The sequence below is a fragment of the Marivita sp. S2033 genome, assembly GCF_046592965.1.
Lineage (GTDB): Bacteria > Pseudomonadota > Alphaproteobacteria > Rhodobacterales > Rhodobacteraceae > Marivita.
Genome location: NZ_JBISBV010000001.1, coordinates 55,613 through 110,925 on the forward strand (window position 1 = coordinate 55,613; position 55,313 = coordinate 110,925).

The following is a 55,313-nucleotide window of genomic DNA, read 5'->3' on the forward strand; positions in this document are numbered from 1 at the left end:
GACCCACTTCAGCTGCAAGGTTACGTCGTCCGCAGCCCAGGCCGGAGCGGCCAGGCCAAAGGCCGCAACAGTTCCGATGATCTTGGTCTTCATGTGTTTTCCTCCAGGTTGTCATATGCAGTTTTTTTGTCAGTCATTGGCGCGATGGGATGGGTGCCAGAACGTAACGCGCTTTTCCAGCCAGGCGACAAGGCCGTAAAACGCCGTTCCCGCCATTGCGGACACAGCGATTTCCGCCCAGACCAGATCAATGGTCAGGCTGCCGACCCCGGTTGAAATCCGAAATCCCATGCCTCGCGTGGGTGAGCCAAAGTACTCGGCGACGATCGCGCCGATCAATGCGAGTGTCGTCGCGATCTTCAGTCCGTTAAAAACAAACGGAAGCGCCGCAGGAAGTCTCAGCTTGATCAGCGTGTCCGTGTATCCGGCCGCATAGGTGCGCATCAAATCCCGCTGCATCGCGTCCGTCTCGCGCAGCCCCTGTACTGTGTTCACCAAGATTGGAAAGTACACCATGACGACCACAACGGCGGCTTTTGAGTGCCAGTCGAACCCGAACCAACCGACCAAAATCGGCGCGATCCCCACGATCGGCAAGGCGGCGACGAAATTCCCAATCGGCAACAGTCCTCGCGTCAGAAATGTGGACCGGTCAATGGCGACAGCCGTCACGAGCGCTGCGGCGGTTCCGATCGCAAACCCGGACAATGCTCCTTTCAAGACCGTTTGCCTGAAGTCCTCCCACAAGACCTCCGTTGACGCCGTAAAGGTTTTGGCAACGGCAGATGGCGCGGGCAGGATCACAGGCGAAACGTCAAAACCGCGAACCAATCCTTCCCACAGCACGATGAGCGTGACGCCGAATAGAACCGGGATCGCGATGCGTACGGGCCGCGAGCGCCACCAGCGCGAATGTGCCAACCAGGCGTTGAATATCCATGCGCCAATCCAGAACGCGAGTGCAAAAACAAGCCAACTCATTCCTGCATTCCCATCCGCCGCAGGGTGATCCGCTGCATCGCATCAAGCAACGTCACCAGCACGCCGGCCAAGATTGCCGCCGCGAAAAGCGCTGCCCAGATCGCCAGTGGTGTCCCGAACTGGTCACCGATCAGGATGCGTGCCCCAAGCCCCGAGATTGCGCCGGTCGGCAATTCACCCACAATGGTTCCCACCAATGCCGCCGCGATTCCGATTTTGAGGGATGTGAACAGATACGGCATGGACGCCGGCAGGCGGAGTTTCAAGAACGCCTGTAGCCCCGAGGCCGAGTAGGTTTTCAATAGATCCAGTTGCTCTGCTCTGGGCGAGCGAAGACCTTTGACCATCCCGACGAGCACAGGAAAATAGCACAAATAGGCCGAGATGATTGCCTTTGGAACCAAGCGACTTTCGATTCCGACCTGGCTCGACAACACGATGATCATCGGTGCAAGCGCAACAATCGGGATCGTTTGACTGATGATTGCCCAAGGCATGAGGCTCATGTCGACCACCCGACTATAGACAATCGCAATAGCGCCAGCCATGCCCAAAAATGTTCCCAAGACAAAGCCCAACAGGGTCGACTGCAATGTGATCCAGCCGTGGTAGATCAGCGATCTCTTGGACATCGGCCGCCCCTTGAGCGCCATCTCTCCGGTGGTTTTCCATAGCTCTTGTCCAACCTGCACCGGGGTTGGCAAACGGGGGCGATCGAGGCTGTATCCGGTAGCGATGTGGTCACTGTTGTCGACCATCAGCCGCCATATCGGTGTTTCAAACCGGCTGCGGGAGTCTGCCGGAACCACGTCCGCGCCAGCGCGGTCCGCCATGTCCAACGCGCCGCGGATATTCATTGGCACGACAGCCGCGTACCAAAGCGCGACCAGAACCACCAACACAGTAAGGATGGGAAACACGCTTTTCATGTCTTGCACACGGTGGGCTTGGTGCTGTCAATGCCGCAGGGCACCATGCGGCGCTGCTCACATGGTCCATGCTTAATCGTCATAAGCATGACCCGCACGCAGCCCCTCCCGGACCCGTTGCGCAACCTGAAGAAACTCGGCTGAATCCCGAATGTCGAGCGGGCGCTTCTTTGGAAGCGGACTTTCGATAATATCGGAAATCCGCCCCGGACGCGGCGACATCACGACGATCTTGGTCGAGAGATAAACTGCCTCGGGAATGGAGTGTGTCACAAACCCGATGGTTTTTTCAGTGCGCGCCCACAGTTCCAGCAACTGCTCGTTCAGATGGTCGCGCACGATCTCGTCCAGCGCTCCAAATGGCTCGTCCATCAGCAGGATGTCGGCGTCAAACGCCAGAGCGCGTGCAATCGAGGCGCGCTGCTGCATCCCACCCGAAAGCTGCCACGGGTATTTTTGTCCGAAGTTTGATAACTCGACAAGCTCCAACACCTGCGCAATCCGTCGCTCCTGATCCGCCTTGGAGAACCCCATGACCTCGAGTGGCAGTGCGATGTTCTTTGCAATAGTCCGCCAAGGGTAGAGACCCGCGGCTTGGAAGACATACCCGTAAGCACGCGCCCGCCGGGCCTGATCCGGGGTCATTCCGTTGACCGTGAGGCTGCCGCCGGTCGGCGTTTCCAAAGCGGCCACGCATCGAAGGAAGGTGGTCTTGCCACATCCCGACGGGCCGATAAAGCTCACAAATTCGCCTTTGACGATATCGAGGTTCACACCCGATAACGCGTGAACCGGGCCGTCGTTGGTCTGAAACGTCAGTTCAAGATTTCTTGCGGAAATCACAGCCTCCGAACGTGTGTCCGAAACTGGTACCTCTTGATTGGGCGCAACTGTCATGCGTCTATTGTTATCCTTGTTGAAGCGTTGCGCGCGAGGTTTGAGGGCGCGGTCAAACCCCTGTTGCCGGAATCCCTGACCGCTCCACCGGGCGCGGCGCCGTCAGGTCTTTCCAAGTGCTCAGCGCCTTGTTCACGGTGCCGTTGCCGGCACGCTTGACGAACTGACCATGCCCCTCTTGCGTCCGGATTTCTCCGTCATGCACCGCGACCAGTCCGCGGGTCAAAGTAAACCGCGGCAAACCCTGCACATTTTGACCCTCGAACACATTGTAATCTATCGCTGATTGCTGCGTCTCTGCGGAAATCGTCTTGCTTTTTTCCGGATCCCAGACCACCAGATCGGCATCAGCCCCCACCAGGATCGCGCCCTTCTTCGGATAGCAGTTCAGAATTTTCGCGATATTGGTCGAGGTGACTGCGACGAATTCGTTCATCGTCAACCGGCCCGTCACCACGCCATGCGTCCACAGCATCGGCATCCGGTCCTCAAGCCCGCCCGTGCCGTTCGGGATTTTCGAGAAGTCACCAACCCCGTAACGCTTCTGTTCCGTCGAAAAGGCGCAGTGATCGGTCGCGACCACCGACAGAGAGCCCGACATCAGACCCGCCCACAAGCTCTCTTGGTGCTTTTTGTTGCGGAACGGCGGCGACATGACGCGCCGCGCCGCGTGATCCCAGTCCTGGTTGAAGTATTCGCTTTCATCCAGCGTCAGATGCTGGATCAACGGCTCGCCCCAAACGCGCTTGCCCTGCATGCGCGCGCGCCGGATCGCCTCGTGAGATTCTTCGCAAGACGTATGAACGACATAAAGCGGCACACCGGCCATATCCGCTATCATGATAGCACGGTTTGTCGCTTCGCCCTCAACCTGAGTCGGGCGCGAATACGCATGGCCTTCCGGGCCGGTATTGCCCTGTGCGAGCAGTTTCGCCGTCAGTTCCGCGACCACGTCGCCGTTTTCGGCATGGACCATCGCGATCCCGCCCAGTTCGGCCAGGCGGTTGAACGATGCGAAAAGCTCATCGTCATTGACCATGAGCGCGCCTTTATACGCCATGAAATGCTTGAACGTGTTGATCCCGCGATCCTTGATCACACTTTCCATCTCGTTGAACACCTGCTCGCCCCACCAGGTGACCGCCATGTGAAACGAATAGTCGCAATTGGCGCGGGTCGATTTGTTGTCCCACATCTGGAGAGCGTCGTGCAGCCCCTGCCCCGGCGAAGGCAAAGCGAAATCCACCACCATCGTCGTGCCACCCGCCAGAGCCGCGCGCGTTCCACTTTCGAAATCATCGGTGGAATAGGTTCCCATGAACGGCATCTCGAGATGCGTGTGCGGATCAATGCCACCGGGCATGACATAGCAGCCTGTTGCATCCAAAACCTCATCGCCTGAAAGATCCGGTCCGATCTCGGTTATGACGCCGTTTTCAATCGCGACATCTGCCTTATACGTCAGGTCCGCCGTAACAATGGTTCCGTTCTTGATGATCGTGGTCATGTCCGTCTCCGACTAGGCATCCTGGTTTCCTTTGGGTTCACGACTATTTTGGCCTTGGCCAATTGGCGGGGGTATGGCGCCCCTCAAGTGACAACACCCGCAGTCTCGACCACGGCATGGAACAGCACATCCGTCCCAGCGGTCGCCCACTCCTTAGAAATTTCTTCCGCTTCATTATGTGACAGCCCATCAACACATGGACACATCACCATCGCGGTCGGTGCGACATCGTTGATCCAACACGCGTCATGGCCCGCGCCCGACACGATATCCATATGGCTGTAGCCCAGCCGCTCCGCCGCATCGCGGATTGCGGTGACACAGTTTTCGTTGAACGCGGGCGGGTCGAACTGTCCGACGATATGACAATCAAACTCGACACCGATATCCTCGCACAACTTGGGCGCGCGGGCTTTGAATTCCTCGACCATCGCATTGAGCTTGTCGATCAGATGGGTTCGCATATCCACGGTGAACACAGCCTTGCCCGGTATGATGTTGCGCGAGTTGGGATAGATGTCGATATGGCCGATCGCGCCAACCGCATTGGGCTGGTTCTTCATCGCAATTTCGTGCACCAGCTCTGTCACAAGCGCGAGGCCTCGCCCGGCGTTCTTGCGCATGTGCATCGGGGTCGAGCCGGTATGGCTCTCCTTGCCGGTAACCGTACACTCGATCCAGCGCAAACCCTGCCCGTGAGTAACAACACCGATGTCCTTGCCCTCGGCCTCTAGGATCGGTCCTTGTTCGATATGCAGTTCGAAGAACGCGTGCATTTTGCGATCGCCGACCTTTTCGTCACCCTTCCAGCCGATCCGTTCCAACTCGTCGCCGAAGCGCTTACCGTCCGCATCTTCGCGATCATAGGCCCATTGCAGATCGTGCTTGCCCGCGAAAACACCGGAGGCCAGCATCGCAGGAGCGAAACGCGTCCCCTCCTCATTGGTCCAGTTGGTCACGACAATCGGATGACGCGTCTTGATCCCGAGGTCGTCAAGGGTTCGCAGGATCTCCAGTCCGCCCAACACACCCAGGACCCCGTCGTATTTGCCCCCTGTCGGCTGGGTATCCAGATGCGATCCGACATAGACCGGCAGCGCATCGGGGTCCGTGCCATCGCGCCGCGCGAACATGTTGCCGATCTCGTCGACACCCATTTCGCAGCCAGCCTCCTCGCACCATCTTTGGAACAAAGCGCGGCCTTCGGAATCAGCGTCGGTCAGAGTTTGGCGGTTATTGCCACCGGCGACCCCCGGGCCGATCTTGGCCATCTCCATCAGGCTGTCCCACAGCCTGTCGCCATTGATCCGCAGATTTTCGCCCGGTGCCGCCATTTCATCCCCCCCTTGCCGTTGGTTTTCCCGTTTGACTGGCTTGTTGCAGCGCGCCGGGTATTTTACCAATTGGTAAAGTTACGATTGCAACGCGCCCGCGACCTGTCAAGGTTTGTTCTTGCGACACATGCAAGGGATCACTCGGTTCAAGGCGAATGGCCACGACAAACATGGAAAGATCTCCAGTGTGAAACCGGCGAAGCGAAAACCGTCCCGTATCCAGAAAGAGAACCGGAAACGCATTCTCGATGCCGCATTGGGTGTGTTTGCCACTCATGGCTTTCGCGGAACGACCCTGGATCAGATCGCCGAGGCGTGCGGGATGCACAAACCCAATCTAATTTACTATTTCGATAGCAAGGAGGCGATCCACGTCGATCTGCTCAACACGCTCATGTCCGAGTGGCTCAACCCGCTGGATTCGATGGATCCTGACGGGGCGCCTCTTGATGAAGTGATGCGCTATATCCGGCGCAAGATGGAGATGAGCCGTCTATATCCGCGGGAATCCCGGCTGTTTGCGAACGAGATCGTCCAAGGCGCGCCGCGAATGTTACCGCATTTGGAAAGCACGCTGAAACCTTTGTTCGATCGGCAATGTGCAGTCATTGCGAACTGGATGGAGCAAGGCAAGATCGCCCGTATGAGCCCGGCACATCTTGTTTTTTCGATCTGGGCCGTCACGCAACATTACGCCGACTTCGAGGCGCAGATCAGCGTCTTACTCGATGATGAAACCACTCGCGGCGACGCTGCAGAGGAATTCGTCGAAGCGATGTTTCGCAAATTGCTCACACCCTGACTGACGTTTACCTTGAATTAGGAACCCGGCAGTAATCTCTTTGGGATGAGACATAACAATGCGATGCCAGCTGTCCCAAAATTCAACGCCTCCTGGCGGGACCAGTTGTTCAACACGCGCGCGGCCAAACATAGTGGCATCCTAAGACGCAACAAACACGCCGTCCGCCGCGAAATCGGCGTGGCGGCTCTTGCCGCCGAAGTGCGCGCACGTGGCTTCTGGCTCTACGAGGTCGGCGACGACTACGTCATCGTCTGCCACCAGACGCCGATCCGGCAACTCTGTTAACCCAAACAGAAAATTCGGACGAATTTTCTTACCACCTGAGATTTTTCGTCCGAAAAATCTTACTCCGCCGCCTGACGCGCCGCCGGGTTATTGGGGTGCGTGGTCCAGTCGGCATGTTGCGCAACGACCTTAAGGCCGGTCCGTTCATCCAGTGCGCCGTCCGCCAATTCCACCATCGTGATGCAATCTTCAACCGGGCAGACGTTCACGCACAGATTGCAGGCGACACATTCGTCATCCTTGATCGTGAACACACGATCTTCTGACATGGCGATGGCCTGATGGGACGTGTCTTCGCAGGCCGCATAGCAGCGGCCGCAGGCGATACACAGATCCTGATCGATGCGCGCCTTCGCGACATAGTTGAGGTTCAGGTTCTTCCAATCGCTAATATTCGGCACCGCGCGACCCACCAATTCGCGCGTCTCAGTCATTCCCTTTTCATCCATGTATTGCGACAGCCCCGAAATCATCTCCTGGACGATCTTGAAACCATACGTCATGGCAGCGGTGCACACCTGGACATTACCTGCGCCCAAGGCCATGAACTCTGCCGCGTCGCGCCAAGTCGTGACACCGCCAATACCGGAGATCGGCAGGTCTTTCGTCTCCAACGAGCGTGCGATTTCCGCCACCATGTTGAGAGCAATCGGCTTGACCGCCGGCCCGCAATAACCGCCATGCGCCCCTTTTCCATCGATCGTCGGCTCGGGAGCAAAAAGATCGAGATCGACCGATGTGATCGAGTTGATCGTATTGATCAGGCTGACGGCGTCCGCGCCTCCCGCCAATGCCGCCATCGCGGGTTTACGAACGTCGGTGATGTTCGGCGTCAGCTTCACGATACAGGGCATGCGCGTATTCTGCTTGACCCAGCGAGTCACCATTTCGATGTATTCAGGAACCTGTCCAACGGCGCTTCCCATTCCGCGCTCCGACATCCCGTGCGGACAGCCGAAGTTTAATTCGACGCCATCAGCGCCGGTTTCCTCGACCAGGGTCAAGATTGCTTTCCAGGCCTCTTCCTCGCACGGCACCATCAATGAGACGACCATCGCCCGGTCGGGGTAGTCGCGTTTGACTGCCTTGATTTCGCGCAGATTGACCTCGAGTGGCCGGTCGGTGATCAATTCGATGTTGTTCAGGCCCAGCACTCTGCGATCCGCGCCCCAGATCGCGCCGTATCGCGGTCCGTTCACGTTCACGATCGGCGGTCCCGCCTCGCCCAGTGTCTTCCACACAACGCCCCCCCAGCCCGCCTCGAAAGCGCGCCGGACATTGTATTCCTTGTCGGTTGGCGGTGCCGAAGCCAGCCAAAACGGGTTGGGGCTCTTGATGCCCACAAATTCGGTCGTCAGATCAGCCATGTCGAAAACCTCCCGTCAGGCAGAGCGCAGCAACGCGCGGTGAATATCCTCGGCAGCATCCCGCCCCTCGGCGACGGCAGTGACCGTCAGGTCTTCGCCGCCCGCAGCGCAGTCGCCACCCGCCCAGATTCCAGATACCGACGTCTTGCCCGCCTCATCGACAGCAATCTTGCGACCATCGAGTTCCGGCAGGTCCACGCCGTCAAGAGTCTGGCCAATCGCCTTGAACACCTGATCGGCTGCCAGACGAAAGGTCTGCCCGGTTGGTTCAAGTGCATCATTGGTAAATTCGAATTCGATCTCGCGCACAGTGCCATTCCCGTGCACACCGATAGGCGACGCATTGGTAATCAGCCGCACGCCTTTCGCCGATGCAAGTTCTTGCTCCCAGCGGCTGGCATTCATCCTGTCGCGTCCCCGCCGGTAAACAAGCGTCACGTTCAGCGCGCCCAGCAGTTTGGCCTGAACGGCGGCATCAATCGCCGTCATCCCACCCCCGATCACCACCACGTCCCGCCCGACAGGCAAACTGGACAGATCTTCGGTTTGCCGCAGGTCCGATATGAAATCGACGGCGTTCAAAACGCCGTCCTTTTCCTCGCCGGGCGTGGCCAACGCATTGACGCCCCCCAAGCCCAAGCCAAGGAAAACAGCGTCATATTCTGAAACCAGGTCGTTCAGGAAGATCTCCCGCCCAAGAGCAGTATTGTTGCGAATCTCTATTCCGCCGATCTGCAAAAGCCATTCGACCTCGCGAGCCGCAAAATCGTCCGTCGTTTTATACGCCGCAATTCCGTATTCGTTCAAACCGCCTGCCTTGGCGCGCGCATCAAAAACCACAACATCGTGCCCGTGCATCGCCAAGCGGTGGGCACAGGCGAGACCGGCCGGGCCTGCGCCCACAACCGCGATCTGGCGGCCAGTAGCGGGTGCCCGCTCAAAAGGGTGAATGCCCTTTGCCATCAGATCGTCGGTCGCATAGCGCTGCAATCGCCCGATCTGTACGGGTTGCCCTTCTGCGGCCTCCCGCACACAAGCCTCTTCGCACAACGTCTCGGTTGGGCAGACGCGTGCGCACATCCCGCCAAGAATGTTCTGGTCGAAAATCGTCCGGGCAGCGGCTTCGGCTGTGCCAGTGGCAATCTGCCGGATGAAGAGCGGGATATCGATTTCCGTCGGACACGCTGTGATGCACGGCGCATCATGACAAAAATAACAGCGGTCAGCAGCCACCAGCGCTTCATGTTCTGTCAACGGCGCGTGCAGATCGCCAAATCCGGCGGCAAGCGCATCGGGATCGAGCCGGCCCGCAACCACTCCCTCTTTCAAAGCCCTGGCATCCATCTTCATCCTCCGAAGTCAGGGTGAACCTTGACAAACGCTCTCACGGGTCAAATTTTTTATCAACTGGTAAAATTTTCTGACGGTCAGTTTTTTCGTGCCGCTCAAATCGCAGCCGCTATGCGCCTCGCTACCGACGGCTATGCCAAACTGGTGGTACTCCTCGAGAAATCAGAGGCTTAGATCATAAGCCGTAGAGATTCATCGAACCGAGGAAGAAAAATGGCACTGGCCGATACACATCACGAGGAAAAGCACGGATTTTTCATGAGCCTGATCGACGGGATCACCCGTGGACTGGGGCAGATCGCCGACGCAAACTGGCGCGGGCAGGAAGTTTCGCGGCTTTGCGCCTTGTCGGACGAAGCGCTCGCAAGCAAGGGACTCAAGCGCGAGGATATCGTGCGGCATGTGTTCCGGGACGTCTACTGGATGTAAATCTCGCGATCATATGATCCATCCAAAAAAGGGCTGCGCATCGTGCGCGGCCTTTTTTTTTGCGCTTCAGCGCATTCGCCAGATCAAAAAAGCCGCCCCCTAAGGGACGGCTTCTGTACGCAATACCAAAACGGAACTTAGTTTTGTGCGTAATATTCGATGACAAGGTTCGGTTCCATCAGAACCGGATAAGGCACATCGCCAAGGCTGGGTGTGCGCACGAATGTCGCCGTCATCTTGGAATGATCCGCCTCGATATAATCGGGGACGTCGCGCTCGGCCAGTTGCGTCGCTTCGAGCAGTGCCGTCATCTGCTTTGACTTTTCACGCACCTCGACAACGTCGCCTTCCTTGACACGATAAGACGGGATGTTGACGCGCTGACCGTTCACCAGAACATGGCCGTGGTTGACGAACTGTCGGGCTGCGAAAACAGTCGCGACGAACTTGGCGCGATACACAACAGCGTCCAGACGACGCTCCAGCAGACCTACGAGGTTCTCACCGGTATCGCCGCGCACGCGCTCGGCTTCGCCGAAAATGCGGCGGAACTGCTTCTCAGTCAGATCGCCGTAATAGCCCTTCAGCTTTTGCTTGGCGCGCAGCTGCAAGCCGAAGTCGGACATCTTGCCCTTGCGGCGCTGGCCGTGCTGGCCGGGGCCGTATTCGCGGCGATTGACGGGGGATTTCGGACGACCCCAGATGTTTTCACCCATCCGGCGGTCAATTTTGTACTTGGCAGACGTGCGTTTGGTCACGGCTGATCTCCTTCATGTAATTTTAACGGCCACTTGCAGGCAACCGCGTTTTGAAGGGCGTTGTCCTCTTGGGAATTGCACCCATGACAGGCATCCCCTTGCGGGGGCCACCAACACCAACGAAGCCGCGCTTATACGGTGCGACCAAGCAGAGTCAACACGCGTCTTCAAGGCGCGGTTTGCTGTTAAACGTTACTTAACGCCCGGTCCGCAGAATGCAGTGCGAAAGCAGGAGGGATTCTCAATGGCGCAGCGCGGTTTTCGCAAGACTATCGGCCCTTCGGCACTCGACACTGCTGTGCAAACCCGCGACCGCGACATCCTGTCAATGGTCGAGCAAGCCGTGCATTTCCGCGAGGTTCGCCTTGCGTTTCAGCCGATCGTGCACGCGCAATTCCAGAACCGGACGGCCTTTTACGAAGGATTGATCCGCGTTGTCGACCCGACCGGCCGCATCATCCCTGCCGGCCAGTTCATCTCCCAAATCGAAGAACGGGAAACCGGGCGTCTTCTGGATTGCCTGGCGCTTGAACACGGGCTGCGCACACTGGCGCAGAATCCCGGTATCCGGCTGGCGATCAATCTCTCTGCGCGATCGATCGGATACCCCAAATGGCGCAAGGTGCTGGAGCGGGGACTATCGCGCAATGACACAGTCGCCGAACGCCTGATACTCGAGATCACCGAAGCGTCTGCCATGCTGGTGCCCGAGCTGGTGGTTCAGGCGATGCGCGACCTGCAACGACTCGGCATCAGCTTTGCGCTCGACGATTTCGGCGCGGGCTACACAGCATTGCGATACCTCAAGCAATTCCAGTTCGACATTCTTAAAATTGACGGACAATTCATTCGCGGCATCGCGACCGACCCTGACAATCAGGTTCTGACCCGTGCCATCGTCGCAATCGCGCAGCAGTTTGACATGTTCACCGTCGCGGAATTCGTCGAGTCGCTCTCAGACGCCCGGGTCCTTGCGGATCTCGGCGTGGATTGCCTTCAGGGCTATTATTTCGGCGCACCCTCAATCGAGCCACCATGGCGGGAGGTGGTGCGCCGCGCAGCGACCGGATGAGACCCGCCATGACGCTGGGTCATTGCCGCCATGCATTACGCCCCCGAGACAACCTGTCAGGTATGCGGCTGTCCACAATTCCTTTACGGAGACGCCGGTACGGTTCTGGGGCCGCAGGCGCATGTTGGCGACGAACCACTGCGGAACCACCCCCGGACCCTGACCTTGGTGGAGGAACAATATGACCAACGTTGTTATCGCATCCGCTGCACGAACGGCCGTTGGGTCGTTTGGCGGCGCTTTCGCAAACACACCCGCACATGATCTTGGCGCAGCCATGCTGACCGCTCTGATCGAACGCGCGGGCATCGAAAAAGACGCCGTATCTGAAACGATTCTCGGGCAAGTGCTGACCGCCGCTCAAGGCCAGAACCCGGCACGTCAGGCACATATCAACGCCGGTCTGCCGCAGGAAAGCGCGGCTTGGGGGATCAACCAGGTTTGTGGCTCTGGCTTGCGCGCCGTGGCCCTTGGTGCACAACACATTCTTCTGGGCGATGCCGATATCATCTGCGCCGGTGGTCAGGAAAACATGACGCTCAGCCCCCACGCCGCTCATCTGCGCGCGGGCCACAAGATGGGCGACGTCAAATTCATCGACACGATGATCCGCGATGGTTTGTGGGATGCGTTCAACGGTTATCACATGGGCCAGACGGCCGAAAACGTTGCGGATAAGTTCGATATCAGCCGCGACCAGCAGGATGAATTTGCCGTAGCGTCGCAAAACAAGGCCGAAGCGGCACAGAAAGCGGGCAAGTTCGACGACGAGATCGTTCCCTTCACCGTCCAGACCCGCAAGGGTGACATCGTCGTCGACAAGGACGAATACATCCGTCACGGCGCCACGATGGAAGCGATGCAAAAACTGCGCCCTGCCTTCACCAAGGACGGGTCGGTTACAGCAGCAAACGCGTCTGGCCTGAACGACGGCGCGGCGGGTGTGTTGCTGATGTCGGCGGAAAACGCCGAGAAACGCGGCATCAAGCCGATGGCGCGTATCGCATCCTACGCAACCGCCGGTCTCGACCCTTCGATCATGGGCGTTGGACCGATCTATGCATCGCGCAAGGCGTTGGACAAGGCGGGCTGGTCGGTCAAGGACCTTGACCTTGTCGAGGCCAACGAGGCCTTCGCCGCTCAGGCCTGTGCCGTGAACAAGGAAATGGGCTGGGATCCGGAAATCGTCAACGTGAACGGTGGCGCCATTGCCATCGGTCACCCGATCGGTGCGTCCGGTGCCCGGGTCTTGAACACGCTGCTGTTCGAAATGCAGCGGCGCGACGCCAAAAAAGGCCTGGCAACCCTGTGCATCGGCGGCGGAATGGGCGTTGCGCTGTGCGTCGAGCGGGATTGATTGCACTGATGCGATGAGATCAAAGGGGCGTTCCAGAGCGCCCCTTTTTTTTGCAAGATCGCGTAACTCCGTGGCAAATCACGCAATAATGTTGCGTGTTGCCCAGCCAGCATATAACAACCTTACTAAGCGAAATCATCTGAGAGGAGAGACCCCACATGGCACGTGTAGCCCTAGTCACTGGCGGCAGCCGAGGTATCGGTGAAGCCATTTCAAAAGCGCTCAAGGCCGAAGGCTATGAGGTCGCGGCGACCTATGCTGGCAATGACGAGGCCGCCGCAAAGTTCACCGACGAAACCGGGATCAAGACCTACAAGTGGAACGTCGCTGATTACGATGCGTCCAAAGAGGGTATCGCCAAGGTCGAAGCCGATCTGGGGCCGATCGACGTTGTCGTTGCGAATGCCGGCATCACCCGCGATGCGCCGTTCCACAAGATGACTCCCGAAGCTTGGAAAGAGGTGATCGACACGAACCTGACCGGTGTCTTCAACACCATTCATCCGATCTGGCCGGGAATGCGTGAACGCAAGTTTGGCCGCGTTATCGTGATTTCGTCAATCAACGGTCAGAAGGGGCAATTCGGTCAGGTCAACTATGCCGCGACCAAGGCCGGCGATCTGGGCATCATCAAATCGCTGGCGCAGGAAGGCGCGCGTGCTGGCATCACCGCGAACGCGATCTGCCCGGGCTACATCGGCACTGAAATGGTGCGCGCGATTCCCGAGGAAGTTCTGAACTCCAAGATCATCCCGCAAATCCCCGCCGGGCGTTTGGGCGAACCGGAAGAAATCGCGCGCTGCGTCACCTTCCTGGCCTCGGACGATGCAGGGTTTATCAACGGCTCGACGATTTCCGCCAACGGCGCGCAGTTTTTCGTCTGAACCATACACAAAGGCCCGCGCTGAAGCGGGCCTTTCCTTTAGTGCTGGCCCTCAAGGGCGGATGCGCGATCAAAAGATAAAGCCCGGGACTGGCCCGGGCTTGTCTCGATCAAGAGAGACGTTCGATTTCTTCCTTGAGCCGGAGCTTCTGTTTCTTCAGCTCTGCAATCGCAAGGTCATCGGTTCCTGGCGCGCGTTGCGCCTGTTCAACTTTGTCAGACAGGGTTCGGTGCTTTCGCTTCAATTCCTGAAGGTGTGAAGTCAAACTCATAAGTTCCTCCTGATGCCAATTGAACCCTCAGTCCACCACAGATTTTCGGTTCTGTCACGCGGCATCGGCACGATTGGTCAATTCCTGCTAACTCTGCCTCGATTGGTTGCGCCTGTTTCCAGGAAACGGCAACGATTCACCGCGTCGCAATACATTGGAAACCAATTCGGTGTACGAATCACCGTCTGCTTCATGCCGATCACCCCGATGCAGAACCAAAGGGGGGTGCGCGACAAATGCAGCGCGCCGCCCCTTGCGTCCGCGTACCAGGACAAGCCGTGCGGGCTGCTGCGCTCTGGCTTGGATGGGCCAGAGTTCCAGTGCACCAAGACAGGCGTAAAACGCGCTCATCAATTCCGGCAGGCGCTCTGCCCGTTGGATAAATGTGGCTGTACCCCCCGGTTCCAACCGCTTTGAGGCGACGGACACCCATTTGGCAAGCGGCAGTTCGCCCGATCTTGAAACCGCTCGGTCAGGCGCGGTCGGAGGCAGGGCGCGACGCGTCTCGAAATAAGGCGGGTTGGCAATGATATGCGCATACCGACGGGCCTTTATGGCTGGCGGCAGGTCGGTGATGTCGGCGCAATGAATTTGCCCGTTCAACCCGTTATCCGTCAGGTTGCGTTGCGCCAATTCCGCATATGCGGGCTGCATTTCGATTCCGGTACATTCAATTCCGGTGACACGCCCCGCAAGACAGGCCAGCGCGGCACCACCGCCGCATCCGAGATCCAGAACGCTGTCGCCTTCGGATGCAGGCACCGAAGCGGCGAGCAACACCGGATCAAGACCGGCGCGATATCCGCGCTTTGGTTGCCACAGGCGGACAATTCCGCCAAGAAAATCATCGCGCGTCAGCTCATCTGGGCCAAACGGCTCAATCCTCAAACGTCACCCCGTATTCGCGCAAGACGCGCCGCGCGGCGTCAACGTCGCCTCGTCGTACCATGAGACGCCGCGGCAAAATCCCGATAGACCCTTCCAGAACGCTCATGTTTACGTCTAATTCAAAGCTGTCTATACCCTCGTCCTCAAGCACGGCACGGGCGAGCGGTATCAGCGTGATGTCATTGGTACGTAACAGCTCTTCCATGACCATGATGTATGAACACCCGGCCCGCTTTGTCGAGCCTTCCCGAAGGAATGGTGATGAGTTTGGATAAACCTGCCGTCAAACCGCATGATCGTCTGGCCTCTCTTCTGGAAGAGGACATGGCACAGGTGAACGCGCTGATCGCCAAACGCATGGCCTCTGAACACGCGCCGCGGATTCCCGAAGTGACGGCGCATCTGGTCGATGCCGGCGGCAAACGGTTGCGTCCGATGCTGACTTTGGCGGCTGCGAAAATGTGTGGTTATGTCGGTGACGATCATATCAAACTGGCCGCAACGGTCGAATTCATCCATACCGCCACCTTGCTGCATGACGATGTGGTGGATGAAAGCGAAAAACGGCGCGGCCGTCCAACAGCGAACCTTCTTTGGGACAACAAATCAAGTGTTCTGGTGGGCGATTACCTGTTTGCCCGGTCCTTCCAGTTGATGGTCGAAACCGGCAGTTTGCGGGTGCTCGACATCTTGTCCAACGCGGCGGCCACCATTGCGGAAGGTGAGGTTTTGCAATTGTCCGCCGCGCAAGATCTGCGCACGACCGAAGCGGTCTATTTGCAGGTCGTGCGCGGCAAGACAGCCGCGTTGTTCTCTGCCGCGACCCAGGTGGGTGGGGTGATCGCAGGCAAGGACGAAGCGCAGATCAAGGCGTTGTTCGACTATGGCGACGCGTTGGGCATTGCGTTTCAGATCGTTGACGACCTGTTGGACTATTGGGGCTCGGACGCGACCGGCAAAAACGTCGGCGACGATTTCCGGGAACGCAAGCTTACGATGCCGGTCATCAAGGCCGTGGCAAAGGCCGATCCTGAGGAGCGCGCATTCTGGGCGCGGACCATTGAAAAAGGGCGCCAGAGCGACGGAGATCTGGAAAACGCCGTCGCCTTGATGAACAAGCACGGCACGCTGGAGGCAACCCGCGGCGAGGCGAATGACTGGATCGCCAAGGCCAAAGACGCGCTGGCCACGCTTCCAGACCACCCGATCCGCGACTTGCTCGACGAGCTTGCCGACTACGTGGTGGCGCGCGTCAACTGACGCTGGCGCCGAGGGTTTGCGTCGCCCGAACCCACCAATCAGGATGATCGCTCGAAATTCGCTTTGCGGCAGATTCGGCGGCTTCCATATCGGGATAAATCCCAAAGCACGTCGATCCCGAACCGGACATGCGCGCGATTTGCGCATCACCCAACACGTTCAGCACGCGGTCGATTTCCGGCGCAAGCTCGATCGCCGCAGGTTCGAGGTCGTTCCGCTGCTCCCCCAGCCAGCAGATCCAGTCCGCCTCCATGCCAGACGGCATATTGGTCATTGGCGGGTTGGTCTTGTTCTCAAGGACCGCGAACACATCCGCAGTCGGGAAAAAAATTCCCGGATTGATCAGCACAAGCGCGAATGGAGGAACCGACCAAAGCTGGTCAAGCTGCTCGCCGATTCCGCGCATGTGTTGCGGTCCCGGCCATAGACACACCGGCACGTCCGCACCAAGACGGGACGCCAGGTCTGGGCGCTCCAATTGTCGCAACACCGCCGCTGCATCAGACGATCCGCCGCCCAACCCGGCGCCGTGGGGAATGTTCTTCGTCAATCTGATGTCATAGACAGCGCGACACAGTTCGGCGGCCTGCCACACCAGATTCCCTGCATCCGCAGGCACGCCTTCGGCAAACGCGCCATCCACCGACAGGCTCATGGTGCTCGCCGGGGTTAATGTGAGCTTGTCCATGACATCGGCGAACACCACCAGCGAGTCGAGGACATGATACCCGTCGTCGCGTTGTCCGGTGATGTGCAGTGCAAGGTTGACCTTTGCAGGAGCTGCGGCCTCAATTGCCGTTGTCATTGGCCACCTGCAAGGGCTTGGCGCCCTCGTCAGCCAGCACCTGATCCAGACCCAGCTCAAGCTTGGCTCGAATCCGGTCGGCATCAACCTCTTCGGCATTTGTGCCATACATGGTGAACGACAGGGCCCGACGCCACTGGAAACGCGCCTCGTTTTTCCGCCCCACGGCCCAGTACACATCGCCCAGATGATCGTTCACAACCGGATCGACGGGCATCAACTCTGTGGCCCGTTCCATGTGTCCCACAGCTTCGTCATAGCGGCCGACGCGGTACAGAACCCATCCCAGACTGTCCAGGATGTAGCCACTGTCTGGTCGCGCAGACGCTGCGCGTTCGATCATGTCGAGCGCTTCGTCCAGTTTGATCTGCTTTTCCACCAGCGAATAGCCGAGGTAGTTGAGGACCTGCGGCTGCCCCGGGTTCAACTCAAGCGCGGTGCGGAAATCGGCCTCTGCTTCTTCCCAGCGATCCAGCCGCTCGTAACTGATGGCGCGCGCATAATGCAGGAACCATTCGCCCGATCCTTCAACCTCGACCAGATCAAGCGCCTTGGTGTAGGCGGCGACGGCCTCCTCGTAGCGTTCAAGCTGGCGCATGGTATCGCCAAGGGTCGAGTGAACAACCGGTTCATCGCCATGCGTTTTGGACAGACGCTCGAGCACTTCGACCGCAGCATCGGTTTTCCCACTGTCGCGCAACGCCGCCGCGCGGCCCAGTTCTGCGGCATGATAGGCCGGATGACTGACCGGCACATCGGCATAGGCTGCAACGGCCAATTCGGATTGGCCCAACTCGTCCAGCAACCGCGCCGTCAGGAGAATGGCGTCGACATGATCGGGGCGCAGATATTGCGCAACCCGCGTATAGAGCAGCGTGAATTCGTCATTCGCCTCGTTCGCAAGCGCTGCGGCGAGAGTATAAAACACCTCTGCGATACCATCCTGGGCACCGCGAATATGTGTGAACGGCAACGCTTCACCAGCGTTGAGCGCCTCTTCCATCTGCCGCAAACCGGGATCAAGGTCGCTGCCAAACGCACGTTCAATGAGCGCCACAGCGTCATCGTTGCGCTCCAGTTGGCTCAACACCTCGGCATGCGCCATCACGCCGCGTCGGGTCAATTGCATGCCGCCGGTTCCGGCATCTTCAAGAATCGCTGCCGCGCTTTCGAAATCGCCCACCGATGCCAAGGCCATCGCCTTGTGATATTGCGCGAAATTCTCCATGCCCTGCTGCTTGGCCAGGTCATCGAACTGGACAAGCGCCGCCGTCATGTCACCGATCCCCAGTTCGGACCATGCCAGCAAAAGACCGTCGATCAGCGGGCCGACCCCGCGTTCATCTTCGACTAGCGCGCGCAATTCCTGATATTTTTCGGCCTTCGCAAATTCGGCGACGAGCGCCATCTGCGCGACCTGACTGCGTTGACCGTCTGCAACGATCTTGCCCGCGAGAGTTGCCGCACGCGGCAGATTGCCAAGAGAAATTTCCGCCAGTGCCGCGCGCTCGAGAACCATCGGATTGTCGGGATCATGCATCACAGCCTGGCCGTAATGCTTGGCTGCGGCCTGAATGTCACCGTCAAAGCTGGCTTGCCGGCCGGCAAGGTAATCGCCCGACAGAGTGCTGGCGGCGGTCCCGTTCGGCCCCATAAGGCAAAGCATCAGCGCCGCAGGGCCAAGTAGCCGCATAACACGCGAATGCATCATGATAATCTCCTGAAACGGCAAATTCCGCAAAGCCTAGCGTGCGCCCCGGTCACGCGCAACCGAAGCGACAGGCCGGGCGAGTGCCCGACCCTGAAAATCTACATATTCGGATAGTTCGGACCGTCCCCGCCTTGTGGAACCGTCCATTCGATATTCTGGCTCGGGTCCTTGATATCGCAGGTTTTACAGTGAACGCAGTTCTGGAAATTGATCACGAACTTGTCGCTTCCATCCTCGGACTTCACAAATTCGTAAACCCCTGCCGGACAGTACCTTTGCGACAGACCGGCGTATTTCGGCAGGTTCACCGCTACAGGTATCGCGGGATCCTTCAACTTGAGGTGCGACGGTTGGCTTTCGGCATGGTTGGTGGCGGCAAACGACACGTTTGTCAGGCGGTCAAACGACAGTTTCCCGTCAGGCTTGGGATAATCGATCGGCTTGAAATCAGCCGCCTCTCCGGTGGCGTCGGCGTCGGTTGCACCGTGACCCAGCGTGCCAAGCAGGGAAAAGCCCAGCGTGTTGGTCCACATGTCAAACCCGCCCAAAACAAGCGACGCCGCAAGCCCGCGCTTTGACCACAATGGTTTGACATTGCGAACCTTTTTGAGATCCTGGCCGATGGCGCCATCGCGCACTTCGGTCTCATAGTCGGACAACTCATCCGACGCGCGACCGGCCTTGATGGCCGCATATGCGGCTTCGGCCGCGGCCTTGCCCGACAGCATCGCGTTGTGGTTGCCCTTGATGCGCGGCACGTTCACCATTCCGACCGAACAGCCCAACAGCGCCACACCCGGCGCCACCATCTTGGGCATCGACTGGTATCCGCCCTCGCTCAGCGCGCGCGCGCCGTAAGCCACGCGCTTTGCGCCTTTCAGCAAGTCCGCAACCAAGGGATGATGCTTGAATCGCTGAAATTCCATGTAAGGATAGAGATACGGGTTCTTGTAGTTCAGGTGCACCACAAACCCGACATAAACCTGATTGTTGTCAAGATGGTAGATGAATGATCCACCGCCGGCATTGCTGCCAAGCGGCCACCCCATCGTGTGCGTCACCGAACCTGGACGGTGCTTGTCCGGGTCGACCTCCCAGATTTCCTTCATGCCCAGGCCGTATTTCTGCGGCTCCTTGCCCGCCGACAGATCGAACTTTGCGATCACCTCTTTCGACAGGCTGCCGCGCACGCCTTCGCCAAGGAACACGTACTTGCCATGCAGCTCCATACCGGGTTCGTATCCCGGACCGGGGGTACCGTCGGGGTTCTTGCCAAATTCCCCGGCGACCACACCCTTGACGCTGCCATCATCGCCATACACCAACTCCGAACACGCCATGCCAGGGAATACCTCGACACCAAGTTCTTCGGCCTGCTCGGCCATCCAGCGACAGACGTTGCCCATCGACACGATGTAATTGCCGTGATTGTTCATCAGCGGCGGCATCGGGAAGTTCGGCACGCGCACCTTGCCCGCTTCGCCCAACAGGTAGAAATTGTCGTCCTTGACGGGCACATTCAGCGGCGCACCCCTGTCTTTCCAATCCGGAATCAACGCATCAAGCCCGATCGGATCAAGCACCGCGCCCGACAGGATATGCGCCCCCACTTCAGAGCCTTTTTCAAGCACGACCACATCAAGATCGCGATCAAGCTGTTTCAACCGGATCGCCGCCGACAAACCTGCGGGGCCTGCTCCTACGATCACGACATCGTATTCCATCGCTTCGCGTGTATGTTCGCTCATCTGTCGCACTTTCCTTGAAATTCGCATGTCGGCACTTTGACCGCTGACGTACCTCTTGCGCCACTTTCGGTCAATTGTGACACGGCGTTGCATGCCTGTTTTCGCTGGAATCGCTGCATTTTCGTGCGCCAGAACCTGTCTATGGCGTCCAATCCCCCTTGCGTTTCCGCAATCGCTCGGGTCACTCTTGTACCAACGCAAGTGACATGATTAGACCGCGCCGAAGAAACGGTGCCAGAGCATCTGCTCTGCCGATGAAAAGGGACCGCTCCCATGGAAAAACTACCGATGACCCGTGCGGGGCATTCCGCGCTCGAAACCGAGTTGAAGACGCTCAAGTCGATCGAACGTCCCGCCGTGATCAAGGCCATCGCAGAGGCGCGCGAACTGGGCGATCTCAAGGAAAACGCTGAATATCATTCCGCCCGTGAAAAACAGGGTTTCATCGAAGGCCGCATCAAGGAGCTGGAAGGCGTGCTGGGCCTTGTCGAGGTGATTGATCCCAAAAAACTGTCCGGCCCGATCAAATTCGGCGCGACCGTGACTCTGGTTGATGAGGATACCGACGAAGAAAAAACCTGGCAAATCGTCGGCGAGCATGAGGCCAGCATCGAAAAGGGTCTTTTGAACATCAAATCGCCCATCGCCCGTGCCCTTATCGGCAAAGAAGAGGGCGACAGTGTCGAGGTGCGCACGCCCGGCGGTGAAAAATCCTATGAAGTGCTGAAAATCCAATATATCTAATGGGTCGGACCCAGCCATGACACAGCCACCAGACGCACGCCCCGGAGTGACCGCCAGACTCAGCCGTTCATCCGATGACATCGGTGGGCTGAGCGGCATCGAACTGACTGCGGCCGCGCTCAGCGTCATCTGGCTGATCATTTCGGCGGTTTTCTTTTTGTTCGCCGACAATGACGGCACCGACGGATTGCGGTTTCTGCTGGTGATGATGGTGGTGTTCTTCCCCGTCGGCATGATCTGGGTCGCTGCGGTGGGGGCGCGGTCTTCGCGTATCCTGCGCGAGGAAAGCACGCGCCTGCAAACAGCGATCGATGCGATCCGTCACGCCTATATCACGCAAAATCAGGCGGGTGGCCGCGATCAGCAACCGCATCCGTCGATCGTCAAAAAACTTGACGAGATTTCCGAAGCGCAGAAAAAAGCCGAAACGACGCTGGCAATGTTCACCTCGACCCGTGCGGCTCAAATCGCGGTGCACGCCGCCGCTCCGGAACCGGAATCCGGTGACCAGCCGGTTCTGGCGCTTGGCACGCCAGCCGAGGCGTTGCAGCCACCCTTGTCCACCTCCGATTTCATCCGTGCGCTACATTTTCCAGAAACTGCCGAAGATCAGGAAGGTTTTGCCGCCCTGCGTCGCGCGCTCAAGGATCGCCCGTCCGCGCAGCTGGTGCAGGCAGCCCAGGATGTGCTGACCCTGCTCAGCCAGGACGGCATCTACATGGATGATCTGCGCCCGGACATGGCCCGCCCCGAATTGTGGCGCCGCTTTGCCAAGGGCGAACGCGGACGCACCATTGCCGCCTTGGGTGGCGTGCGCGACCGGTCGTCCCTTGCTCTCGCCGCGGGGCGGATGAAACAAGACCCGATCTTCCGCGACGCCGCCCACCACTTCTTGCGCCTCTTCGACAAGGGTTTCGCCCGGTTCGAGGAAACCGCAAGCGATGCAGAAATATCTGAACTTGCAGGCACCCGCACCGCGCGCGCCTTCATGTTGCTGGGCCGGGTAACGGGCACGTTTGACTGATCGCGTCGCTAGCCCATCGCAAACGATCCGTACGGCAAGAAATGCACCATGTCGCCCGGTCGCACATGCACCGCGCCATCGGGCAATTCGACCAGGCCTTCGGCCCAGCTCAAACCGCTGATGCGGCCCGATCCTTCGGATTTGAAGATCTCGACGCGTCCGCCTCGCACACGCGCACGCAGGTATTCTCGACGCCCCGGTTTCTTGCGTTTTTCGAACGCCGCCGGCACCTTGAAGGACAGCGGTACGTGCCATCCGGTCCCGGCCAATGCGCCCATTGCCGGACGTGCAAATATCAGGGTACACACCAACGCCGCCACGGGATTTCCCGGCAATCCGAAAACCGGCGTGCGGTTCCAGAGGCCAAGCGCCAAGGGCCGCCCCGGCTTCAGCGCGATCCGCCATTCCTGCATCGCCCCGCTTTCGCGCAGCAGCGCCGACATATGGTCTTCGTCGCCCGCAGATGCGCCGCCCGATGTCAAAATCACGTCCGCGCGGCGTGCCGCATCGTCCAGCCGTTCGCGCACCGCGTTGCGGTCATCGGGTGCACAACCCATGTCAACCGCCGCAAAGCCCATTTGCGCGCAAAGGCTTAACAACATGGGGCGATTGGCATCGTAGATTTGCCCGTCCGCCACCTCCGCCCCCGGCTCAGCAATCTCGTCGCCAGTTGACATCACCGCGACGCGCAACCGCTTGAAGACCGGTAGATCGCCGTATCCGACCGCCGCCGCCAGCGCCAGATCCGCGGGTCGTAAAATCCGTCCCTCGGGCAACGCAAGATCACCGGAGCAGATATCTTCGCCCGCCCTGCGCGTGTTCGCGCCCTGTTTCATCGGACCGTGAAACGCAATATGCCCGCCGCCGACCGACACATCTTCGTCAAGCACCACTGTGTCGACGCCAGCGGGCAAGTCCGCGCCTGTCAAAACGCGGATGGCGTGACCTTTCGGTATCGCACCGTCAAACGGCTTGCCCGCCGCGGATCGGCCCTCGACCAATGGCAGCAATTGCGGCCCGTCACCAATTGATGCGCCGCAGAACCCGTAGCCATCGACAGCGCTGTTGGGATGCGGCGGGTTCGAGCGCCGCGCCAGAACATCCGACGCAAGCACCCGTCCGGCGGACTCCACAAGCGGCACCGTTTCTTGTCCGACCACGGGTGTCATCCGATCGCGTAGCATCGCCAACGCATCATCTACCGGCGTCCAGTCCACCCCAGCAGGAAGTGCAAAGCAATCATTGCGCAGCGGTGGTGGGCTTAACAGAGGTCTGCCTTGTGCCGCCGCGACCAATTCAGCGTTGTATCCGGCGCCTAGAATCCACGCCTCCTCGGCAGCGTTGGCCCCAACATCGGCCAGCATCGTCTCGAGGCGGTGCGGTGCCAAACTGGCCAGCGCGCGCGCCAAAAGACGCACCTGCGCTCGGTCGCGGATTTCGTCGTCGTGTGCTTCTTTCACCGCCGGTTCTATCAGTCCCGGCCAGATTTCTACTAATACAGTCGCAGCATTGCTCACCTCCTCAAAGGGCCAGACGGCCACGCCTGCCCGCCGGCGCAAGCGGGACAACATCGGCAATCCCATCAAGGCCTGACTTCCCACAGTCGGGTTAAAATAGAGTTGAAAACAGCTCGACGCAGCCTTCGCGCGAACATCTGCCTGCCGCCGTTCTGCAATGTCGCGAAATTCAATGCCGGTTTTCCGATACGGAATACCGGGCCATTGCCTCTCATCAGGCTTGCCCCAAAACGGTCCCGCCCCGTCAAACAAAGCGTTCAACGCCTCAGCAACCTCGAACCGGTTGTTCGCGCCTGAATCATCGTCGCAGATGTGCTCTTCAAGCCAATCCCAAAGGATCAGAGGATCATCCCGCCCTGTCACCGCACGAGCAAACCCCTGCGGATATCCGAACGGAAAATCGAACCCGATCAAACACCGCCGCCCGGCGGTTGCTTCGGTGTCAATAAACGCCTCCAGCCACGCTTCCGCCTCGATCCGCGTGCGGAAATATACCGGATCGTCCTCCTGGCTCGCGCGCGCGATGCCGATCCAGATCGCATCCTTTGACGGCCTCTTGGGCGCCCGTTTTCCGGCAGACCAGTCGACCACCACAAATGTGTCAAACCTGCTCAAAGCCCAACCTCGGCCAAAATAAATTCCGCGATGGCGGCCGTGTCGTCCAGATCAAACACCGGACGGTCAAGATCAAGCGCTGTATCGCTCGCCACAGCGCGAATGGTGGGATCTCCGGGGGCGATCAACGCAGTGCCGGTTTCGGCGCGATAGGCTTCGATCTTGGGGTGTCGGTCACGTTTGTACCCCTCAACGAGAACCAGATCGACGGGCGCAAGCCGGTCCAACAGCTCGGCCAGGCTCGGCTCATCCTCGCCGCGCATCTCGTGCATCAGGGCAAACCGCTTGCGAGAGGCCAGCAACACCTCGGTCGCACCGGCGATCCGGTGCCGGTGACTGTCTTTGCCCGGATGATCCACATCAAAGCTGTGATGCGCATGTTTGATCGTCGACACCGACAGCCCGCGCTCCGTGATCTCGGTCACCAAGCGCTCCATCAGCCCGGTTTTACCGGCATTTTTCCAACCGGTGACGCCGTAAAGCCTCATATCTTCGACTCTGCCGCGATAAGATCGTCGGGGGTGTTCACGTTGAAAAACGGATCGCTGCTGCGCACATCAAACACGGCTTCGCGACCACCATGGCGCTCGGTCCAGAGCACCACCTTGTTCACCCCGTCGCCCAGCGCGCGGCGCAAATCCTCGCGCAAGGCCACGGGCCAGAGGCCAAAGGTCGGATGCCGGATCAGTCCGGACCGGCTCATGGATTTGGTGCGCTCCACTCCGCGCGGCGTTGCCGCCAGCACCAGTGGATGGGTCATGCCTTGCGCCGTGTGTTGCAGGAACGACACCAGATCAAGCGGGAAGAACGGCGTGTCGGCAGCCACGGTCACAATCGTGTCCGCACCCTGTTCCGCCGCCCAATCGAGCCCGGCCAGAACACCCGCCAACGGCCCCGGAAAGCCTTTTACACTGTCCGGGATCACAGGCAGGCCAAATTCCGCAAATCGCTTGGGATCACCATTGGCGTTCAAGGCGATCCGTTGGACCTGCGGCTGCAATCGCTCGATCACACGCGCCAGCAAGGGTTTGCCACCAACTGTCAACAGCCCCTTGTCACCCCCGCCCATGCGGGTCGCCTGACCGCCCGCCAAAATCACACCCAGTGGTTTCTTCATCATCGCTTCTCAATCCGCGCTTTTCCTGCGGTGTTTGCCGCGTTCCTCCGGCACCGTGTCCGGATCCATGTCGCGCACCAGCCGGTCTTCTCCCGACAGGCAGACGAACCGTTTGCCCTTCATCCGGCCGATGCACGTCAGCCCGACCTGTCGCGCGATTTCAACGCCCCAAGCGGTAAAGCCCGACCGCGACGCCAGAACGGGTATTCCCATCAGGGCCGTCTTGATCACCATTTCCGATGTCAGTCGCCCGGTCGTATAGAGCATCTTGTCACCCGCACCGACACCCTCTTGGAACATCCATCCGGCAATCTTGTCGACGGCGTTATGCCGCCCGACGTCTTCCATATAGACCAGTGTCCGATCTTGCTGGCACAGCACCGTTCCGTGGATCGCCCCCGCCTCAAGGTAGAGCGACGGCGTCGTGTTGATCTTGTGTGCCAGCGCATAGAGCCAGGATGTGCGCACCTGAACCTGCGGCAACCGAACCCGATCAAGCCCCTCCATCATATCGCCAAACACCGTGCCCACCGCACACCCGCTCGTGCGGGTTTTCTTCTTCATCTTGTCTTCATACGTCGTCTGTCGTTCGGTCCGCACGACAACTGTTTCAAGCTCGTCGTCGTGTTCCACCCGCGTGATCACGTCATCGTCCAGCAACATGCCCTGATTGCGAAGAAATCCGACTGCCAGATATTCGGGATAATCGCCGATCGTCATCGCGGTGACGATCTCCTGCGCGTTGAGGAATATCGTCAGCGGGCGCTCCTCGACCACGCTGATCTCGGTTTCAAGTCCGGTGTGATCGGTGCCAACAACCCGCCGCGTGAGCCGCGCGGCGCTCGGATCGGGGGCGATCAGATAGTCCGACCTGGCGGCATTCGACATTGATTGCAACTCCTTGCAGCAACAGCTACGTCCGGTCGAACAACCCGAACAGGAGACAGTGATGGCGGGGGAGAGCCTAATGTCAAGTTACTGGCGCGGCCTTCGGGACGGGGTGCCGTTTCTCGCGGTCGTCGTCCCGTTCGGTATGCTGTTTGGCGTACTTGGCACCGAAGCCGGACTCGAGATCTACGAGACGATGGCGTTTTCGATCGTGGTCATCGCCGGCGCGGCACAGTTCACCGCGCTTCAGTTGCTGACGGAAAATGCACCCACGCTGGTGGTCATTGCATCGGCATTGGCGGTGAACCTGCGCATGGCGATGTATTCGGCCTCCATTACACCTTACCTGGGGTCCTTGCCGCTCTGGAAGCGGGGGATTGCGGCGTATTTTCTGGTGGATCAAACCTACGCCGCGTCGGTCATCGACTACGAAAGACACCCCGATGAGACCCCGTCGCAGCGATTCAGGTACTTCCTTGGCGTCATGACCCCGATCTGCCCGCCCTGGTATGTGGCTACGCTCGCGGGTGCCCTTCTGGGCGAAAGCATCCCGTCCAGCCTGGGCCTCGACTTTGCGTTGCCGATTGCGTTTTTGGCGATGATGGGTCCGATGCTGCGCACGCGTGCGCACCAGATTGCGGCGCTTGTAGCAGTGGTGCTTGCGCTGGTCTTTGTCTGGCTGCCATTCAATCTTGGCCTGATGGTGGGCGCACTGGGCGGCATGATGGCGGGCGCGCGGGCAGAGCTCAAACTGGGTCTTGCGCCATGAGCGACACCGTAGAGCTTTGGATCGTGATCCTGGTGCTGGGCGCGGGCAGCTTCGGCCTGCGATTTGTCTTTCTGGGCCTTGTCGGCGATCGCGAACTGCCGGAATGGCTGCTTCGACACCTGCGCTATACGGCCGTCGCGGTCATCCCGGCTCTGATTGCGCCGCTGATCGTCTGGCCGACGGCGACCGGCGGCTCACCCGACGCGCCGCGTTTCGCGGCCGCCGTTGCAACCTTTGCAGTCGGGTATCTGACCAAGAATGTACTAGCCGCAATGGTGGTGGGCGCGGCCGTGCTGGTGGGGTTGAACTCGCTGATCTGACGATCAGCGCTGCGCGACGACCGCCTGTTCGAATTCCGCAATCGCAACAGATTTGTCATCGTCATCATTCTCGACGATGGTTGATGTCTGCACTCCGGGCAACGCGCCGAAATCATCCATCAGTGTCTTCGGGAACCAGGTCGAGCCCACCGATTCAAAACCTGGCAGCTTGCGCAGGATCGCCGCGGTGCTCAACGCACATTGCGCCGACCCAACCGGGCCGTTCGCAATCGCCAAACGCAGCGCACGCTCCGCCACCTCGGGCGAGACTTCGACTCGCTGGATCACCACACGATAGGTTTTGCGTGCGTGTGCACGGGCGTAAAAATCGGCAACGCCAGGAGTCACGCCGTACAATACGTCATCGCGCTCGGGCACGGCACTCAGGCGTACGGTGCCGGCCGGATCAAAGATCACCCGTTGCGAGCCATTGATCATCAGGCTGGTATGCGCGCCAGCACCCGAGCGGTTGTTGATCATGGTGAACAAGGTCAGCGCCGGCGGGCCGGCGTGGCGGTACGAGGCGCTGCTGATCACCTCTCTCGAAGCGTCGGGGCGCATGTCGGCACCAGCGCCGCACCCGGCCAGGGCCAGCACTGTAACCGCGGCCAACGCGCGTGAAAGTAGGATCATTTCGGCCTCGGGCTCTGAAGATCAGGAATTGAAGATCGCCAGGAAAATCAGAACAGCGATGCTGAACATGGCAACCCGTGCGATGATCCGCAAAAACCCGTCAAAGGTCTTTTCCTGTGCCGTTATATCCATCGTTCCGTGCTTGTGCTCTGCCATCTTAGACATTCCCTAGAATCCGTTTACCCAGTCGCTACCCGATTTGCGCGACCATGTCACCCATGCCAAGTGCGCAGTGTGTCGCGGTTTATTCAGATTGTTCCAGTTTTGCCGCCAGTTCGAATCCGATACGCCGTGGCGTCTGTTTGGCTTTGGGTGTCGGCAGCGCGCGCAGCGCCACATTCAGTTGAGAGACGTGCTGGATCAACTGCATCCGACTGCCGCCTGAATCCCTGCCGTAGAACGTAACGATGTCAGGGTCGAAAAAACCCAATCCCTCGATCCGCAGCACGCCGGTTTCGTTACCTGCAAAGCCCATCGCCACCTCATGCTCGTTATCCAGCTGTTCCTCGAACTTCTGAATGTAGAGGATCAACCGCTCATAGGCCCATTCGGCCGGGCTTTTCTCCGCCATCGATTTGCGGGTCACCGAGTCCGGCAACTCTTTCGAACCGGTTTCTCCACAGCCCTCGGCATGGGCGTCATACTTGCGCGGCAGGGCATCGCCTTCGGCGTATTCTGCTGTGGTCCGAATTCCGTCGCCCATGATCCATCCTCCCGAGAATCGCGGCCGTCTTGCGACCGCGTTGGCCTGACCAAGCTTACATAGCAAAACCGGCTGAACCGCGCGATTGAGTTATTCGTTACCAAATCGTTAATAGATCCGGTCCGGACCCATTGTTTCGCATGCGAAACAAAGGGGTGCTCGTACTGACCTATTTCTGCGCCTGTTACTCTCCCGGCGTTTTGGCCAGATGCACCACCGGGTTGGGTTGGTCTTTCGCCAGTTCCTCGAAATCGAAATTGTCCAGGCGCCGCGCCCGCCTGCCGGCTTTGTCGGCACTGATCTTGATGTCGGCGATATCCTTTGCCGCTTGTCCGAAATGCCGGTCGAGGTTTTCCACCCGGCTGCCCAACCTGTCCACATCTGCGTAAAGCAGGCCAAGCTCCTTGCGAATGGCACCAGCCTGCTCTTGCATCCGCGCATCTTTCAGGATGGCACGCATCGTGTTGAGGGTGGCCATGCATGTCGTCGGCGAAACGATCCAGACCCGCGCCGCGAATCCATCGCGCACGACTTCGGGAAAGTTCGCGTGCAGCTCGGCATAGACCGCCTCGGAGGGCAGGAACATCAATGCACCATCGGCGGTTTCGCCTTCGATGATGTATTTTTCCGAAATATCCTTGATGTGTTTTCGCAGCGAAAGCCGCAATTGCTGCGCCGCGCGGTTCAGTTGCTCCGGCGTGTCGGCGCGGCGGAGCTGCTCGTACGCCTCAAGCGGAAACTTGCTGTCAATCGCGATCGGCCCCGGCGGGTTCGGCAGATGGATCAGACAATCCGCGCGCTTGCCGTTGGACAGGGTCGCTTGCAGATCATAGCTGTCCTTCGGCAGCGCCTTGCTGACGATATCGGTCAGCTGAATCTCTCCGAACGCGCCCCGTGTCTGCTTGTTCGACAGGATATCCTGCAATGACAGTACGTCGCCCGACAGCTTGGTGATGTTGTCCTGCGCCTTGTCGATGCTTTGCAACCGCTGTTGCAGATCGCCTAGCGATTGTGCGGTGCGCCGGGCGGAGCCGTGCAGGTTCTCGTTCATCTGGCTTTGCACCTGCGCCAGCCGCCGCTCCATCAGTTGCAACATCGCCGTCTGGCTTTGCGCCTGCGCCTCGCTCACATGGCTCAACCCGCCGGACAATCGCTCCTGCCCGTCGCTGAGACCCTGCACGCGCTGGCCCACTTGTGCCAGTTGATAAACAAGAGGTTCGGCAAGTTTCGCGGCGCGACGCGCCGACAGCATCGACATGACCAGCAACAGGAACACAGCGAGCCCAAGCACCAGCGCGAACAGCGCGACGGGATCGGACAGGTTCAAAGTGGTTTCACCGATCTGGATCATGTGCGGCCAAACAGTCTTTCAATATCACTCAGTTTCAACTCCACATAAGTGGGCCGCCCGTGATTGCATTGCCCCGAATAGGGCGTCGCTTCCATTTCGCGCAAAAGCGCATTCATTTCATCACCTCGCATCGCCCGGCCAGAGCGGATGGAGCCGTGGCAGGCCACCCGGCTCAGGATCGCCTCGATCCGGTCCTGCACCGCGCGCGTCTCTCCCTGATCGTCGAGTTCGTCCAGCACGTCACGCAGCAGCGCTTCTGCGTTGACCTGGCCCAGAATGGCCGGCGTTTCGCGCACGACGATGGCACCGCTCCCGAATTGTTCTATCGCAAGACCCATACGCGACAAATCGTGAACATTCTCTAAAAGCCGATCACAATCGGCCTCACTCATTTCAACCACATCGGGGATCAACAGTGCCTGCGCAGGTACGCCGTTTGCCGCCATCTGGGCCTTTAACCTTTCGTAAACCAATCGCTCATGCGCGGCGTGCTGATCGACAATGACGATGCCATCTTCGGTTTGAGAAATGATGTAGTTTTCATGCACTTGCCCCCGCGCCGCACCCAAGGGCAAGCTGGCGTTCGGAGTCTCACCTTCCCCTGTCGTGCTGTCTTCGACAACCCGTCCGGAAAAGCTTTGCGCCATGTCGGCAAAGCCGGGTGCCTGCGCGGACCAGGCCGTGTGTCGCGCCGCGACGCTCGGGCGGTCCATCTGGTAGACACGTGGCTGACCGGGTGATTCCGGGCGCATTGCGCCGAGGGTTGCGCCAGCCACGGTTGAAGAGGCGCGATGCCCCGCCTCGGCCAATGCGTGCCGCAAAGCCGAGACGATCAGCCCGCGCACCAGCCCCGGTTCGCGGAACCGTACTTCGGATTTCGCCGGGTGCACATTCACGTCCACCTTGTGCGGATCGCAGTCGATGAACAGCGCCGCAGCCGGGTGGCGGTCGCGCGACAGGAAATCCGAATAAGCTCCGCGCAGCGCGCCGATCAGGAGCTTGTCGCGCACCGGGCGGCCGTTCACGAACAGATATTGCGCCACCGCCGCGCCCCGCGAATAGGTCGGCAGACCGGCAAGACCGGTCAGGCGAATGCCGTCGCGGTCGGCGTCGATGCTCACGGCGTTATCGACAAATTCCCGCCCCATGACCTGCCCCAGACGGCCCCGGAGCGCATCGAACAGATCGCCCGTCACGGCATCGGCGCGGAATGTCACGCGGCCCTCACCGCCGCCGGACATGTCGCGCAAGGTAAAGCCGATGGACGGCTCGGCCATCGCCAAACGCTTGATGACATCCGAAATCGCCTGCGTTTCGGCCCGGTCGGAGCGCAGGAATTTCAGGCGCGCTGGCGTGGCATAGAACAGGTTTCGCAGCGAAACCACGGACCCTTTGGAGAGCGCGGCCGGCTTGACGGGATCGACCCTCCCCCCTGACACCGACAGCGCAGCAGCATCGTGGCCTTCGCTGCGACTGGTGATGCACAACCGCCCGACCGCGCCAAGTGACGCCAGCGCCTCGCCGCGAAAGCCGAAGCTGTGGATGTTGAGCAGATCGGACCCGTCGATCTTGGACGTCGCGTGGCGCGCCAAGGCCAGCGGCAATTCCTCGGGCGGGATGCCGCAGCCATCGTCGGTGACACAAATCTGCGTCTTTCCGCCATCGGCGATTGCCACGTCGATCCGCGTGGCACCGGCGTCGATGGCATTTTCCACCAGCTCTTTGACCGCCGAAGCGGGGCGTTCCACCACTTCACCAGCAGCGATACGATTGATCGCACTCTCCTCAAGCTGTTGAATGGAGGCGCGTATCTTGGGGGCATACGTGTTCATGCCACGAGATGTAGCATGGCTCGCGCGATTCTTCCAATGGGTTCGCGTCGAAAGATGCCCTCGTTCAGCGCCGGTGTGGCGCGGTGATGATTGACCCCCGCCGAGGCGGTGTTAACAGTCGCGTCATGCTGGACATCTTCCTTCAAACGATGCCGTTTTTCGCCCTGATTGCGGTCGGTTATGGCGCCGGCAAGACCGGGTTCTTTCCTGAGGAAGCGACGGCTTACCTCACCAAGTTCGTATTCTATTTTGCCCTATCGGCAATGCTGTTCCATTTTTCCGCCAATCTGTCGCTGGCCGAAATCTTCGATCCGCGCCTCGCCGCCGGGTACTTGTTGGGAACGGGGGTTGTCTACGGCATCGCCATGACCGTTGCATTCATGCGCGGAATGGATGTGCCCACGGCAGCGTTCGAAGGCCAGGTGGCAGCCATTGGCAACACTGGTTTTCTGGGCGTGCCGATGCTGGCGATGTTGATGGGTCAGGATGCTGTCGGGCCGATCATTCTGGTTCTGGCGATTGATCTGGTGGTGTTTTCCTCATTGATCGTCATCCTTGTCGTCGGGTCGCGCGAAGGGCGCATGTCCTTGCGACTGTTCAGGATTCTGGCGGTCGGCTTGCTGAAGAACCCGATGATCGTCTCAATCGTTCTGGGGTTTGTGGTGTCGGCCACCGAAGTGCCAATCCCGGGCCCGGCCAATGATTTCCTGTCGATCCTTGGCGCCGCCGCCACGCCAGGTGCATTGTTTGCCATCGGAGCATCGCTGGCCAGCAAATCGGCCGAGCGGATGACAATTGCCGGCTGGTTGAGCTTTTGCAAACTGGTGCTCCATCCGGCAGCGGTGGCTTTGGGCGTGTATGTCATCTTTCCCGCCCCTCTTTACGATGCGGGCGTTGTTGTCGCGGCAGCCTCCTTGCCGGTTGCGGGAAACGTCTTCATGCTGGCGCAGCATTACAAGGTGGCCCCGCAACGGGTGTCTGCCGCGATCCTGATCTCGACGACGCTGAGCATTGTGACGGTGTCGTTCGTGATTTCCTTGGTTCTGGTCTAGAAAGGACATGCGATGAAAACCGTATCTGAGAACATGAGTTTCGGCGGCGTTCAGGGGGTCTACTCCCACACTTCGGAAGCCTGCGGCTGCGACATGACCTTCGGCCTTTACCTGCCGCCACAGGCGCGAACCGGTGCCGTCCCGGTGCTCTGGTATCTCGCCGGTCTGACGTGCACGCACGAAAACGCCATGACCAAAGCCGCAGCGCAAGGCTTTGCCGCCGAGGCTGGCATGGCCCTTGTCTTTCCCGACACGTCACCGCGGGGCGACGATGTGGCGGACGATGAGGCCTATGATCTGGGAAAGGGAGCGGGCTTTTACGTGAACGCGACCCAGAAACCCTGGGCACCGCACTACCGGATGTGGGACTATCTGAGCGACGAATTGCCGGATCTTCTGGCGCGCGAATTCGCCATCGACCCGGATCGGCAGGCGATCACCGGTCACTCCATGGGCGGGCATGGCGCGCTGACGCTTGCAATGGCGCATCCGGGGCGGTTTGCGAGCGTTTCGGCCTTTGCGCCGATCGCCAATCCCAGCAAGAGCGACTGGGGCAAGAAACAGTTAACGGCCTATCTTGGCGCTGATGAAGCGGACTGGGCACGTCATGACTCCACCCTGCAAATGGAAGCCGTCGGGTTTGACGGTCCGGTTCTGATCGACCAAGGCGGCGACGATCAGTTCCTTGAACTGCTCACGCCGGAGGCGTTGTCTCATGCGATGGCCGCGCGGCGGCAGGACGGGGTGTTTCGGATCCAAAAAGGCTACGACCATTCGTATTTCTTTGTCTCGACTTTCATCCCCGACCATATCGCGTTTCACGCCGACGCGCTTGGGTTGTGAGCCGCGTTTTCGTTGACGCGGATGCCTGCCCGGTGAAAGCCGAAGCAGAGCGCGTGGCAACGCGGCACGGCGCGCGAATGTTCGTGGTGTCCAATGGTGGCTTGCGCATGTCGCAGAACCCGTTGGTGGAGGTTGTCATCGTGCCGGACGGGCCGGACGTTGCGGATATGTGGATCGCCGACCGGGCCGGACGCGGCGACGTGGTCATCACGTCCGACATCCCGCTGGCTGCGCGCTGCGTCGAAAACGGGGCGCGGGTGCTCAAGCATAATGGCGAGGCGTTGACGGCAAAAAATATCGGGCAAGTGCTCGCCACACGCGATCTCATGACCGATCTGCGCGCCGCTGACCCGTTCCGTCAAGGCGGCGGACGGGCGTTTTCCAAAGCCGACCGGTCGCGATTTCTCGATGCGCTGGAACGGGAATTGCGGGCCGCTGCAAGGGAGGAGACATGACCCTGGACATCATACCGTTCGCCGAAGGCGAGGCCCAGCTTGACTGGCTCGCGCTGACCGATGCGATTGCCGCCGGTCATCGCCTTCCAAAAGCCGAAATTGCCGACAGCTTTCTCTATCGCCGCACCGATACGCTGCTCAACCGCGCGGCCTGGATCGATGGTCTTGGGATTGCCGTGAAATCCGCCACGATCTTTCCGGGCAATGCTGACGCTGGCAAGCCGGCGGTGAACGGCGGCGTGTCGCTTTACTCCGACACCGATGGCGAACTCGAGGCGATCATCGATTTTCACCTCGTGACAAAGTGGAAAACCGCAGGCGACAGCTTGTTGGCAGCGCGCAACTTGGCGCGTGCGGAGTCAAAGGTCATTCTGATCGTCGGGGCCGGAACCGTGGCGCGCTCTCTTGTCGAGGCCTATAGCGCGGGTTTTCCGGACGCGCGGTTTCTGATCTGGAACAGAACCGCCAATAAGGCGCAAGCCTTGGCCGATCAGTTCGCCCATGTGGATCTGGCCGAGGATTTGGCGGCAGCAGTGGATCAGGCCGATATCGTGAGTTGCGCCACCATGTCGACCGATCCGGTCTTACATGGTGACTGGCTGACGCCCGGCACGCATGTCGATCTGATCGGAGCCTACCGCCCCGACATGCGCGAAGCGGATGATACCGCGCTGACGCGGTCGCAGATCTTCGTCGACAGTCTGGATACGACGGTGGACCATATCGGTGAGCTGAAGGATCCGATTGCACGCGGGATTCTCGAACGCGACGATGTTGTCGCGGACTACTACGATCTGGAAAAGATGATCCGCCAGAACGACGATGACATCACGTTGTTCAAGAACGGTGGCGGAGCGCATCTGGACCTGATGGTCAGCCGGTATATTCTGGATCGCTGGCGCGCGCGTTAAGGCTGGCTTGCCAACGCGTCATGCAGGCGAAATGGCCTAGACGGTGAGGCGCGCGTGGCGCGTGACCGGCCCATCTCCCTGCGTTTCGATGCGGCGCAGGGCGTCTTTCAGCGGTTCGTACGCGACGGCCATATGATGTGCATTGGCGTGCAAAAGCGTTTCCGTGTCAGACACCCAACCGACATGCCCCTCCCAGAACAGAACGTCTCCGCGCTGAGGCCGGGTTCCGCGCGGTTGCGTGTCACCAAGAACCAGTTCCTGTTGATCACTATCTCCGGGGCAAGCGATACCGCATGCGCGGCAAGCGATCTGGACCAGGCCAGAGCAGTCGATCCCGAACGCGGAATTGCCGCCCCATACATAAGGTGTACCCAACAGCCGTTCGGCCACCGCAACCGGATCATCCTCGTGTTCGGTCAGCGGCGACACATGCGGCGTTGGAACATAAAAGTGCTGTGTTTCAGTCTGGATCGTGGCCCAGCGATCTGTCTTGTCGGTCACTGTCAATGGCGTTCCGAGCGACAGCAGCCTATGCTCACCGCTTGTCGTCTTGAAATTCGGCGCCGACAGCGCGACCGTGTGGCGGACGCTGACCCTGTGGGTTGCCGCCGTATCACTGATGCCCAACATGTCAGCAGAGACATATCCCGCATATCCGTCGGCGCGCGCAAAGCCGAAGGCCCAGCCATCCGTGATGTCCAGCACGCAGAACGTCTGCCCCCAAAGAAGTTCGCGATCACGGTCGCCATCAGGCGCACGACGCAAGGCCGCCGCGGGTGCCTGTGTCACGCGGTGATCCGTGCCTTCGCTGAACTGTTCGGCATCCACCTTGCCCTGAAGGCTGAGATGCGCGACCGTGCCGTTCGACCACAGGTTTCTTCGATCGGTCATAGTTTCAGCAGGTCCGGCAATGCATCAAAGAGGGCGCGCGCACCCTGGAGAGCACCACCCTTGGGGCGAGCGGGAGCATCCGACGGGTTCCATCCGTAGATATCGAAATGCACATAGCGTTCCTGTTCCGTCACAAAGCGGCGCAGGAACAACGCTGCTGTGATCGCCCCGGCAAACCCGCCCTTTGGCGCATTGTCCAGATCAGCGATTCCCGGTTCGATCAGATCGTCGTAGGCGTCATGGAACGGCATGCGCCACACCGGATCGGCCACGCGCCGCGCGGCTTGATCGAGCGCTGCCGCCGCCGCATCATCTTCGGTGAAATAGGGCGCGAGATCCGGCCCCACGGCCACACGCGCGGCCCCTGTCAGGGTCGCCATGGAGACGATCAAATCCGGTTCGCCCTCCGCCGCGAGGGTCAGGGCGTCGGCCAACACCAGGCGGCCTTCGGCATCGGTGTTGTTGATCTCGACCGTCAAACCCTTGCGCGAGGTCAGAATATCCTGCGGCCGAAAGCTGTTGCCGCTGACGGCATTCTCGACCGCCGGGATTAGAACCCGCAAGCGCAGTTTCAGACCGGAGGCTATGATCATCTGCGCGAGCGCCAGCACATTGGCCGCGCCGCCCATGTCTTTCTTCATCAGCCCCATTGACGCGCCGGGCTTGAGGTTGAGGCCACCGGTATCGAAACACACGCCTTTGCCCACCAGAGTCAGGCGCGGCCCGTCGTTTCCCCAACTCATGTCAATCAGCCGAGGCGCACGGGTCGAAGCGCGTCCGACCGTGTGAATCATCGGAAAATTCTTGTCCAGCAAAGCGTCGCCGATGATGACCGAAATGGTAGCGTCGTGCGCGGCGGCCAGTTCGCGGGCCGCAGATTCAAGCTCTTCCGGTCCCATATCCGAAGCCGGGGTGTTGATCAGATCACGCGCAAGGAATTCCGCTTTCGCCATATGTGTCACGCGATCCGCATCGACACCATCTGGCACGACGAGTGTGGGATACTCCGTTCCGTTTTCACGATAGCGATCAAAACTGTAGCCGGCCAGCAGCCAACCCAACGCCTCTTGCTCAAGGCGATCCTCGGGCACGCCGCTGGCAATATGGTACGTTCCCGGCGCAAGCTTGGGCATGGCTGCCGCCAGCACGAAACGGGTGCGTTTGCGCTTCGCCCCGGTGCCGTAGCCGATCAACGCCATTTCGGGTTGTCCCTCCGCGCCATAAATCGTCAGTGCCGACCCGATCGCGCCCTTGAAGCCGCTGGACTTAACCCACGCGCCAATACGGTCGCCTTGACGCTCTGCCCACGGCGTCACCTCCTCCGCATCCACGACATGTATGGGCAGCGCGTCGGTGTCCGCAGAGGCAAGTGCAACAGTCATATCCGATCCCCTATTCGATTTGCGCGAAAGGTACGCCGTTGGCGCTGCGCTGCAAGGGGAATCAGAGGGAAAGGTCCACCCCGACCTCTGCACAGGAGATCGCCATCTCACCGCTTCGCAACAAGCGGCACAGCGTCGCCGCCAGCGCCACGCCTTCCCCCCGATCGACGCAGATCAGCACATCGCGCGCGATCGCGGCGATGCCCGACAACCCGATCTGTTCCACAATCGGGACCAGAGAGCGAACCCCCTTGCGCAAGGCGCGCTGATCTCCTTCGCCATAATCCTCGCGGATCTGCGTCAGCCGCAGGGCGATGTCCTCAAGCGCGCGGCACAAGATATTTTCGGCCACGCTCGGCCCCAGGTCACGACTAAGCGCGCTCAGCGCTTCCTCATCGAAATACGCCGCGTCTCGCGGGTGCAATACCGAGATTTGCTCCACCATCGTCTTTCCTTTCTCACCCCAACCTTCTTTCTCAATCGCATTGAGGTCTTTCGATCCTGTAACCAGCGCAGTGGTTTTTCTCTCGAATTCCAATCAATTTCGACCTATCTCAGTCGAAAGAGACCTCAAACAAGGCCAGATCCATGCACTCAGCAAAGCCACTGCCCGCCTACCTCGTCCAACGGTATCAAGGCTGGAAAGCGACGACATATTTCGACAACAGCGCTTGGTACAAACGTCTGGCAACCGAAGGACAGCGCCCTCGTGCGATGGTGATTTCGTGTTGCGACAGCCGGGTTCACGTCACCTCTATCTTTGGCGCGGATCAGGGCGAGTTCTTTATCCACCGGAACATCGCCAACCTGGTGCCACCCTACGAGCCCGATGGCGATCGCCACGGCACGTCGGCTGCAATCGAATACGCTGTCACCGCGCTCAAGGTGGCGCACCTGATCGTGTTGGGTCACTCCAATTGCGGTGGTGTTCAGGGCTGTCTCGACATGTGCTCCGGCAAGGCGCCTCATCTGGAGGAAGCTTCGAGTTTCGTGGGCCGGTGGATGGACATCCTGCGCCCCGGTTACGAACGGGTTGTTGCCTCGACCGAAGAAGCCGACCAGTCCCGCGCGCTGGAAAAGGAATCGGTGATCGTGTCGCTCGAAAACCTGATGACCTTTCCGTTCATCAGCGAAGCCGTCAAAGCCGACACCCTGACCCTGCACGGTTTGTGGACCGATATCGGAGAGGGCAGCCTTGAGAGCTACGAGCCGGTCTCGAGAACATTTTCCCCAGTCTGATCAAACCCATAGCGCAGCGGTCGCCGCCAAGCGATCGCTGCATGCGATAGCCTCAATCAACTAAAACGTTGCCACATTATCACGAATCAGTGAGAATTTTGGAGTTCCAGAGTTTTTTCAGTGGGTGTGTGAAATGGCTATCATTACGGAATCAACGGATCTCCCCGACTTCTTCAACGACATGACGCCTCTGCGGGAAGCGGACGTTTTCAACGGAACGACTTTCGAGCAGTTCGACAAAGACTGGATACCGGTCCAGCTTTTTGCCGATCGCTCCTATGTCGTCGAGTTCAGGCAGGATTACGGACAGGCGTTTGTGTCGGTCCTCGACTCCAGCGGAACAGAATTATCCGGTCCCGAGGGCACTTTCCCGGACGGTGTTCAAACCGTCGTGACTGTCCCGACCGATGGCGTCTATTACATTGAAACCTCGGGCAGCCGATTCAAAACTGGCGAAACTTCGGGCGATTACTCGATCACCCTGCGTTCTGAAATCGGCGACAACGCGAACACGAAGGAAAGCCTGCCGTTGGATGTCACGTCTTCTCCGGTGGCAACGTTCAATGGTGTCTTCGATCATGCCAAGGACACCGATTATATCGCGGTCGAACTAGAGACCGGTTACACCTATCAAGTGTTCAACGTCACGAATGACCGGAACACGACGTTTGGCATTCGCGATAGCGAGGACAATGATGTCTCGCGCGACTATGCAAACGACAGTCGCGGGTTCACCGTCGATGAAGCGGGAACATATTTCTTGTATGTGACCAACGACATCAACCGTCCGCGCCCGAATGACGTCAACGATCAGTATCGTTTGACGATTGAAGTCGAACCCAACGCCAATCAGAACACCGCATATTCGCTGCGCCCCGGCGAGACGATCGCCGAAAAATACGATGGTTTCGGCGACATTGACTGGTTTGGTGTCACAATGAAGCAGGGCGTTTCGTACCTGGTGGTCAACGAAGCCGGCAAGATACAGGATCTCGACTTCGTTGAAGCCGATGGTGATCGGGTTGCAGAGACGAGCGTCGCATTCGGCCGCGGGAATTATCAAGCCGTGACGCCGGAACAGTCTGGCGACTATTTCATCAAGGTGATCCCGAATGGGGCATATCGCATTTCGCTGATGTCCGAAGTTGCCGGTGATGTCTCCACCGCAAGCCGCCTGCCTTTCGGCGCGACAGAGTCCTCGTCTTTCGACTTTTACAGAGACGAAGACGTGTTCGCGTTCGATGTGATCGAAGGCGCGACATACAAAGCCGTCGGCACGCTGAACGAAGCATCCGCGCTATCGATCCAACTGACCGCGATTGACATGGACGGCATTGAAAGCAGGGGTTCACTCGATTCCGACCGCGCGGAAGTGACCTTCACCGCGCCGGCGACCGGAACGATGTACCTCAAAGCCACCGGCAGCGGAACCTACGGAACCTCCGATGACTATGACCTCTTCCTCACCCGCGAGTCTTTTGGCGACAACCTGATCTCCGGCACCTCCGACAACGACCGGTTGTTAAATACCGCGGGCAATGATGCCTTCGACGGCAAATCCGGCAGAGACACCGTGGTCTATGATGATCCGAGTACCGCGTACACCGTAGCGATCAGGCCGGATGGCGACATTACGGTGCTCGACAGGCGTGGCAATGATTTCGATGTGCTCGCGAATATCGAAGAGATCGTCTTCTCGGATCGCAGCTTCGACTTGGACAATTTCTCGAATGCCGCCAAACTTGGCGAGACGGACATGATCGAATTGGCCAAGGTCTATGCTGCGTATTTCAACCGCGCTCCGGATGCGATCGGACTGGCCTTCTGGGCGGACAAGCGCGCCGAGGGGTTGTCCATCGAAGAGACCGCAGAGTACTTTTTCGATCAGGACGAAACCCGTGCCCTTTATCCCGACCCTGACGACACCGCGACGTTTGTCACCCAAGTGTATGCCAACGTTCTTGGTCGTGCGCCTGATGCGGCTGGATTTGATTTCTGGACGAACCAGCTCTCCTTGGGGAATTTCACGCAAGGGCAATTCGTTCTCGAGATCATCAGGGGCGCCCAGGCCGACGACATCCTTTATCTCGACAACAAGGCGAACCTCGGCGTCAACTTCTCTGCAATCGACGGGATGTCGCACCTGGGTGATGCGAATGACGTTTTCACCGCCTTTGGCGGGTCTGAAGTCGCGGATGTCGCAGCCGCGTTGCAGGCCTCGGAAGGCCATCTTGAGGATGCGATCAATCCTGACTCCGGGGATTTCCTGTTCCAGTTCTCCGGCGCAATTGACGATCCGTTCATGTTCGTCTGAACGGTCCGGTCTTCAGTTTTGCAGCGTGGCGGTTGCGCCAGAACAATCGCTGCGCAGCTTTGGCCGACCGAGACGGTCGGCGAGGCGCGACAGCGGGGATCCGATCATGGCACCCGTACATACCGGTTTGCCGCTTTCGTCCGTAAGAACGAGATGACCGGCGCGGAAGGTGATGTCGTAGCCTTTGGAGGCCAATCGCCTGCACAAGTCTCCCCAGCTCGTCGCGTGCTCGAAATGCGGCAAGAGCACAGATCGCAACAGCATGGCGGTTTCGCTGTCCAAAGGCACGGGCATGTTGACCGATTGATCGGAACCGGTCGGGACGGACTGCGCTGACATATCAATACCTTACACATTACTTGTACCAACACTCGAAGGGTGCGAGCGAATTGCGGCAAAAATGGGGCAGGCTTTCGGAGCCCCCGTTGGTGTGAAAAACACGCAACACTCCGAAGCGTTCCGTGAAATGACAGTCGGGCACGAAAAAAGCGCCGCCCCAATGGCGGCGCCTTGTCGGAACATCAGGCCGATCAGCCCTTTTTCAGAACTTCGCGCCCGAGAACCTCTGCGATTTGCACAGCATTGAGAGCAGCACCCTTGCGAAGATTGTCCGACACGCACCACAGGTTGATGCCGTTGTCGATCGTGCTGTCCTGACGAATGCGGCTGATGAAGGTAGCGAAATCTCCGACGCATTCCTTGGGCGTGACGTAGCCGCCGTCTTCACGCTTGTCGATCACCATGATACCGGGGCTTTCGCGCAGGATGTCGCGCGCCTCGGATTCATCGAGGAAATCCTCGAACTCGATGTTGATTGCCTCGGAATGGCCGACAAAGACCGGAACGCGCACGCAGGTCGCGGTGACCTTGATCGACGGGTCGACGATCTTCTTCGTCTCGGCAACCATCTTCCACTCTTCCTTGGTTTGCCCGTCCTCAAGGAACACGTCGATATGCGGAATCACGTTGAAGGCGATGTCCTTCGGGTAGACCTTGCGCTCGTAATTGTCGGTCGGGTTGTAAACCGCCTTTGTCTGGTCCCAAAGCTCGTCGATCGCCTCCTTGCCGGAACCGGACACCGACTGATAGGTGCTCACCACGACCCGCTTAATCCGCGCGCGGTCATGCAAAGGCTTGAGCGCGACGACCATCTGCGCAGTCGAGCAGTTGGGATTGGCGATGATGTTCTTCTTGGAATAGCCGTGGATCGCATCCGCGTTGCACTCGGGCACGATCAGCGGCACGTCCGGGTCGTAGCGATAGAGCGAGGAATTGTCGATCACCACACAACCCGCCTTGGCGGCGATGGGCGCGTATTTCTTCGTCGCCTCGGAGCCGATGGCGAACAGCGCCATGTCCCAGCCATCGAAATCGAACGTATCGAGATCCTGGGTCTTCAGCGTCTTGTCGCCAAAGCTGACTTCCGTCCCCAACGACCGTCGCGATGCCAGCACCGCAATCTCGTCCACAGGGAACTGGCGCTCGGCCAGGATACTTAGCATTTCGCGGCCCACATTTCCGGTGGCACCGGCAACAACGACTTTATAGCCCATGTTGATCTCCTTTATGTCTGCCATCCGCCCGTCATGGCGCGGCTGGGTTTAGCTGGCTCATACAGGACACGCCGTGGCGGCGAAAGGGGGGCCATTTGCGGCCCTCACTTTCTTTTCTTTCGAAATATGCGAGGTGGTTTGGGGGACTGATCCGCCAACCATGACACGGTGTTGGGGCTGCTATTCCAACCGGTCGCGGTGTCTAACGGCCCGGAATGTCCTCGCGCGGCGGCGCGGGTTCCCAGTTCTCGATGATCTCGACCGCTTCGGCGGCATTTTCGACAAAGCGGAACAGGTCGAGATCCTGCGGGCTGATCGTGCCCGCATCCGCGAGCGCCTCCCAGTTGATGATCTTCTCCCAGAAACTGCGCCCGAACAACAGGAACGGAACGCGCTCCATCCGGCCTGTCTGGATCAGGGTCAGCGATTCAAACAACTCGTCCAGCGTGCCGAACCCGCCAGGAAAGATGCAGATTGCCCGTGCACGAAGCAGGAAGTGCATCTTGCGAATGGCGAAATAGTGAAAGTTGAAGCACAGCTCGGGCGTGACATATTCGTTCGGCGCCTGTTCATGTGGCAGCACGATGCCCAGACCGATGGATTGTCCGCCCACATCCATCGCTCCGCGGTTGCCCGCTTCCATCACGCCGGGGCCACCCCCGGTGACGATGACGAATTCCCTGCCTTCCGCCTCCATTGACTTGCGCGTCATCAGGCTCGCGAATTCGCGCGCCTCGTCATAGAAATGCGACAGCTCCGCCAGCGTTTTCGTGCGCGCGTGATCGGCCTCGGACGGGCGGGGTATCCGCGCGCCGCCGAACAAGACCACCGTGCTTTCGATTTGATGCTCATCCATCACCATTTGCGGCTTGAGCAATTCAAGCTGCAAACGCACGGGCCGCAGTTCTTCGCGGCACAGGAATTCATTGTCGGCAAACGCCAGGCGATAGGCCGGAGACCGGGTCTGCGGCGTATCGGGGACCTTGCTTGCCTTGCGGCTGTCGCGCCCGGCATCACGAAAAGGGCTGCTGCGGTGATCGTTCATGAAAATCGGTTCCTTGGTGGCGTCAAAACAGACCTAGCGCGTCGCATGGCAAGTGACCAGAGACAGCGCCGCCGCCAGCCGCGCATTGCGATCTGGCGTGTCGGGTTCTATAGGACAGACATTCAAACCCTTTGCTCAGGAATGCCCCATGTCGAACGCACAGCTTGAATCCGCCATCGAAGCCGCCTGGGATGCCCGCGACGCGATCACGCCGCAGACGACCGGAGAAACCCGCGAGGCGATCAAAGACACGCTGAACGCGCTCGACAGTGGCAAGCTGCGGGTGGCGGAAAGGCAGGATGACGGCAATTGGAGCGTCAATCAGTGGGCCAAGAAGGCGGTGCTTTTGGGATTCCGGATCAAGGACATGGAGCAGCAGGACGGCGGGCCTCAGGGCGGCGGCTGGTGGGACAAGGTGGACAGCAAGTTCGCCGGCTGGGGCGACAACCAGTGGAAAGCCGCGGGCTTCCGCGCGGTTCCCAACTGCGTCGTGCGCAAATCTGCCTATATCGCTCCGGGTGTGGTGCTGATGCCATGTTTCGTGAACCTTGGCGCGCATGTTGACGAAGGCACGATGGTCGATACATGGGCCACCGTCGGCTCTTGCGCGCAGATCGGCAAGAACGTGCACCTCTCCGGCGGTGTCGGCATCGGCGGCGTGCTGGAGCCGATGCAGGCGGGTCCGACCATCATCGAGGACAATTGCTTTATCGGCGCGCGCTCCGAAGTGGTCGAGGGTTGCATCGTACGCGAAGGCTCGGTTCTGGGCATGGGCGTGTTTATCGGCCAGTCGACCAAGATCGTTGACCGCGAAACCGGCGAGGTCATGTATGGCGAAGTGCCGCCCTACTCCGTCGTCGTCGCAGGCTCGATGCCATCCAAGAACAATGTCAATCTTTACTGCGCCGTGATCGTCAAGCGCGTGGATGAACGCACACGCTCCAAGACCGGTATCAACGAATTGCTGCGCGACTGATGCGGATCGTCGAGGACAGGTGCGATATGACCGACAAAGCCAAACCGCCGAAAAAACCGCACCACGTCTACACGCTCGTTGTCGAAGTGGGTCGCAAGACGGGTGACGGCCTGCCGGACGGGTCAACCGGTGCCGGTCTCATGTGCTATGCTTCCGGCGTGGACGAAGCCGAAGCCGTACGGGAAACCGTCGCGATCCTGAAGCAGGCCGATATGGCGCCGCTGGATGTGACGGGATATGGTACCCGTTCGGATCGTGAAGAACAGGGCCACGAGATCGACGAGGACGAGGCCGATCTGATGCAAAAGGCGCTGGCCGAAAACGCCGTGATCGTGGCGCAGGTCACACCCTATTTCGACAAGGACAAATCCTAGGCGGCCCGCGCCTCGGCCAGTGAAATGGCTTCGAAGGCGCGCAAGACCTGATACCCCGCCCGGTGGTGTTCGGGCAGCAGCGCCTTGGGCGTGTCGCCAAGGACAGACGCGCTCAACTGCGCCCGATCGCGCCGCATGCGTCCGATATAGAGCGACTCCAGCGCCGCATCGGGGGTGCGCACCGCATCATGGTGCGGCAGCAGCATCTGGTGATACGTCACAAACCGCGGCGCAGGCTCGAAATGTCCGGCATAGCCGTTGACCAGTGCAGAGGCGGGAATCAGCACCTCTTCGCGGCCGAACAGGTATTCGACCTCGGGACCGTTCACCAAAAGCCGCTGGTGGCGCGACACAACGATGTCTTGCGACAAACCGAAATACGGTGCGCGCAGCCGCACCGGCCGGAACGACCCGAGGCTTGGCACCTCGCGCCTGACCATGTGCAGCACCGGGACCAGCGTTCCGTCGGCCGCACGCACCACATCGCCCTGTTTCAGTGCTGTCGCCATCCGCAAACCCTGCGCGGTTTCAAGCCGGACAGAGGGCGACAATGTTGGCATTGGGCCGACCGGTTCCACCTTGGTCGAGAGCGCGACGAAGATCACGTCGGCGTCGATCGCGGTCAGCCCTTGCGGACGCGACAGCGCCAAGAGGTCCGACAGCAAGGGCGCGTGCGGCATTGTAAAGTCGCGGATCAGCACATGTTCGGTTTCGGGCCGCGCCACCACCAGCCGCCCGAAGCCTTTCGAAACGTCCCAGCTGACCGTGATCTGAAGCGTTTCGGTGCGCGCTTCGCGGCCGCGCTCGATCACTTCATGCACCACATCATTGCCTTGCGACATGACGAAAACAACACTGCCGTGAGGCGTGGACATCAGCGAAAAGCTGGCTTGCGTCGCGTCGTTGCGGCGATAGGCAATCAAGGTCTGTGGTCGTGCATCGGGTGACAAGCGTGTCTCGACCACGACCGACCCCACGGGGACACAGGCGCGCGGCCTTTGCGCCACGATCTGCTCGACATCGTCGCGCACCCACGGCGTCTGCGACATGCCGTCCAGCAGGCCGAACCAATTCACGCAGCGGCCCCGATGAACATGCGTGCTTCGTGCCGTTTCAGTATCTGACGCGCCGCATCGCCATAGCCCTCGCCGGTCTCCAGATCGAGGTCCGGGAACAGTTGTGCAATCTCGTCGATAATGTCGTCCTCGAACGCATCCATCGTCTGCGGACCGGGCAGAAAACTCTCGGTGGCAAGACCGTTGGCCATGACGATCTCGTGGCGATCAAACAGCAGATGCACATAGGTCACGCTGCCGCCTTCGACCGACAGGATGTTGCGCCCGTCGATCAGATGCTTGGCAGCGACCAGAACCTCGGGAGTACCGAAAACCAGATCGGCCAGCGGATCACGCACCAGGATACGGTGCTGGGGTGACAACATCAGGTTGGCATGATCGCCAAACGTGCCGGCCCTGACCCGCACCGGCGTGAAGGCTCCGACAGCAGCGACCGTGCGCTGCCCGATCCAGCGCAAGGGCTGCAAGCCGCGATCCAGCGTCCAGACAAGATCTCCGGGTTGCAGGCTCTCGACGGGCCGCTGACCGTCCTCTGTCTGGATCATCGTGCCGGCCACGAAACACGGCACCGTGGCGATGGTGACGAAACCGGTATCGATCTCGCCGCTTGCGCTTTCCACCTCATAGGTGAAATTGACCGTCTCGAAATCGGAATCCGATGTGACAGACAAGGTCCCATCGGGATTGAGCGTCACCACCTGCCCGGTGTTCAGCGTGACACTGTCGCCGGAAGTCACGGCAATCCCGTTGATATGGGTGATGGTCAGCGCGGTGCCGGTATTGTTGATATCATTGTCCAGCACGTCCAGCGTCTTGGTCGAGTTGGTGTAGATGTTGACGCTATCGGCCTCGGCAATCAGCGCGGTCTGGATCGAATCTCCGGCAATGAGGAGGTTGGAGTCATAGTTCTGATCCACCACATCCGCGATCCCGATGCGGATCGAATTCACTTCCCCCGGAATGACGTTCATCTTCAACGTCAGCGTAACGGTGAAACCGTCCATTTCAGTGTTGTAGTCATCGCCCGAGTTGTCGATGAACAGGTTTGAATTGTCGTCATCGTTAAGGTTGGCGGGATCAATGTCGCCGTCTCCGGGAAGAATATCCACTTGCGCGCCATTGACCCAGACGCCGACGAAATCCTGATACACCGAATTGGTGAATTCCGGATACTCCTCTGACGAAAACACAAACCGCATCGTCATCGTGTCTTCATCGGGGATGAAATCTATGTCCAGATAGGAGGCATCGTAGGTGTTGGTTCCGGCGGCGGCGTTGAAATCGGAATTGTTGTTCTCTCCACGGGTATTCGTTCCGGTGGATTGGCTGACATTGGGATCGTCGCCACCGGCCCACCACGGCCCCGGAGACCGCGTGAAATCGTCAGCACGGCCGGTCGACAGAATAACCCCAGTGTCACCCGGCGTCACACCCGGCGACAGGGCGTCGCCGTCTTCGTAGATCGCCGATGACCGATTGTCGCCGGTATAGCTCGCGTTGACGACCGTGACGCCGGTGCCGAAGATCGCATTCGCCATATCCATCGCGCTGGCATTGGTGGTGTAGGTAAGCTCTGCTGCGGTTGCCATAACTGCCTCGGTTGGTCGCAAGGCATGGGTCTGGCGTCGGGTCTGATACAGCGCGCCGGTGTTTTCACCGTGTCACGCCAACCGTGTTTCGCCTGTCTGCCTCAAGACATTCTTTATTATTGGGGAAAGCGTATCACAGCGTCTAACCCACTGTCATCTCTGCGCTTTGGCCGCAACACTGCCACAGCGCGCAAATTGCGTCCTTTTCGCCACATTTGCCTCTGGCGCTGCAAGACGCTAGCCACAGGGCAAACGCTGGCAAAGGGCCATGTCATGTCTCAAACCGATCCGGTCGATCTAACCGCAGCACTGGTACGCTGCCCGTCAATCACACCCGAGGAAGGCGGCGCTCAGGTGCTGCTGCAAACGCTGCTTGAAGGTGCAGGGTTTGACTGCACCCGTGTCGAGCGCGGCGGCATATCCAACCTTTTCGCGCGTTGGGGCGACAGGGGCCACCCGCGCACGTTCGGGTTCAACGGACATACAGATGTGGTACCGCTCGGCAACCCTGACGATTGGACGATGCCGCCCTTCGGAGCCGAAACCAAAGACGGTTTCATGTATGGTCGCGGCAGCACAGACATGAAGTCCGGCGTGGCCGCCTTTGCCGCCGCCGCCGTGGATTTCGTGCGGGGCACGCCTCCGGACGGCGCGATCATTCTCATCCTCACAGGTGACGAGGAGGGCGATGCGGTCGATGGCACAACCGCGCTGCTCGACTGGATGCAAACCAAAGGCGAGCAGATGAGCGTTTGCCTTGTCGGTGAGCCGACCAGCCCGAACCACATGGGCGAGATGATCAAGATCGGACGGCGCGGGTCTTTGAACGCGTGGTTCACCGTCACTGGCAAGCAGGGCCATTCCGCCTATCCGCACCGCGCCGTGAACCCGCTGCCGGCGATGGCGCGGCTGATGGATATACTGTCTTCGCACGAGCTTGATCAAGGCACCGAACATTTCGACGCCTCGACCCTGGCGGTTGTCACCATCAACACCGGCAATGGCGCGACCAACGTGATCCCGGCGCAAACCCGTGCCTGTGTGAATATCCGCTTCAACGACGCCCATACCGGGGCGCAATTGTCCAACTGGCTGCGCGCGGAAGCGGCCAAGGTCGATGAGGCCTTCGGTACGAAAACCGATGTAATCGTCAAGGTTTCGGGCGAGAGCTTCCTCACCCCGCCGGGCCCGCTCTCTGATCTGGTCGCGAACGCGGTGCAAGCCGAAACGGGGGTCACACCGGTTCTGTCCACCACTGGCGGCACGTCGGATGCGCGCTTTGTGAAAGACCATTGTCCAGTTGTCGAATGTGGGCTTGTCGGCAAGACCATGCACGAGGTCGATGAACATGTGTCGGTGGAGCAGATCGTGCAACTCAAGGCGATCTACACCCGCATCCTGAAAGACTATTTCGAAACATGACCCACAAGATCACCCGCGTTCTTGATCCCACGCCGTGTTACGCGCTGCGTCATACGGTGTTCGTGGGCGAACAGAACGTCCCGCCCGCGCTGGAGCGCGATGCACTTGACGACACCGCGATTCACCTGTTGGCAAAGGTGAGCGACACGCCGATGGGGGCTGCACGCATTGTCGTGATGGGCGATACCGGCAAGATCGGGCGCGTCTGTGTGCTTGGTCCGGCACGTGGCACCGGCTTGGGGGCGGCGCTGATCCGCGCTGCGCTGGACATCCTGCGCGGTGAACCGGGCATCACCCGCGCGATCCTGGGCGCGCAAATCGACGCGCTGGGGTTTTATGAAAAGCTCGGCTTCACGGCCTATGGCGATGTGTTTGACGACGCTGGCATTGATCACCGGATGATGGAACGCCGCCTGCACGAATAGCGCGACTTTCACGATGACGCGCCAGATATCCCATGCTACGCCAGAGCCATGAGCAAATTGCCGACAAAAAGCGATATCCTGGAATGGATCTCCGCCAACCCGACCCTCACCGCGAAGCGCGAGATTGCCAAGGCCTTTGGTATCAAAGGCGCCGCGCGGATCGACCTCAAACGCCTGCTCAAAGAGCTTGAGGCCGAGGGGCACCTTGAAAAGCGCAAGAAAACCTATCGCGATCCCGACCGCCTGCCGCCGGTCAGCGTATTGCAGATCAAGGAGCCGACGCCGGATGGCGACTTGTTCGCACAAGCGCTCGAATGGCACGGCGAAGGGGTGGAGCCGATCATTCTGGTGATCCCCCGCGCCTCTGATCCGGCGCTGGGCGAAGGCGACCGTATCCTTGCCCGTCTGACCGTGGTGCACGAAGAAGATCACAACTACGAGGCGCGACTGATCCGCCGCATCGGATCGAATCCGCGCAAGGTCGTGGGCATCTTTCAGAAAGGCTCCGACGGCGGGCGGATCAAGTCGATCGACAAGGGCGCGGACAAGGAGTGGATGGTTGCGGCCGACGCGACGGGCGGTGCCAAGGATGGCGAACTGGTCGAGGCCGAGCACGCCGGACCGGAGGGCCGCATGGGCCTGCCGCGCGCACGCATCACCGCGCGTCTGGGAGACCCGTCAGAGCCGCGCGCGGTATCGTTGATCGCGATCCACCAGCACGGTATTCCAGACACCTTCCCGGATGACGTGATTGCCGAAGCCGACGCGATGAAACCCGCAGGCCTTTCGGGGCGCGAGGATCTGCGTGACATGCCGCTGATCACCATCGACCCGTCCGATGCGCGCGATCACGACGATGCGTGCTATGCCCATCCCGACGATGATCCCAAGAACGCGGGCGGTCATGTCGTCTGGGTCGCCATCGCCGATGTGGCGCATTACGTGACGCCCGGATCCGCGCTCGACCAAGAGGCACGCAAGCGCGGCAATTCCAGTTATTTCCCCGACCGTGTCGTGCCAATGTTGCCGGATCGTCTCTCAGGCGATCTGTGTTCCTTGCACGAAGGCGTGCCTCGCGCCTGTATCGCGGTGCGCATGGTGATCGACGCGCATGGCGAAAAGCTGGGCCATCGGTTTGTCCGTGGCCTGATGCGCTCGCCCGCGTCGCTCAATTACCAGGAGGTCCAGGCGGGCATGGATGGCGCTCCCAATGACAAGGTCGCGCCTCTGATGGAAGACGTGATCCGCCCGCTTTATGCCGCCTACACTGTGCTTGTTCAGGCCCGCAAGCGCCGCCAGCCTCTTGAACTTGATCTGCCCGAGCGCAAGATCGTGCTGGATGAGAACGGCAAGGTCACGTCGGTCGATTTCGCCGAACGTCTTGATGCGCACAAGCTGATCGAGGAATTCATGGTACTGGCCAATGTTGCGGCCGCCGAAACGCTGATTGCGAAGAAGACGCCGCTCTTGTTTCGCGTGCACGAAGAACCGCCACCCGAAAAGATGGAAAGCCTGCGCGATACCGCCGACGCCTCGGGCTTTACCTTGGCAAAGGGGCAGGTGCTCAAGACCTCCCATCTCAACAAGCTGTTGCGCGATGCCGCTGGCACCGACGAGGCCGAGTTGATCAACCTCGCTACGCTGCGGTCGATGACACAGGCCTATTACAACCCGGCCAATTTCGGCCATTTCGGCCTCGCGCTGAAAAGCTATGCGCATTTCACCTCGCCGATCCGGCGCTATTCCGATCTGATCGTACATCGCGCGCTGATCACTGCGCATGGCTGGGGCAAGGACGGGCTATCGCCCGAGGATGTCGAGCGGCTGGAAAACACCGCGCAACATATCAGCGACACCGAACGGCGCTCCATGATGGCCGAGCGCGACACCACCGACCGCTATCTCGCGGCGTTCCTGTCAGATCGCATCGGCGCGGAATTCACTGGCCGCATCAGCGGCATCGCGCGGTTTGGCGTGTTCGTGAAACTGGATGAAACCGGGGCGGACGGGCTGATCCCGATCCGGTCTTTGGGGAACGAGTATTTCCATTTCGACGCCGATGCCGCCACGCTGATGGGGTCCGATACCGGAACGCTCATCACGCTGGGACAGCGCGCGCGCGTCAAACTGCTTGACGCCGCGCCGGTCACCGGCGGGATCGGCCTGCAACTTCTGACACTGGACGACGCCGAATTGCCGGGCGGGTCGGGCAAGGGCCGCTTGGGGCGCAACACACGGGGCAAATCCAAGGGCAGCCCAAAGCGCAGCGCTGCCAAATCCAGGAAGAAGGACGCCAAGACAAAGCGAAAGGTCAAGCGTCAGCGTTCCAAATCCTGATCCGGATCGCATCAGGCAATGCGCCGCTTGCCCGTTTTTCATTGCTTCGCAAATGGAAACAATCGCGTTAGGATTGTTCAAAGTTCGGCAAACGAACACGAGCAGCGGGAATGTAAAGTCATGCGAATTCAGGGCGTCGCCACGATACTGGCTATGGTTTTCACATCGGGCGCGGTATGCGCCGCGCCGGTGGACGGGTCTGTCAGACCCAACAGCCGAAGTGGGCCCGACTCAGAGGTCAGCCGCAGCGCTGTCTCTCTGGTGTCGATGGTTGCGCCTCACAATTCACTGCGTCCGATCCCGCGACCCGCGGCAGCATCAACAGCCGCTGTCGTGGTCCCGATTGCAACCCAGACCGGATTTGACAATTGGATCAAGGAGTTCCGCGCGCGTGCGATCCAGAAAGGAATTTCAGCGGACGTGTTCGACAGCGCCCTGAGCGGAACGCGCTATGACCCCGACATCATCAAGCGCGACCGCAACCAGTCCGAATTTACCAAGACAATCTGGGATTATCTTGACAGCGCCGCATCCGACGCCCGCGTTCGCAATGGCAAGGATGCGCTGCACAAACATGCCGATCTGCTCGACCGGATCGAGGCGCGCTATAACGTCGACAAGGATGTCGTGGTGGCGATCTGGGGTCTGGAATCGGCCTACGGCACCTTCCGGGGGTCGAACCCGGTGATCGGGTCGCTGGCCACGCTCGCCTATGACAGCCGCCGCGGCGCGTTCTTTGAAGGCCAGTTGATCGAAGCGCTGCGCATCCTGCAAAGCGGCGATGTGAGCGCTCCGAATTTCACCGGCAGTTGGGCCGGCGCGATGGGTCACACGCAGTTCATTCCGACATCGTATCAATCGCTCGCCGTGGATTTTACCGGCGACGGCAAACGAGATATCTGGTCCGACGATCCGGCAGACGCGCTTGCCTCGACGGCCAATTACCTCGCCAAGAACGGCTGGGTAAAGGGCGCGCCCTGGGGTGTCGAAGTCAGCCTGCCGCGCGGGTTTGACTATACGCTGGCCAATCGCGACATCCGGAAACTGCCATCAGATTGGGCGACGCTTGGCGTGACCAGCCTTGACGGCAAACCGGTGCCGGATCACGGCGTTACATCGGTGCTTTTGCCCGCAGGAGCAAAGGGCGCTGCCTTTTTGATCTTCAAGAATTTCGACGTGATCGAGACCTACAACACCGCCGATGCCTATGTGATCGGCGTCGGCCATCTGAGCGATCGCATCACCGGCGGCGGAGCGATCCAATCGAACTGGCCGCGCGAGGACCGCGCGCTGAGCTTTGACGAGCGGATGGAAATGCAGCGCCGCTTGACCGCCAAGGGCTTTGACACGCAGAAGATCGACGGCAAGATCGGCCCGTTGACGATCAACGCGGTGCGCATGTTCCAAACCTCCATCGGTGACATTCCCGACGGCTATGCGTCGCTGAACATACTGAAAAAACTCAAGTGATCATCACTGACGATCTTCACACGTTCCACCACGCAGGCATGAAATGACCCTCTCGACTGTCTCTTGAGACGGGTTCGGATAAGTCCATCCGGGGCACGGTCCCACCTCCATCACGAGGCTGGCGCCGTCCTGCTTTAAGAACGTCAAGTGCAGACCCTCGGATACACCGCCGCACCACGGGCCAAGGCATGTGACGCGCAAAGTGATGTCGCGGTCAAAGTGATGCGTAAAGCCGTCCCGTGTCAGGGAATGTCCGCTCAAACGTCCGTCAATGTCTGTTATCGGAGACGTTTGTCGCTGGTTTTGCCAGTCGGTCTCTGGCAAGCCACTCTCGTCAAAGCTCAGATCGCCCATCACCACGATATAACTCTCCGCGGATTTCGACGCGCGCTGATAATCGCGTGCGATGTCAGGGGCCGAACAGGATAGCGACCAGGCAGGCACGGCGGCACTTGCCAGACAGGCAACGAGACCTGCGCGGATCACATGTGCTCCTTGAACGCGGCGAGAACACGCTCGTAGACATGCCGCTTGAACGGGACGATATGGTTGATGAGCTGATCGGGATCCATCCACTTCCAGCGGCTGAATTCCTGATGTTCGGTGGCGATGTCGACCTGATCGTCGGTGCCGTTGAACCGCATCAGAAACCACTTCTGTTCCTGCCCGCGATACCGGCCTTTCCACAGCTTGCCCATCAGATCGGGCGGCAGATCGTAGGGAATCCAATCCTTGGTCTCGGCCTCGACGCTGACGAGGTTGGCTGTCACGCCGGTTTCTTCCCAAAGCTCGCGAAACGCGGCCTCGCGCGGCGCCTCGCCGCGATCCACACCCCCTTGGGGCATCTGCCAGGCCGGGCCGGGGTTGTCGATGCGCTGACCGACGAACACGTGACCGTCCTTGTTCATCAGCATGACACCGACACAAGGGCGATAGGGCAGTCGGGAGATTTCGTCAGAGCGCATGGCGATGGCCTTGATAAAGTTACGGCCCGGAAAGCTCCGGGCCGCGTTCCTGAACCTATTCTTTCGCAGGCGTCAGCGCTGTCAGCCCCTTGAGGATATCAATGGCATAGGCCAGTTGGTAATCCTCTTCGCGCAGCTTCGCCGCGGCTTCTGCCTTGGCGCGGTCTTCCTCGATCTGGCGCACTTCGTCTTCGCTCAGACTGTCATTGTCGAGGCTGCCGCGCAGATCGGCTTCCGACCGATTGAAGACGTTTGTTTCCTCTTCGTCCTCTTCGGTCGCCACCGGACGACGTGGTTGTTCGACAACGATATCGGGAGACACGCCCAGCGCCTGAATCGACCGGCCCGAGGGCGTGTAATAGCGCGCGGTCGTCAGACGCATCGCACCGTCGCCGCGCAATGGCATCACCGTCTGCACCGATCCTTTGCCAAAGCTCTTGGTGCCCACGACAATCGCGCGGCGGTGATCTTGCAACGCACCTGCCACGATCTCGGACGCCGAGGCCGAGCCGCCATTGATCAGGACGACAATCGGTTTGCCTTCGGCCAGATCTCCGGGTGTTGCGTTGTAGCGGTCGCCGTCTTCGGGCTTGCGGCCCCGCGTGCTGACAATCTCGCCCTTGTCGAGAAACGCATCGCTGACGCGGATCGCCTGATTGAGAAGCCCGCCGGGATTGTTGCGCAGGTCAAGAACGATTCCCTCGACCTTCTCCATGCCCCCGGCTGCCTCGATCTGTTCGGCAAGCCCTTCTTCAAGGTTGGGATATGTCTGGTCGTTGAACGTGGTCACCCGCAAGACAACCGCATCGCCCTGAAGCCGCGTGCGCACCGCCGTCAGCGTGA

The 55,313-nt window shown here is 59.8% G+C and carries 58 protein-coding genes (2 of these 58 running past the window's edge); 23 read left to right on the plus strand and 35 right to left on the minus strand.

The window, feature by feature from the left end; genetic code table 11:
* The 6 genes from ACGKZZ_RS00295 to ACGKZZ_RS00320 form a co-directional block, all read right to left on the minus strand.
* Positions 1-93 carry the 5' end (the start) of an ABC transporter substrate-binding protein gene (locus ACGKZZ_RS00295; RefSeq protein ID WP_411221432.1) on the minus strand. Its footprint begins 894 nt before the window's first position, so 93 of the gene's 987 nt are visible here — the first part of the coding sequence; its start codon is at positions 91-93; its stop codon lies off the left edge, out of view.
* Positions 94-129: 36 nt separating this feature from the next.
* On the minus strand, positions 130-981 hold the full coding sequence (locus ACGKZZ_RS00300; protein ID WP_411221433.1) for an ABC transporter permease: 852 nt from the start codon (positions 979-981) through the stop codon (positions 130-132).
* Complete coding sequence (locus tag ACGKZZ_RS00305) at positions 978-1,910, minus strand: ABC transporter permease (protein ID WP_411221434.1); 933 nt, start codon at positions 1,908-1,910, stop codon at positions 978-980. The genes ACGKZZ_RS00300 and ACGKZZ_RS00305 overlap by 4 nt, the downstream gene beginning before the upstream one ends.
* A 72-nt stretch (positions 1,911-1,982) precedes the next feature.
* The gene (locus ACGKZZ_RS00310; protein ID WP_411221435.1) at positions 1,983-2,807 is read right to left on the minus strand and encodes an ABC transporter ATP-binding protein; all 825 of its coding nucleotides are present in this window, start codon (positions 2,805-2,807) and stop codon (positions 1,983-1,985) included.
* A 52-nt stretch (positions 2,808-2,859) separates the two neighbouring features.
* Positions 2,860-4,314 (minus strand): dihydropyrimidinase, encoded by a 1,455-nt coding sequence (hydA, locus tag ACGKZZ_RS00315; protein ID WP_411221436.1) that lies wholly within the window; start codon positions 4,312-4,314, stop codon positions 2,860-2,862.
* 83 nt (positions 4,315-4,397) lie between these two features.
* Positions 4,398-5,648 carry a Zn-dependent hydrolase gene (locus tag ACGKZZ_RS00320; RefSeq protein ID WP_411221437.1) on the minus strand — a complete coding sequence of 417 codons (1,251 nt, stop codon included), beginning with the start codon at positions 5,646-5,648 and terminating at the stop codon, positions 4,398-4,400.
* A gap of 127 nt (positions 5,649-5,775) precedes the next feature.
* Here ACGKZZ_RS00320 and ACGKZZ_RS00325 point away from each other — a divergent pair, with 127 nt between their 5' ends.
* Positions 5,776-6,450 (plus strand): TetR family transcriptional regulator C-terminal domain-containing protein, encoded by a 675-nt coding sequence (locus ACGKZZ_RS00325; RefSeq protein ID WP_411221438.1) that lies wholly within the window; start codon positions 5,776-5,778, stop codon positions 6,448-6,450.
* 63 nt (positions 6,451-6,513) lie between these two features.
* The gene (locus tag ACGKZZ_RS00330) at positions 6,514-6,738 is read left to right on the plus strand and encodes a hypothetical protein (protein ID WP_411221439.1); all 225 of its coding nucleotides are present in this window, start codon (positions 6,514-6,516) and stop codon (positions 6,736-6,738) included.
* Between the two features lie 59 nt (positions 6,739-6,797).
* On the opposite strand, the gene preA is transcribed toward ACGKZZ_RS00330, so the two are convergent.
* Positions 6,798-8,105 (minus strand): NAD-dependent dihydropyrimidine dehydrogenase subunit PreA, encoded by a 1,308-nt coding sequence (preA, locus tag ACGKZZ_RS00335; RefSeq protein WP_411221440.1) that lies wholly within the window; start codon positions 8,103-8,105, stop codon positions 6,798-6,800.
* Positions 8,106-8,120: 15 nt separating this feature from the next.
* A complete protein-coding gene (locus ACGKZZ_RS00340; protein WP_411221441.1) occupies positions 8,121-9,449 on the minus strand; it encodes an NAD(P)-dependent oxidoreductase in 1,329 nt (442 codons plus the stop codon).
* 219 nt (positions 9,450-9,668) lie between these two features.
* Here ACGKZZ_RS00340 and ACGKZZ_RS00345 point away from each other — a divergent pair, with 219 nt between their 5' ends.
* Positions 9,669-9,884 carry a DUF1127 domain-containing protein gene (locus ACGKZZ_RS00345; RefSeq protein WP_411221442.1) on the plus strand — a complete coding sequence of 72 codons (216 nt, stop codon included), beginning with the start codon at positions 9,669-9,671 and terminating at the stop codon, positions 9,882-9,884.
* A 137-nt stretch (positions 9,885-10,021) separates the two neighbouring features.
* Here ACGKZZ_RS00345 and rpsD read toward each other — a convergent pair whose 3' ends face one another.
* Positions 10,022-10,642 (minus strand): 30S ribosomal protein S4, encoded by a 621-nt coding sequence (gene rpsD / locus ACGKZZ_RS00350; protein ID WP_411221443.1) that lies wholly within the window; start codon positions 10,640-10,642, stop codon positions 10,022-10,024.
* A 244-nt stretch (positions 10,643-10,886) separates the two neighbouring features.
* On the opposite strand from rpsD, the gene ACGKZZ_RS00355 reads away from it, so the two are divergent.
* The 3 genes from ACGKZZ_RS00355 (at position 10,887) to phbB (ending at position 13,955) form a co-directional block, all read left to right on the plus strand.
* A complete protein-coding gene (locus tag ACGKZZ_RS00355; protein WP_411221444.1) occupies positions 10,887-11,714 on the plus strand; it encodes an EAL domain-containing protein in 828 nt (275 codons plus the stop codon).
* Positions 11,715-11,895: 181 nt separating this feature from the next.
* Positions 11,896-13,071: an acetyl-CoA C-acetyltransferase gene (locus ACGKZZ_RS00360; RefSeq protein WP_411221445.1), complete on the plus strand. Its 1,176-nt coding sequence runs from the start codon at positions 11,896-11,898 to the stop codon at positions 13,069-13,071.
* Positions 13,072-13,229: 158 nt separating this feature from the next.
* Positions 13,230-13,955, plus strand: a complete 726-nt coding sequence (phbB, locus tag ACGKZZ_RS00365) for an acetoacetyl-CoA reductase (RefSeq protein ID WP_411221446.1) — start codon at positions 13,230-13,232, stop codon at positions 13,953-13,955.
* Positions 13,956-14,064: 109 nt separating this feature from the next.
* On the opposite strand, the gene ACGKZZ_RS00370 is transcribed toward phbB, so the two are convergent.
* From ACGKZZ_RS00370 to ACGKZZ_RS00380, 3 genes are all read right to left on the minus strand, one after another.
* Positions 14,065-14,226 (minus strand): YdcH family protein, encoded by a 162-nt coding sequence (locus ACGKZZ_RS00370; protein WP_411221447.1) that lies wholly within the window; start codon positions 14,224-14,226, stop codon positions 14,065-14,067.
* An 87-nt stretch (positions 14,227-14,313) separates the two neighbouring features.
* Positions 14,314-15,114, minus strand: coding sequence for a tRNA1(Val) (adenine(37)-N6)-methyltransferase (locus ACGKZZ_RS00375; RefSeq protein WP_411221448.1), 801 nt, complete (start codon positions 15,112-15,114; stop codon positions 14,314-14,316).
* Positions 15,104-15,319, minus strand: a complete 216-nt coding sequence (locus ACGKZZ_RS00380) for a DUF2007 domain-containing protein (RefSeq protein WP_411221449.1) — start codon at positions 15,317-15,319, stop codon at positions 15,104-15,106. Before ACGKZZ_RS00380 ends, ACGKZZ_RS00375 begins: the two co-directional genes overlap by 11 nt.
* Before the next feature lie 56 nt (positions 15,320-15,375).
* On the opposite strand from ACGKZZ_RS00380, the gene ACGKZZ_RS00385 reads away from it, so the two are divergent.
* Positions 15,376-16,374, plus strand: a complete 999-nt coding sequence (locus tag ACGKZZ_RS00385; protein ID WP_411221450.1) for a polyprenyl synthetase family protein — start codon at positions 15,376-15,378, stop codon at positions 16,372-16,374.
* Here the strand turns inward: ACGKZZ_RS00385 and ACGKZZ_RS00390 are convergent.
* The 3 genes from ACGKZZ_RS00390 to ACGKZZ_RS00400 form a co-directional block, all read right to left on the minus strand.
* Positions 16,367-17,179: a 4-(cytidine 5'-diphospho)-2-C-methyl-D-erythritol kinase gene (locus ACGKZZ_RS00390; RefSeq protein WP_411221451.1), complete on the minus strand. Its 813-nt coding sequence runs from the start codon at positions 17,177-17,179 to the stop codon at positions 16,367-16,369. The two genes, ACGKZZ_RS00385 and ACGKZZ_RS00390, sit on opposite strands and share 8 nt — an antisense overlap.
* Entirely contained in the window at positions 17,163-18,887 is a 1,725-nt protein-coding gene (locus ACGKZZ_RS00395) for a tetratricopeptide repeat protein (RefSeq protein ID WP_411222176.1), read from the minus strand. Before ACGKZZ_RS00395 ends, ACGKZZ_RS00390 begins: the two co-directional genes overlap by 17 nt.
* 101 nt (positions 18,888-18,988) lie before the next feature.
* Complete coding sequence (locus ACGKZZ_RS00400) at positions 18,989-20,638, minus strand: electron transfer flavoprotein-ubiquinone oxidoreductase (RefSeq protein ID WP_411221452.1); 1,650 nt, start codon at positions 20,636-20,638, stop codon at positions 18,989-18,991.
* A 273-nt stretch (positions 20,639-20,911) separates the two neighbouring features.
* Between ACGKZZ_RS00400 and greA the strand changes: the two genes are divergently transcribed.
* Together greA and ACGKZZ_RS00410 are read left to right on the plus strand one after the other, a co-directional pair.
* On the plus strand, positions 20,912-21,382 hold the full coding sequence (gene greA / locus ACGKZZ_RS00405; protein ID WP_411221453.1) for a transcription elongation factor GreA: 471 nt from the start codon (positions 20,912-20,914) through the stop codon (positions 21,380-21,382).
* Between the two features lie 16 nt (positions 21,383-21,398).
* Positions 21,399-22,406 carry a hypothetical protein gene (locus tag ACGKZZ_RS00410; RefSeq protein ID WP_411221454.1) on the plus strand — a complete coding sequence of 336 codons (1,008 nt, stop codon included), beginning with the start codon at positions 21,399-21,401 and terminating at the stop codon, positions 22,404-22,406.
* An 8-nt stretch (positions 22,407-22,414) separates the two neighbouring features.
* Here the strand turns inward: ACGKZZ_RS00410 and glp are convergent, their stop codons facing one another.
* Genes glp through ACGKZZ_RS00430 form a run of 4 tightly spaced genes read right to left on the minus strand, consistent with a single transcriptional unit; the run spans position 22,415 to position 26,543 of the window.
* The gene (glp, locus tag ACGKZZ_RS00415; RefSeq protein WP_411221455.1) at positions 22,415-24,538 is read right to left on the minus strand and encodes a gephyrin-like molybdotransferase Glp; all 2,124 of its coding nucleotides are present in this window, start codon (positions 24,536-24,538) and stop codon (positions 22,415-22,417) included.
* Positions 24,535-25,026, minus strand: a complete 492-nt coding sequence (gene mobB / locus ACGKZZ_RS00420; RefSeq protein WP_411221456.1) for a molybdopterin-guanine dinucleotide biosynthesis protein B — start codon at positions 25,024-25,026, stop codon at positions 24,535-24,537. The genes glp and mobB overlap by 4 nt, the downstream gene beginning before the upstream one ends.
* Complete coding sequence (gene mobA / locus ACGKZZ_RS00425; RefSeq protein WP_411222177.1) at positions 25,023-25,655, minus strand: molybdenum cofactor guanylyltransferase MobA; 633 nt, start codon at positions 25,653-25,655, stop codon at positions 25,023-25,025. The genes mobB and mobA overlap by 4 nt, the downstream gene beginning before the upstream one ends.
* Before the next feature lie 9 nt (positions 25,656-25,664).
* Positions 25,665-26,543: a formate dehydrogenase accessory sulfurtransferase FdhD gene (locus ACGKZZ_RS00430; protein WP_411221457.1), complete on the minus strand. Its 879-nt coding sequence runs from the start codon at positions 26,541-26,543 to the stop codon at positions 25,665-25,667.
* 61 nt (positions 26,544-26,604) lie between these two features.
* Here ACGKZZ_RS00430 and ACGKZZ_RS00435 point away from each other — a divergent pair, with 61 nt between their 5' ends.
* Positions 26,605-27,312, plus strand: a complete 708-nt coding sequence (locus ACGKZZ_RS00435) for an AzlC family ABC transporter permease (protein WP_411221458.1) — start codon at positions 26,605-26,607, stop codon at positions 27,310-27,312.
* Positions 27,309-27,632: an AzlD domain-containing protein gene (locus ACGKZZ_RS00440; protein ID WP_411221459.1), complete on the plus strand. Its 324-nt coding sequence runs from the start codon at positions 27,309-27,311 to the stop codon at positions 27,630-27,632. The genes ACGKZZ_RS00435 and ACGKZZ_RS00440 overlap by 4 nt, the downstream gene beginning before the upstream one ends.
* Before the next feature lie 3 nt (positions 27,633-27,635).
* Here ACGKZZ_RS00440 and ACGKZZ_RS00445 read toward each other — a convergent pair whose 3' ends face one another.
* The 5 genes from ACGKZZ_RS00445 to mutL form a co-directional block, all read right to left on the minus strand.
* The gene (locus ACGKZZ_RS00445) at positions 27,636-28,265 is read right to left on the minus strand and encodes a hypothetical protein (RefSeq protein WP_411221460.1); all 630 of its coding nucleotides are present in this window, start codon (positions 28,263-28,265) and stop codon (positions 27,636-27,638) included.
* 21 nt (positions 28,266-28,286) lie between these two features.
* A complete protein-coding gene (locus ACGKZZ_RS00450) occupies positions 28,287-28,421 on the minus strand; it encodes an aa3-type cytochrome c oxidase subunit IV (RefSeq protein WP_411222178.1) in 135 nt (44 codons plus the stop codon).
* Between the two features lie 88 nt (positions 28,422-28,509).
* A complete protein-coding gene (locus ACGKZZ_RS00455) occupies positions 28,510-28,968 on the minus strand; it encodes a DUF6173 family protein (RefSeq protein WP_411221461.1) in 459 nt (152 codons plus the stop codon).
* Positions 28,969-29,152: 184 nt separating this feature from the next.
* Entirely contained in the window at positions 29,153-30,319 is a 1,167-nt protein-coding gene (locus tag ACGKZZ_RS00460) for a DNA recombination protein RmuC (protein ID WP_411221462.1), read from the minus strand.
* On the minus strand, positions 30,316-32,151 hold the full coding sequence (gene mutL / locus ACGKZZ_RS00465; RefSeq protein ID WP_411221463.1) for a DNA mismatch repair endonuclease MutL: 1,836 nt from the start codon (positions 32,149-32,151) through the stop codon (positions 30,316-30,318). The genes ACGKZZ_RS00460 and mutL overlap by 4 nt, the downstream gene beginning before the upstream one ends.
* A gap of 125 nt (positions 32,152-32,276) precedes the next feature.
* Between mutL and ACGKZZ_RS00470 the strand changes: the two genes are divergently transcribed.
* Genes ACGKZZ_RS00470 through ACGKZZ_RS00485 form a run of 4 tightly spaced genes read left to right on the plus strand, consistent with a single transcriptional unit; the run spans position 32,277 to position 35,412 of the window.
* Positions 32,277-33,203: an AEC family transporter gene (locus ACGKZZ_RS00470; RefSeq protein ID WP_411221464.1), complete on the plus strand. Its 927-nt coding sequence runs from the start codon at positions 32,277-32,279 to the stop codon at positions 33,201-33,203.
* Positions 33,204-33,215: 12 nt separating this feature from the next.
* Complete coding sequence (gene fghA / locus ACGKZZ_RS00475; RefSeq protein WP_411221465.1) at positions 33,216-34,046, plus strand: S-formylglutathione hydrolase; 831 nt, start codon at positions 33,216-33,218, stop codon at positions 34,044-34,046.
* Positions 34,043-34,501, plus strand: coding sequence for a YaiI/YqxD family protein (locus ACGKZZ_RS00480; RefSeq protein ID WP_411221466.1), 459 nt, complete (start codon positions 34,043-34,045; stop codon positions 34,499-34,501). The genes fghA and ACGKZZ_RS00480 overlap by 4 nt, the downstream gene beginning before the upstream one ends.
* Positions 34,498-35,412: an ornithine cyclodeaminase family protein gene (locus tag ACGKZZ_RS00485; RefSeq protein ID WP_411221467.1), complete on the plus strand. Its 915-nt coding sequence runs from the start codon at positions 34,498-34,500 to the stop codon at positions 35,410-35,412. Before ACGKZZ_RS00480 ends, ACGKZZ_RS00485 begins: the two co-directional genes overlap by 4 nt.
* Positions 35,413-35,448: 36 nt before the next feature.
* Here the strand turns inward: ACGKZZ_RS00485 and ACGKZZ_RS00490 are convergent, their stop codons facing one another.
* The 3 genes from ACGKZZ_RS00490 to ACGKZZ_RS00500 form a co-directional block, all read right to left on the minus strand.
* Positions 35,449-36,303 carry an NlpC/P60 family protein gene (locus ACGKZZ_RS00490; RefSeq protein ID WP_411221468.1) on the minus strand — a complete coding sequence of 285 codons (855 nt, stop codon included), beginning with the start codon at positions 36,301-36,303 and terminating at the stop codon, positions 35,449-35,451.
* Positions 36,300-37,685: a leucyl aminopeptidase family protein gene (locus ACGKZZ_RS00495; protein WP_411221469.1), complete on the minus strand. Its 1,386-nt coding sequence runs from the start codon at positions 37,683-37,685 to the stop codon at positions 36,300-36,302. The genes ACGKZZ_RS00490 and ACGKZZ_RS00495 overlap by 4 nt, the downstream gene beginning before the upstream one ends.
* A gap of 61 nt (positions 37,686-37,746) precedes the next feature.
* Positions 37,747-38,130, minus strand: a complete 384-nt coding sequence (locus ACGKZZ_RS00500; protein WP_411221470.1) for a hypothetical protein — start codon at positions 38,128-38,130, stop codon at positions 37,747-37,749.
* Between the two features lie 143 nt (positions 38,131-38,273).
* Between ACGKZZ_RS00500 and ACGKZZ_RS00505 the strand changes: the two genes are divergently transcribed.
* Together ACGKZZ_RS00505 and ACGKZZ_RS00510 are read left to right on the plus strand one after the other, a co-directional pair.
* Positions 38,274-38,924, plus strand: coding sequence for a carbonic anhydrase (locus ACGKZZ_RS00505; protein WP_411221471.1), 651 nt, complete (start codon positions 38,274-38,276; stop codon positions 38,922-38,924).
* Between the two features lie 133 nt (positions 38,925-39,057).
* A complete protein-coding gene (locus tag ACGKZZ_RS00510) occupies positions 39,058-41,238 on the plus strand; it encodes a DUF4214 domain-containing protein (protein WP_411221472.1) in 2,181 nt (726 codons plus the stop codon).
* 12 nt (positions 41,239-41,250) lie between these two features.
* Here the strand turns inward: ACGKZZ_RS00510 and ACGKZZ_RS00515 are convergent, their stop codons facing one another.
* From ACGKZZ_RS00515 to ACGKZZ_RS00525, 3 genes are all read right to left on the minus strand, one after another.
* Positions 41,251-41,577 carry a hypothetical protein gene (locus ACGKZZ_RS00515; protein WP_411221473.1) on the minus strand — a complete coding sequence of 109 codons (327 nt, stop codon included), beginning with the start codon at positions 41,575-41,577 and terminating at the stop codon, positions 41,251-41,253.
* A gap of 191 nt (positions 41,578-41,768) precedes the next feature.
* Complete coding sequence (locus tag ACGKZZ_RS00520) at positions 41,769-42,791, minus strand: aspartate-semialdehyde dehydrogenase (protein ID WP_411221474.1); 1,023 nt, start codon at positions 42,789-42,791, stop codon at positions 41,769-41,771.
* 202 nt (positions 42,792-42,993) lie between these two features.
* Complete coding sequence (locus tag ACGKZZ_RS00525) at positions 42,994-43,836, minus strand: TIGR00730 family Rossman fold protein (RefSeq protein WP_411221475.1); 843 nt, start codon at positions 43,834-43,836, stop codon at positions 42,994-42,996.
* Between the two features lie 148 nt (positions 43,837-43,984).
* Between ACGKZZ_RS00525 and dapD the strand changes: the two genes are divergently transcribed.
* A complete protein-coding gene (gene dapD / locus ACGKZZ_RS00530) occupies positions 43,985-44,812 on the plus strand; it encodes a 2,3,4,5-tetrahydropyridine-2,6-dicarboxylate N-succinyltransferase (protein ID WP_411221476.1) in 828 nt (275 codons plus the stop codon).
* Between the two features lie 26 nt (positions 44,813-44,838).
* Positions 44,839-45,186, plus strand: a complete 348-nt coding sequence (locus tag ACGKZZ_RS00535) for a hypothetical protein (RefSeq protein WP_411221477.1) — start codon at positions 44,839-44,841, stop codon at positions 45,184-45,186.
* On the opposite strand, the gene ACGKZZ_RS00540 is transcribed toward ACGKZZ_RS00535, so the two are convergent.
* Positions 45,183-46,262 (minus strand): Hint domain-containing protein, encoded by a 1,080-nt coding sequence (locus ACGKZZ_RS00540; RefSeq protein WP_411221478.1) that lies wholly within the window; start codon positions 46,260-46,262, stop codon positions 45,183-45,185. The genes ACGKZZ_RS00535 and ACGKZZ_RS00540 overlap by 4 nt on opposite strands.
* Positions 46,259-47,851 (minus strand): Hint domain-containing protein, encoded by a 1,593-nt coding sequence (locus tag ACGKZZ_RS00545; RefSeq protein WP_411221479.1) that lies wholly within the window; start codon positions 47,849-47,851, stop codon positions 46,259-46,261. The genes ACGKZZ_RS00540 and ACGKZZ_RS00545 overlap by 4 nt, the downstream gene beginning before the upstream one ends.
* 273 nt (positions 47,852-48,124) lie before the next feature.
* Here ACGKZZ_RS00545 and dapE point away from each other — a divergent pair, with 273 nt between their 5' ends.
* The 4 genes from dapE (at position 48,125) to ACGKZZ_RS00565 (ending at position 53,505) form a co-directional block, all read left to right on the plus strand.
* The gene (gene dapE, locus ACGKZZ_RS00550; RefSeq protein WP_411221480.1) at positions 48,125-49,273 is read left to right on the plus strand and encodes a succinyl-diaminopimelate desuccinylase; all 1,149 of its coding nucleotides are present in this window, start codon (positions 48,125-48,127) and stop codon (positions 49,271-49,273) included.
* Positions 49,270-49,698, plus strand: coding sequence for a GNAT family N-acetyltransferase (locus tag ACGKZZ_RS00555; protein ID WP_411221481.1), 429 nt, complete (start codon positions 49,270-49,272; stop codon positions 49,696-49,698). The genes dapE and ACGKZZ_RS00555 overlap by 4 nt, the downstream gene beginning before the upstream one ends.
* Before the next feature lie 48 nt (positions 49,699-49,746).
* Positions 49,747-52,035, plus strand: coding sequence for a ribonuclease R (gene rnr, locus ACGKZZ_RS00560; RefSeq protein ID WP_411221482.1), 2,289 nt, complete (start codon positions 49,747-49,749; stop codon positions 52,033-52,035).
* Positions 52,036-52,155: 120 nt separating this feature from the next.
* Entirely contained in the window at positions 52,156-53,505 is a 1,350-nt protein-coding gene (locus tag ACGKZZ_RS00565; protein WP_411221483.1) for a lytic murein transglycosylase, read from the plus strand.
* 3 nt (positions 53,506-53,508) lie between these two features.
* On the opposite strand, the gene ACGKZZ_RS00570 is transcribed toward ACGKZZ_RS00565, so the two are convergent.
* The 3 genes in view from ACGKZZ_RS00570 to ACGKZZ_RS00580 are tightly spaced (at most 55 nt apart) and all read right to left on the minus strand, a layout consistent with a single transcriptional unit that may run on beyond the window.
* Positions 53,509-53,991, minus strand: coding sequence for a hypothetical protein (locus ACGKZZ_RS00570; protein WP_411221484.1), 483 nt, complete (start codon positions 53,989-53,991; stop codon positions 53,509-53,511).
* Complete coding sequence (locus ACGKZZ_RS00575; RefSeq protein WP_411221485.1) at positions 53,988-54,470, minus strand: RNA pyrophosphohydrolase; 483 nt, start codon at positions 54,468-54,470, stop codon at positions 53,988-53,990. The genes ACGKZZ_RS00570 and ACGKZZ_RS00575 overlap by 4 nt, the downstream gene beginning before the upstream one ends.
* Before the next feature lie 55 nt (positions 54,471-54,525).
* On the minus strand, positions 54,526-55,313 hold the 3' portion of the coding sequence (locus tag ACGKZZ_RS00580) for a S41 family peptidase (protein WP_411221486.1). It continues 553 nt past the right edge of the window; 788 of the gene's 1,341 nt are visible here — the last part of the coding sequence; its start codon lies off the right edge, out of view; its stop codon occupies positions 54,526-54,528.

Coding starts and splice junctions, on each gene's coding strand:
- ACGKZZ_RS00300 (WP_411221433.1), bottom strand. CDS start 981: ATGAGTTGGCTTGTTTTTGCACTCGCGTTCTGGATTGGCGCATGGATA.
- ACGKZZ_RS00305 (WP_411221434.1), bottom strand. CDS start 1,910: ATGAAAAGCGTGTTTCCCATCCTTACTGTGTTGGTGGTTCTGGTCGCG.
- ACGKZZ_RS00310 (WP_411221435.1), bottom strand. CDS start 2,807: ATGACAGTTGCGCCCAATCAAGAGGTACCAGTTTCGGACACACGTTCG.
- hydA (WP_411221436.1), bottom strand. CDS start 4,314: ATGACCACGATCATCAAGAACGGAACCATTGTTACGGCGGACCTGACG.
- ACGKZZ_RS00320 (WP_411221437.1), bottom strand. CDS start 5,648: ATGGCGGCACCGGGCGAAAATCTGCGGATCAATGGCGACAGGCTGTGG.
- ACGKZZ_RS00325 (WP_411221438.1), top strand. CDS start 5,776: ATGCAAGGGATCACTCGGTTCAAGGCGAATGGCCACGACAAACATGGA.
- ACGKZZ_RS00330 (WP_411221439.1), top strand. CDS start 6,514: ATGCCAGCTGTCCCAAAATTCAACGCCTCCTGGCGGGACCAGTTGTTC.
- preA (WP_411221440.1), bottom strand. CDS start 8,105: ATGGCTGATCTGACGACCGAATTTGTGGGCATCAAGAGCCCCAACCCG.
- ACGKZZ_RS00340 (WP_411221441.1), bottom strand. CDS start 9,449: ATGGATGCCAGGGCTTTGAAAGAGGGAGTGGTTGCGGGCCGGCTCGAT.
- ACGKZZ_RS00345 (WP_411221442.1), top strand. CDS start 9,669: ATGGCACTGGCCGATACACATCACGAGGAAAAGCACGGATTTTTCATG.
- ACGKZZ_RS00355 (WP_411221444.1), top strand. CDS start 10,887: ATGGCGCAGCGCGGTTTTCGCAAGACTATCGGCCCTTCGGCACTCGAC.
- ACGKZZ_RS00360 (WP_411221445.1), top strand. CDS start 11,896: ATGACCAACGTTGTTATCGCATCCGCTGCACGAACGGCCGTTGGGTCG.
- phbB (WP_411221446.1), top strand. CDS start 13,230: ATGGCACGTGTAGCCCTAGTCACTGGCGGCAGCCGAGGTATCGGTGAA.
- ACGKZZ_RS00370 (WP_411221447.1), bottom strand. CDS start 14,226: ATGAGTTTGACTTCACACCTTCAGGAATTGAAGCGAAAGCACCGAACC.
- ACGKZZ_RS00380 (WP_411221449.1), bottom strand. CDS start 15,319: ATGGAAGAGCTGTTACGTACCAATGACATCACGCTGATACCGCTCGCC.
- ACGKZZ_RS00385 (WP_411221450.1), top strand. CDS start 15,376: ATGAGTTTGGATAAACCTGCCGTCAAACCGCATGATCGTCTGGCCTCT.
- ACGKZZ_RS00390 (WP_411221451.1), bottom strand. CDS start 17,179: ATGACAACGGCAATTGAGGCCGCAGCTCCTGCAAAGGTCAACCTTGCA.
- ACGKZZ_RS00395 (WP_411222176.1), bottom strand. CDS start 18,887: ATGCATTCGCGTGTTATGCGGCTACTTGGCCCTGCGGCGCTGATGCTT.
- ACGKZZ_RS00400 (WP_411221452.1), bottom strand. CDS start 20,638: ATGAGCGAACATACACGCGAAGCGATGGAATACGATGTCGTGATCGTA.
- greA (WP_411221453.1), top strand. CDS start 20,912: ATGGAAAAACTACCGATGACCCGTGCGGGGCATTCCGCGCTCGAAACC.
- ACGKZZ_RS00410 (WP_411221454.1), top strand. CDS start 21,399: ATGACACAGCCACCAGACGCACGCCCCGGAGTGACCGCCAGACTCAGC.
- mobB (WP_411221456.1), bottom strand. CDS start 25,026: ATGAGGCTTTACGGCGTCACCGGTTGGAAAAATGCCGGTAAAACCGGG.
- mobA (WP_411222177.1), bottom strand. CDS start 25,655: ATGAAGAAACCACTGGGTGTGATTTTGGCGGGCGGTCAGGCGACCCGC.
- ACGKZZ_RS00430 (WP_411221457.1), bottom strand. CDS start 26,543: ATGTCGAATGCCGCCAGGTCGGACTATCTGATCGCCCCCGATCCGAGC.
- ACGKZZ_RS00435 (WP_411221458.1), top strand. CDS start 26,605: ATGGCGGGGGAGAGCCTAATGTCAAGTTACTGGCGCGGCCTTCGGGAC.
- ACGKZZ_RS00440 (WP_411221459.1), top strand. CDS start 27,309: ATGAGCGACACCGTAGAGCTTTGGATCGTGATCCTGGTGCTGGGCGCG.
- ACGKZZ_RS00445 (WP_411221460.1), bottom strand. CDS start 28,265: ATGATCCTACTTTCACGCGCGTTGGCCGCGGTTACAGTGCTGGCCCTG.
- ACGKZZ_RS00450 (WP_411222178.1), bottom strand. CDS start 28,421: ATGGCAGAGCACAAGCACGGAACGATGGATATAACGGCACAGGAAAAG.
- ACGKZZ_RS00455 (WP_411221461.1), bottom strand. CDS start 28,968: ATGGGCGACGGAATTCGGACCACAGCAGAATACGCCGAAGGCGATGCC.
- ACGKZZ_RS00460 (WP_411221462.1), bottom strand. CDS start 30,319: ATGATCCAGATCGGTGAAACCACTTTGAACCTGTCCGATCCCGTCGCG.
- mutL (WP_411221463.1), bottom strand. CDS start 32,151: ATGAACACGTATGCCCCCAAGATACGCGCCTCCATTCAACAGCTTGAG.
- ACGKZZ_RS00470 (WP_411221464.1), top strand. CDS start 32,277: ATGCTGGACATCTTCCTTCAAACGATGCCGTTTTTCGCCCTGATTGCG.
- fghA (WP_411221465.1), top strand. CDS start 33,216: ATGAAAACCGTATCTGAGAACATGAGTTTCGGCGGCGTTCAGGGGGTC.
- ACGKZZ_RS00485 (WP_411221467.1), top strand. CDS start 34,498: ATGACCCTGGACATCATACCGTTCGCCGAAGGCGAGGCCCAGCTTGAC.
- ACGKZZ_RS00490 (WP_411221468.1), bottom strand. CDS start 36,303: ATGACCGATCGAAGAAACCTGTGGTCGAACGGCACGGTCGCGCATCTC.
- ACGKZZ_RS00495 (WP_411221469.1), bottom strand. CDS start 37,685: ATGACTGTTGCACTTGCCTCTGCGGACACCGACGCGCTGCCCATACAT.
- ACGKZZ_RS00500 (WP_411221470.1), bottom strand. CDS start 38,130: ATGGTGGAGCAAATCTCGGTATTGCACCCGCGAGACGCGGCGTATTTC.
- ACGKZZ_RS00505 (WP_411221471.1), top strand. CDS start 38,274: ATGCACTCAGCAAAGCCACTGCCCGCCTACCTCGTCCAACGGTATCAA.
- ACGKZZ_RS00510 (WP_411221472.1), top strand. CDS start 39,058: ATGGCTATCATTACGGAATCAACGGATCTCCCCGACTTCTTCAACGAC.
- ACGKZZ_RS00515 (WP_411221473.1), bottom strand. CDS start 41,577: ATGTCAGCGCAGTCCGTCCCGACCGGTTCCGATCAATCGGTCAACATG.
- ACGKZZ_RS00520 (WP_411221474.1), bottom strand. CDS start 42,791: ATGGGCTATAAAGTCGTTGTTGCCGGTGCCACCGGAAATGTGGGCCGC.
- ACGKZZ_RS00525 (WP_411221475.1), bottom strand. CDS start 43,836: ATGAACGATCACCGCAGCAGCCCTTTTCGTGATGCCGGGCGCGACAGC.
- dapD (WP_411221476.1), top strand. CDS start 43,985: ATGTCGAACGCACAGCTTGAATCCGCCATCGAAGCCGCCTGGGATGCC.
- ACGKZZ_RS00535 (WP_411221477.1), top strand. CDS start 44,839: ATGACCGACAAAGCCAAACCGCCGAAAAAACCGCACCACGTCTACACG.
- ACGKZZ_RS00545 (WP_411221479.1), bottom strand. CDS start 47,851: ATGGCAACCGCAGCAGAGCTTACCTACACCACCAATGCCAGCGCGATG.
- dapE (WP_411221480.1), top strand. CDS start 48,125: ATGTCTCAAACCGATCCGGTCGATCTAACCGCAGCACTGGTACGCTGC.
- ACGKZZ_RS00555 (WP_411221481.1), top strand. CDS start 49,270: ATGACCCACAAGATCACCCGCGTTCTTGATCCCACGCCGTGTTACGCG.
- rnr (WP_411221482.1), top strand. CDS start 49,747: ATGAGCAAATTGCCGACAAAAAGCGATATCCTGGAATGGATCTCCGCC.
- ACGKZZ_RS00565 (WP_411221483.1), top strand. CDS start 52,156: ATGCGAATTCAGGGCGTCGCCACGATACTGGCTATGGTTTTCACATCG.
- ACGKZZ_RS00575 (WP_411221485.1), bottom strand. CDS start 54,470: ATGCGCTCTGACGAAATCTCCCGACTGCCCTATCGCCCTTGTGTCGGT.